Source organism: Arthrobacter sp. ES3-54 (assembly GCF_029504395.1).
GTDB lineage: Bacteria > Actinomycetota > Actinomycetes > Actinomycetales > Micrococcaceae > Arthrobacter.
In genome coordinates this window covers 1-45,537 of the sequence record NZ_JAQFIF010000022.1, presented here as the reverse complement: position 1 = coordinate 45,537, position 45,537 = coordinate 1, and the positions used below count along the sequence as shown (strand labels likewise).

The 45,537-nt window shown below is 63.2% G+C and carries 43 protein-coding genes and 1 pseudogene; 26 read left to right on the top strand and 18 right to left on the bottom strand.

Annotated features, from left to right (window positions below):
* Positions 1-1,773: pseudogene (locus M2428_RS21095) on the top strand (hypothetical protein); the annotation flags it as partial.
* 324 nt (positions 1,774-2,097) lie between these two features.
* The gene (locus tag M2428_RS21090) at positions 2,098-4,242 is read left to right on the top strand and encodes a P-loop NTPase fold protein (RefSeq protein WP_277527927.1); all 2,145 of its coding nucleotides are present in this window, start codon (positions 2,098-2,100) and stop codon (positions 4,240-4,242) included.
* A gap of 151 nt (positions 4,243-4,393) precedes the next feature.
* Here M2428_RS21090 and M2428_RS21085 read toward each other — a convergent pair whose 3' ends face one another.
* The gene (locus tag M2428_RS21085) at positions 4,394-5,011 is read right to left on the bottom strand and encodes an SRPBCC family protein (RefSeq protein WP_277527926.1); all 618 of its coding nucleotides are present in this window, start codon (positions 5,009-5,011) and stop codon (positions 4,394-4,396) included.
* Positions 5,012-5,161: 150 nt separating this feature from the next.
* On the opposite strand from M2428_RS21085, the gene M2428_RS21080 reads away from it, so the two are divergent.
* From M2428_RS21080 to M2428_RS21070, 3 genes are all read left to right on the top strand, one after another.
* Positions 5,162-5,884 carry an HNH endonuclease family protein gene (locus tag M2428_RS21080; RefSeq protein ID WP_277527925.1) on the top strand — a complete coding sequence of 241 codons (723 nt, stop codon included), beginning with the start codon at positions 5,162-5,164 and terminating at the stop codon, positions 5,882-5,884.
* Positions 5,885-5,989: 105 nt separating this feature from the next.
* Positions 5,990-6,922: an ATP-binding cassette domain-containing protein gene (locus M2428_RS21075; RefSeq protein ID WP_277527924.1), complete on the top strand. Its 933-nt coding sequence runs from the start codon at positions 5,990-5,992 to the stop codon at positions 6,920-6,922.
* A 4-nt stretch (positions 6,923-6,926) separates the two neighbouring features.
* On the top strand, positions 6,927-8,240 hold the full coding sequence (locus M2428_RS21070) for an ABC transporter permease (protein ID WP_277527923.1): 1,314 nt from the start codon (positions 6,927-6,929) through the stop codon (positions 8,238-8,240).
* Positions 8,241-8,420: 180 nt separating this feature from the next.
* On the opposite strand, the gene M2428_RS21065 is transcribed toward M2428_RS21070, so the two are convergent.
* The gene (locus M2428_RS21065; protein ID WP_277527922.1) at positions 8,421-8,579 is read right to left on the bottom strand and encodes a hypothetical protein; all 159 of its coding nucleotides are present in this window, start codon (positions 8,577-8,579) and stop codon (positions 8,421-8,423) included.
* Between the two features lie 227 nt (positions 8,580-8,806).
* On the opposite strand from M2428_RS21065, the gene M2428_RS21060 reads away from it, so the two are divergent.
* The 3 genes from M2428_RS21060 to M2428_RS21050 all read left to right on the top strand — a co-directional run bounded on the left by M2428_RS21060 (position 8,807) and on the right by M2428_RS21050 (position 12,283).
* Positions 8,807-9,814, top strand: a complete 1,008-nt coding sequence (locus tag M2428_RS21060) for a hypothetical protein (protein WP_277527921.1) — start codon at positions 8,807-8,809, stop codon at positions 9,812-9,814.
* Positions 9,815-10,068: 254 nt separating this feature from the next.
* Positions 10,069-11,247 (top strand): ATP-binding protein, encoded by a 1,179-nt coding sequence (locus M2428_RS21055; protein ID WP_277527920.1) that lies wholly within the window; start codon positions 10,069-10,071, stop codon positions 11,245-11,247.
* Between the two features lie 37 nt (positions 11,248-11,284).
* Entirely contained in the window at positions 11,285-12,283 is a 999-nt protein-coding gene (locus tag M2428_RS21050) for a competence protein CoiA family protein (RefSeq protein WP_277527919.1), read from the top strand.
* 24 nt (positions 12,284-12,307) lie between these two features.
* Here the strand turns inward: M2428_RS21050 and M2428_RS21045 are convergent, their stop codons facing one another.
* Positions 12,308-12,592, bottom strand: a complete 285-nt coding sequence (locus tag M2428_RS21045) for a hypothetical protein (protein ID WP_277527918.1) — start codon at positions 12,590-12,592, stop codon at positions 12,308-12,310.
* Positions 12,593-12,879: 287 nt separating this feature from the next.
* Here M2428_RS21045 and M2428_RS21040 point away from each other — a divergent pair, with 287 nt between their 5' ends.
* Entirely contained in the window at positions 12,880-13,101 is a 222-nt protein-coding gene (locus M2428_RS21040; RefSeq protein WP_277527917.1) for an antitoxin VbhA family protein, read from the top strand.
* A 128-nt stretch (positions 13,102-13,229) separates the two neighbouring features.
* On the opposite strand, the gene M2428_RS21035 is transcribed toward M2428_RS21040, so the two are convergent.
* Positions 13,230-13,688 carry a prevent-host-death protein gene (locus M2428_RS21035; RefSeq protein ID WP_277527916.1) on the bottom strand — a complete coding sequence of 153 codons (459 nt, stop codon included), beginning with the start codon at positions 13,686-13,688 and terminating at the stop codon, positions 13,230-13,232.
* Between the two features lie 325 nt (positions 13,689-14,013).
* On the opposite strand from M2428_RS21035, the gene M2428_RS21030 reads away from it, so the two are divergent.
* Both M2428_RS21030 and M2428_RS21025 read left to right on the top strand, forming a co-directional pair.
* Positions 14,014-14,265, top strand: coding sequence for a hypothetical protein (locus tag M2428_RS21030; protein WP_277527915.1), 252 nt, complete (start codon positions 14,014-14,016; stop codon positions 14,263-14,265).
* 428 nt (positions 14,266-14,693) lie between these two features.
* Entirely contained in the window at positions 14,694-15,356 is a 663-nt protein-coding gene (locus tag M2428_RS21025) for a helicase associated domain-containing protein (protein ID WP_277527914.1), read from the top strand.
* A gap of 490 nt (positions 15,357-15,846) precedes the next feature.
* Here M2428_RS21025 and M2428_RS21020 read toward each other — a convergent pair whose 3' ends face one another.
* Positions 15,847-17,826, bottom strand: a complete 1,980-nt coding sequence (locus M2428_RS21020) for an amino acid transporter (protein WP_277527913.1) — start codon at positions 17,824-17,826, stop codon at positions 15,847-15,849.
* Positions 17,827-19,059: 1,233 nt separating this feature from the next.
* Between M2428_RS21020 and M2428_RS21015 the strand changes: the two genes are divergently transcribed.
* Positions 19,060-19,707: a hypothetical protein gene (locus tag M2428_RS21015; protein WP_277527912.1), complete on the top strand. Its 648-nt coding sequence runs from the start codon at positions 19,060-19,062 to the stop codon at positions 19,705-19,707.
* Positions 19,708-20,007: 300 nt separating this feature from the next.
* On the opposite strand, the gene M2428_RS21010 is transcribed toward M2428_RS21015, so the two are convergent.
* From M2428_RS21010 to M2428_RS20995, 3 genes are all read right to left on the bottom strand, one after another.
* A complete protein-coding gene (locus tag M2428_RS21010; protein WP_277527911.1) occupies positions 20,008-20,214 on the bottom strand; it encodes a hypothetical protein in 207 nt (68 codons plus the stop codon).
* A gap of 688 nt (positions 20,215-20,902) precedes the next feature.
* Positions 20,903-21,136: a DUF6480 family protein gene (locus tag M2428_RS21005; protein WP_277527910.1), complete on the bottom strand. Its 234-nt coding sequence runs from the start codon at positions 21,134-21,136 to the stop codon at positions 20,903-20,905.
* Between the two features lie 270 nt (positions 21,137-21,406).
* The gene (locus M2428_RS20995) at positions 21,407-22,150 is read right to left on the bottom strand and encodes an SDR family oxidoreductase (RefSeq protein ID WP_277527908.1); all 744 of its coding nucleotides are present in this window, start codon (positions 22,148-22,150) and stop codon (positions 21,407-21,409) included.
* Positions 22,151-22,330: 180 nt separating this feature from the next.
* Between M2428_RS20995 and M2428_RS20990 the strand changes: the two genes are divergently transcribed.
* The 5 genes from M2428_RS20990 (at position 22,331) to M2428_RS20970 (ending at position 26,855) form a co-directional block, all read left to right on the top strand.
* On the top strand, positions 22,331-22,603 hold the full coding sequence (locus M2428_RS20990) for a hypothetical protein (RefSeq protein ID WP_277527907.1): 273 nt from the start codon (positions 22,331-22,333) through the stop codon (positions 22,601-22,603).
* Positions 22,604-22,984: 381 nt separating this feature from the next.
* On the top strand, positions 22,985-24,199 hold the full coding sequence (locus tag M2428_RS20985; RefSeq protein WP_277527906.1) for an epoxide hydrolase family protein: 1,215 nt from the start codon (positions 22,985-22,987) through the stop codon (positions 24,197-24,199).
* 9 nt (positions 24,200-24,208) lie between these two features.
* The gene (locus M2428_RS20980; protein ID WP_277527905.1) at positions 24,209-25,195 is read left to right on the top strand and encodes a redoxin domain-containing protein; all 987 of its coding nucleotides are present in this window, start codon (positions 24,209-24,211) and stop codon (positions 25,193-25,195) included.
* 13 nt (positions 25,196-25,208) lie between these two features.
* On the top strand, positions 25,209-25,940 hold the full coding sequence (locus M2428_RS20975) for an alpha/beta hydrolase (RefSeq protein ID WP_277527904.1): 732 nt from the start codon (positions 25,209-25,211) through the stop codon (positions 25,938-25,940).
* Positions 25,941-26,855, top strand: a complete 915-nt coding sequence (locus tag M2428_RS20970; RefSeq protein WP_277527903.1) for an alpha/beta hydrolase — start codon at positions 25,941-25,943, stop codon at positions 26,853-26,855. It begins immediately after the preceding gene.
* A 149-nt stretch (positions 26,856-27,004) separates the two neighbouring features.
* On the opposite strand, the gene M2428_RS20965 is transcribed toward M2428_RS20970, so the two are convergent.
* Complete coding sequence (locus M2428_RS20965; protein WP_277527928.1) at positions 27,005-27,352, bottom strand: UBP-type zinc finger domain-containing protein; 348 nt, start codon at positions 27,350-27,352, stop codon at positions 27,005-27,007.
* 193 nt (positions 27,353-27,545) lie between these two features.
* The gene (locus tag M2428_RS20960; protein ID WP_277527902.1) at positions 27,546-29,123 is read right to left on the bottom strand and encodes a cyclic nucleotide-binding domain-containing thioredoxin-disulfide reductase; all 1,578 of its coding nucleotides are present in this window, start codon (positions 29,121-29,123) and stop codon (positions 27,546-27,548) included.
* Positions 29,124-30,597: 1,474 nt separating this feature from the next.
* Between M2428_RS20960 and M2428_RS20955 the strand changes: the two genes are divergently transcribed.
* Positions 30,598-30,792, top strand: coding sequence for a hypothetical protein (locus M2428_RS20955; protein ID WP_277527901.1), 195 nt, complete (start codon positions 30,598-30,600; stop codon positions 30,790-30,792).
* Positions 30,793-31,112: 320 nt separating this feature from the next.
* Complete coding sequence (locus tag M2428_RS20950) at positions 31,113-31,952, top strand: hypothetical protein (RefSeq protein WP_277527900.1); 840 nt, start codon at positions 31,113-31,115, stop codon at positions 31,950-31,952.
* Positions 31,953-32,454: 502 nt separating this feature from the next.
* On the opposite strand, the gene M2428_RS20945 is transcribed toward M2428_RS20950, so the two are convergent.
* From M2428_RS20945 to M2428_RS20935, 3 genes are all read right to left on the bottom strand, one after another.
* Positions 32,455-32,892: a DUF5956 family protein gene (locus M2428_RS20945; protein WP_277527899.1), complete on the bottom strand. Its 438-nt coding sequence runs from the start codon at positions 32,890-32,892 to the stop codon at positions 32,455-32,457.
* Between the two features lie 65 nt (positions 32,893-32,957).
* A complete protein-coding gene (locus M2428_RS20940; RefSeq protein WP_277527898.1) occupies positions 32,958-33,755 on the bottom strand; it encodes a hypothetical protein in 798 nt (265 codons plus the stop codon).
* Between the two features lie 253 nt (positions 33,756-34,008).
* Positions 34,009-34,206 carry a hypothetical protein gene (locus M2428_RS20935; RefSeq protein ID WP_277527897.1) on the bottom strand — a complete coding sequence of 66 codons (198 nt, stop codon included), beginning with the start codon at positions 34,204-34,206 and terminating at the stop codon, positions 34,009-34,011.
* Between the two features lie 70 nt (positions 34,207-34,276).
* Here M2428_RS20935 and M2428_RS20930 point away from each other — a divergent pair, with 70 nt between their 5' ends.
* Positions 34,277-34,405 (top strand): hypothetical protein, encoded by a 129-nt coding sequence (locus tag M2428_RS20930; RefSeq protein WP_277527896.1) that lies wholly within the window; start codon positions 34,277-34,279, stop codon positions 34,403-34,405.
* 11 nt (positions 34,406-34,416) lie between these two features.
* Here the strand turns inward: M2428_RS20930 and M2428_RS20925 are convergent, their stop codons facing one another.
* Together M2428_RS20925 and M2428_RS20920 are read right to left on the bottom strand one after the other, a co-directional pair.
* Positions 34,417-34,788 (bottom strand): recombinase family protein, encoded by a 372-nt coding sequence (locus tag M2428_RS20925; RefSeq protein ID WP_277527895.1) that lies wholly within the window; start codon positions 34,786-34,788, stop codon positions 34,417-34,419.
* Positions 34,789-34,920: 132 nt separating this feature from the next.
* Complete coding sequence (locus M2428_RS20920; RefSeq protein WP_277527894.1) at positions 34,921-35,766, bottom strand: enoyl-CoA hydratase/isomerase family protein; 846 nt, start codon at positions 35,764-35,766, stop codon at positions 34,921-34,923.
* Between the two features lie 812 nt (positions 35,767-36,578).
* On the opposite strand from M2428_RS20920, the gene M2428_RS20915 reads away from it, so the two are divergent.
* The 3 genes from M2428_RS20915 to M2428_RS20905 all read left to right on the top strand — a co-directional run bounded on the left by M2428_RS20915 (position 36,579) and on the right by M2428_RS20905 (position 39,382).
* On the top strand, positions 36,579-36,872 hold the full coding sequence (locus M2428_RS20915; RefSeq protein WP_277527893.1) for a hypothetical protein: 294 nt from the start codon (positions 36,579-36,581) through the stop codon (positions 36,870-36,872).
* Between the two features lie 735 nt (positions 36,873-37,607).
* Positions 37,608-39,125, top strand: a complete 1,518-nt coding sequence (locus M2428_RS20910; protein ID WP_277527892.1) for a CYTH and CHAD domain-containing protein — start codon at positions 37,608-37,610, stop codon at positions 39,123-39,125.
* 92 nt (positions 39,126-39,217) lie between these two features.
* Positions 39,218-39,382, top strand: a complete 165-nt coding sequence (locus M2428_RS20905; protein ID WP_277527891.1) for a hypothetical protein — start codon at positions 39,218-39,220, stop codon at positions 39,380-39,382.
* Positions 39,383-39,781: 399 nt separating this feature from the next.
* On the opposite strand, the gene M2428_RS20900 is transcribed toward M2428_RS20905, so the two are convergent.
* Positions 39,782-39,904, bottom strand: coding sequence for a hypothetical protein (locus M2428_RS20900; protein WP_277527890.1), 123 nt, complete (start codon positions 39,902-39,904; stop codon positions 39,782-39,784).
* A gap of 21 nt (positions 39,905-39,925) precedes the next feature.
* On the opposite strand from M2428_RS20900, the gene M2428_RS20895 reads away from it, so the two are divergent.
* From M2428_RS20895 to M2428_RS20885, 3 genes are all read left to right on the top strand, one after another.
* Positions 39,926-40,504 (top strand): hypothetical protein, encoded by a 579-nt coding sequence (locus M2428_RS20895; protein ID WP_277527889.1) that lies wholly within the window; start codon positions 39,926-39,928, stop codon positions 40,502-40,504.
* Positions 40,505-40,585: 81 nt separating this feature from the next.
* Positions 40,586-40,807, top strand: a complete 222-nt coding sequence (locus tag M2428_RS20890; RefSeq protein WP_277527888.1) for a hypothetical protein — start codon at positions 40,586-40,588, stop codon at positions 40,805-40,807.
* A gap of 943 nt (positions 40,808-41,750) precedes the next feature.
* A complete protein-coding gene (locus M2428_RS20885) occupies positions 41,751-42,176 on the top strand; it encodes a hypothetical protein (protein ID WP_277527887.1) in 426 nt (141 codons plus the stop codon).
* 534 nt (positions 42,177-42,710) lie between these two features.
* On the opposite strand, the gene M2428_RS20880 is transcribed toward M2428_RS20885, so the two are convergent.
* Both M2428_RS20880 and M2428_RS20875 read right to left on the bottom strand, forming a co-directional pair.
* A complete protein-coding gene (locus tag M2428_RS20880) occupies positions 42,711-43,331 on the bottom strand; it encodes a hypothetical protein (protein ID WP_277527886.1) in 621 nt (206 codons plus the stop codon).
* Between the two features lie 1,287 nt (positions 43,332-44,618).
* Complete coding sequence (locus M2428_RS20875) at positions 44,619-44,996, bottom strand: hypothetical protein (RefSeq protein WP_028275079.1); 378 nt, start codon at positions 44,994-44,996, stop codon at positions 44,619-44,621.
* Between the last annotated feature and the right edge of the window lie 541 nt (positions 44,997-45,537).

The following is a 45,537-nucleotide window of genomic DNA, read 5'->3' as shown; positions in this document are numbered from 1 at the left end:
GGGCCCTGGACGGCTGAGATATACGTCAAGGATGAGGCAGGCAGATCCTACTTCGGCGACGCACCGCTGGCCGCCGGGACACCGGACAAGCTAACTGTTATATCGAAGCGTGACCTCATGGCACCCGTGATACATGGATTCTCGTTCACGCCCACGGTGGTGGACGTCAGCGAGGCCGCAGCCTCAGTGCAATACTCAACGAGGATCACCGACGACCTCTCCGGAGTCAGCAGTACGTACATCCAGTTCAGGAACGACGAGACTCGGGCCGTCATCGTGGGAAGTCTGTCCCGAGGAACCGGGAACGCCCTGGACGGGACCTATTCAGGTTCTACGTCGATTCCGCGCCACTCGCTTCCCGGGCCCTGGACGGCGGAAATATACGTCAAGGATGAGGCAGGCAGATCCTACTTCGGCGACGCACCGCTGGCCGCCGGGACACCGGACAAGCTAACGGTCACCCATGAATCTATGATTCCCGATGCCGCCACGTTCTTAGATCCGCCGGGAACGGCAGCGGATACTTACACGATTCCAAGCGCCGTAGGCGTCGAGTACCTAATTCGAGGAACAGTAGTGCCCCCTGGAACGTATCTGGCTTCCGGATCCGTGACTGTCGTTGCTCGGGCTCTACCCCTTAAGGTCATCTCGCCTAGTGCAACTTCTATGTGGACCCATACATTCACATCAGCGCTGATTTCCGCGCCAATGCCGCAGATCTCGGGTTCCACCAAGGTTGGAAGCTCCCTGACGGCGCTCCCCGGGACTTGGACACCGGAACCGGTGCAATTGGCTTACCAGTGGTATCGATCGGGCCAGGCGATCACCGACGCCACTGCCAAGACCTACGTGCTCACCGGCGCCGACGCCGGCAAACTCATCACGGTCATGGTCACCGGCACCAGAACTGGCTACGACAGCACGTCCCGCCTCTCGAGCCCCACGACCGCTATCGCCAACGGTGGCCTGTCGGTGCCGGTTCCGACGCTCACGGGCACGGCGATGGTCGGGTCCACCCTGACCGCGGTCCCGGGCACCTGGGGTCCGGCTCCGGTGGTTCTGGCGTATCAGTGGAAGGCCAACGGAGTGGTCATCGCCGGTGCGACCGCCGCGACCTATAAGCCGGTCGCGGCCGATGCGGGCAAGACCCTCACGGTCACCGTGACCGGGTCCAAGTCCGGCTACACCACCGTCTCCAAAACCTCCGCCGCGACGGCGGCAGTGGCCAAGGGTTCATTGGTTACGGCCACACCCACGATCACGGGCACGGCCAAGGTCGGTTCGGCGCTGACTGCGGTTCCGGGTGCCTGGGGTCCGTCCCCGGTGGCCCTGGCGTATCAGTGGTACCGCTCAGGCGTTGCCATCACGGGCTCGACAGCAGCGACACGCATCCTTAACTCGTACGACACCGGAAAGACCCTCACAGTCCGGGTCACCGGGTCCAAGTCCGGCTACACCACCGTCTCCAAAGCCTCCGCCCCGACGGCGGCAGTGGCCAAGGGTTCATTGGTTACGGCCACACCCACAATCACGGGCACGGCCAAGGTCGGGTCCGTCCTGACGGCGAACCCCGGAACGTGGGGGCCGTCCCCGGTCACGCTCCGATACCAGTGGTACCGCTCAGGCGTTGCCATCACGGGCTCGACAGCAGCGACACGCACCCTTAACTCGTACGACACCGGAAAGACCCTCACAGTCCGGGCCACCGGGTCCAAGTCCGGCTACACCACCGTCTCCAAAACCTCCGCCCCGACGACCAAAATTGCCAACTAGCAAGGGAGCGTCCGCCTCCTTCTGTGCTGTTTAATCCCCAAGGCTGTGCGGTCGCTCCTGTATATGCGACCGCCACGTTCGTCGTTGCTCCAGCTGTTTGGTCCAGGCCGCGTGCCTCGCCGACGCGCTCGACCACCACATCAAACACGGCATCTGGAGCTGCCGTACCTCCGGCCAATGTGCTCAGTTCATCTCCAAGAAGTCCCATGACCCTCGCACCTCAGCCCTAATCGCCGAACTCTTCAAGGTCGCCCGGAGCACGGTGTACCGAATCGTTCAGCGAACGTCTTCCAACCCACCCACCTCACGAGGAGCACACAGCCGTTGTCGATTCTTTACGGAGACGATCCCCTTACCGCAGACCATGAAGACAGCTTTGGCAGGGAGAAGATAGTCGGCCGCATTGTCTCCTCATTGAATGTGGTTCGACACAGGACCCCCAGCGCTGTCGCTGCCTTGGTAGGCCCGTGGGGCAGTGGGAAGACCACATTGTTGAATCAGGTGGAGGCGGCCTTAGCAACTAGCGGCGAGTGGCAGGTGGCAAAGTACAACCCCTGGTCGTACTCGTCTCTTGAGAGTGCGATTCCTGCCTTCTTCTCAGAAATCAGAGCCGCATTGCCGGAAAATACGAAGGACTCAGGAGCCCGAGAAGCCATAGGTGGGTGGATTTCCAGGCTTGCGCCCTTGGGCAGCTTTGGCAGCCTAGTCGGTGCAGATATGTCTGGCCCCGTGCAACTTTTCGCTGATCTAGTCACCGGGGACCGCAGTCCCGAAAACCTTCGGTCTCAGGCGGAGGAGCTCCTCCGCGGTCTGGGCACTCCGATCCTCATGTTGATCGATGATCTCGACCGGTTGGGTCCTGACGAGCTTCTCATGACGTTCAAACTGGTTCGGCTTCTCGGCAGGTTGCCCAACGTGTACTACCTGCTGTCCTACGACGAAAAAACTCTTCAGGACGTCCTAATGAGGACGGGATTGGTCGCCAACGAAAAAAGCCGGGCACGGGAGTACATGGAAAAGATGATCCAACTGCGGCTCGATATTCCCACGATGCTTCCTGATGATCGCTTGAGCCTGGTTAACGCCGTGCTTCAGGAAGTGCTAACTAGCCATGGCTTGACGCTCAGCGACCAGGACACGAAACGTATGAGCCAATCCTGGGGAGCATGCCTTGACCGCTACATAAACCAACCCCGGGCAGCCAAGCGACTATTCACACAGGTCGATGCAACCTGGGGCGACGTGGCCGGCGAGGTCGACTTCGTAGATTTCGTCCTGATGACATTCATCAGGACCTTTGAACCATCCATATATGACCTGGTTGAAGAGCACGCGGATGAGCTGCTTTCGAGCGCCGGCGGCCTGTGGCCATTCAAGCCGAAAGAGACCCATCCAGAGCGATGGGAACGTTGGCTCGGGTACGTTCGAAAAGCGGGCGCCCAGCACCCAAACGCGGTTGGGGATCTCCTCGCCGAATTGTTTGTCCCTCTCAGGAGTGCCAAAAACAATATGGAGTATGGAAGTGCAAGCAAGGCGGACATCGCCAACCGCAAGGGCGTTGGGCATCCTGACTATTTCTACCGGTACACACAGACCGGGGTTCCCCGGAATGACATTGCCGAAAGCACGATCCTCGAATGCCTCCGGGAGCTTCGAGATTCACGGCCTGGAGGCGCAGTGGCCGCAGTCGAAACCAAACTCGTCCAGGACGCGCCCCTGGTTGTCTCCAAGATCATGCGTCACGGAGTTGGCTCCAATTTGCCCGTTGCAGGACTTATGCGGCTGCTCGGACGGAACTACGAAGCCATCGGAACTAATGAAACAGGATTTCTGGCGCACCGTCCGTCTCGGGCGGCGCTTGACCTCGCGCAACATCTGATCTCATCGGTTCCCGAAGAGGCAATTTCGATTGTGAGAACGACTTGCGAAACGCCTTCAGGCCTCACCCTTATCAGCGACTTACTCCGACAGCAGCTCCGCCATACGTCTGATGGCGAACGACAGGCGGCGTGGATCCAAGAGGCCGGACTACACGTTGCTCAGCAAATCGCGTCTCAGCTGGAGTCTCTGGACGAGGCGCCAGATACGGATTTTGAACGAGCATTCCGAAACATTTATGCCTTGCGGGACCTGACTTCCGAGTCCCACGTCCGCGACATCCTCTGGGGCTTGATCCGCTCAAGGCGCCGGTGGGACGTTGTGGATGTCTTAGCCGCAATGCTCCCGTTGGGCTATGGAAGCGATGGTGACAACGAATGGAGACGTGTCGGTGACTTAGAGGCTGAAACCGTTGACTCAATCCTTGGCATCGAAAACGTGGCTGACCTGCTCGGGGAGTCGCTCACTTCAGCAAGTGTGGATGAATTCGACCCGCGTTTTGACCACAGTCCCACCTTGAGCGAACGCAAGCCCTTCGCAGTAGCGAGCTTTATTCGGATACTTCGATCCTTTAGGCAGCAGCAGGAATGATTCTTCCTCTGCTATGGCATTTCCCACTGCGGGAGTGACTGTCGTGACACCGGGAGGAAGCACTGGAACACCGATAAGAGCGAATCTGTCGTTTGTCAGGATGAGTTCTAAGATCTCTGACGACAAGTGTCAACAAATACGGCATGCAGCCCTAACGTGACGTGAGAGGTGGCTCTACCTGACGTCTGGCTGAGGTATGCCCTAACCGGACGTTTCTCACGGGCAGACGCTTACCACTCCCCCAACGCTCTGGTGGCTGATTAGCCCATGCGATGGGCGGCCGTTGCTCGAGGAATGCTTTCACGCGTTTAACGTACTGTCGGCAGAAGAGTCTGTACTGCTGTTCGTACTCGTGGAGATATCCGGCGGCACCGGCCGGCAGGGTGAAGTACTGCCCAGGTTCGAGGACGGTCGTCCCACCGTCGCCGACACTTAACGAGGTCCGTCCCCGCGCTGCCGGATCGGCTCCCCCCAAGGTCCTGGTGACAGCCAGCTCCTGCGGAATCTCTTCCATGACCTCCAAAGCCGAGACATATTCCACTCCGTCGCTCACCGTTATGAAGATCTGGACCTCTCCGGCACCTTCTACGCCAGGCGATCGGAAGCCCCGAACGACCTCCGGGTCGATGAGAACGCTGTTCTCCGGTGGCTTGATGAAGTCCCAGACTTGCCGACGTGTGGCAGTAATGGCGGTGGCAGCAGATACGTAATGCATGGAGGCTTCAGCCGTCGGCTGCGTGGCCTTCTGACGTTCGAACCAAGGACTCATGGCGAGAGTTTTTCATCGCCGGGGTCAACCAGCAACACGACCCGCAGGGAGCTACCCTCATGAGGTTGCCACGACTGTGTCGGTGGGGGTGTGCAACTATTGCTTTCACGCCGTCCTACGGCTGTCACTTTCATTGAGTATGGGGGAACCATGAAGGTCCAACGCATCAGCCAAGACCGCGCCACAGTCATGCCGGCACAGAAATCCCGCCGATTGCTGGCGCTGCGGCGCGCGGCCGGTGCATCAGTGGTCGCGGCAGGCCTCCTGCTGACCGGCCTTGCCGTACCCGCCGAAGCAGCCACCGTGTACAAGGCGCCGCTGCGGACCGCCGTGCGCGGACTCATCGTCGCGGCCGAGGTCAACACCGGCTATGACCGGGACCGCTACTTCGGCACCTGGCGGGATACCAACGGGGATTGCCAGAACACCCGGCAGGAAGTCCTGGTCCAAGAGTCCAGAGCTGCCCTTTCCTACACCAGCCGCGGCTGCACGGCCAGCACCGGTCGCTGGGTGACCTCGTGGGACAACCGCGTCCACACCTCCGCCTCGACGGTGCAGATCGACCACACGGTCCCGGTTCATGAAGCCTGGGGATCCGGGGCAAGGTACTGGTCCCAAGCCCGGCGCGTGGCCTACTACAACGACCTCGGCGACACCCGCACCCTCAGCGCCCAGACGTCCGCTCTCAACTCCTCCAAGCAGGCCAGCGGCCCGGAGGCGTGGATGCCGCCGACGAACCGCTGCGCCTACATCGGCCAATGGGTGGCGGTAAAGATCCGCTGGGGCCTGCGCGTCGACAGCACCGAGAAGGCGGCACTCATCCGCTACGCAGACTCCTGCCCCAACGTCACCCTCACCGTTACCCGCGTCTAAACCGTCAGACACCCTCTCCGCGCCTGCGCCCATCACCCCGGATTGTGCAACAGGCCGTTGCACAACCGCCGCCGTCACCGGCGGCAGGCCGGTTACAGTGGTGCCATGACACTGGGGGACACGGCCGCCGAGCCGCTGGTACACATCAAAGACTTCCGGATGGACTTCGGGGACACGACCGTCATCAAAGACCTCTCCTTCGACGTCCGGGCTGGGGAAACCTTCGGATTCCTCGGCAGCAACGGATCCGGAAAAACCACGACCCTCCGGGCACTGCTGGGCATCTACCAGCCCACCGCCGGGACCCTCCACATCGGCGGCAAACCCTTCACCCCGCAGGACGGGGCCCGCCTCGGTTATTTGCCCGAGGAACGCGGCCTCTACAAAAAAGAGTCCGTCCTGGACGTCATGGTCTACTTCGGCCGGCTCAAAGGCCTGGACAAAAACCACGCCAAAACCTGGTCCCGGGACTACCTGGAACGGGTCGACCTCGCCGACAAGGCCACCACCCGGCTGGACAAGCTCTCCGGCGGGCAGCAGCAGAAAATCCAGCTCGGCGTGACCATCATGAACGACCCCGAACTGCTGATCCTGGACGAGCCCACCAAGGGCTTCGACCCGGTCAACCGGCGACTGCTCATGGACATCATCGAAGACCAGAAACTCGCCGGCGCGACCGTCATCATGGTCACCCACCAGATGGAGGAAGTCGAACGGCTCTGCGACCGGGTGATCCTGCTCAAAGACGGAACCGCCCGCGCCTACGGCACCGTCTCCGAAGTCCAGGAACAATTCGGCGGCACCGTCTACCGGCTCACCTACACCGGAACCGTGCCCGCCTCTGCCCTGTATGACATTGTCAGTGCCGGCGGCGGGCACGCCGAACTTTCCCCCAATCCCGGCGCGGACGAAACCGCCGTCCTGCGCGAGCTCATCGGCCACGGCGTGGCCGTGAAGTCCTTCACCACCGCCAGGACGTCCCTGGACGAGGTCTTCATCAAGGTCTACGGCGAAACCCACGACATGGCGGAGGCATAGACCCATGACACAGAACACCTCCACGCAGATCCCCTCCCCCGCCCCGGCGCCGGCTACCCCGCCGCCCACACCCAAGCGCCCCTTCGCCGGTCACAACCTCGGCACCGTCGTCGAATTCGAATTCACCCGCACCGTGAAAAAACGCCGCTTCTGGATCGCGACCCTGGCCATCCCGGTAGTGATGGCCATCGTGTTCGCGCTCATCTACCTCAGTAACTCCTCCACGGCCGCCAGCGCCGACGCGCAGAAGACCGCGGCCATGTCGTTCACCTACACCGACGCCTCCGGACTTATCACCCCGGCGATCGCCACCGCCATGGGCGGCCGGCAGGCCAGCGATCTGGACAAGGCGCTGCAGGACGTCAAAGACGGCGCAACCGACGCCTACTTCGCCTACCCCGCCGACATTGCCACCCAGCCGGTCAAGGTTTACGGGCAGGACCAGGGGATCTTCGACAACGGCAAGTACGACGCCGTCGCCAAACAGCTCCTCACCGCCTCGGCCCAGGCCACGATCGGCTCCCCGCAACTGATGGCCGCGGCCAGCGGCGACGTCAAGACCGAATCCCAGACCTTCAAGGACGGCCAGCCCGCCGGCGGCTTCGGCTCCGCCGTCCCGCCGCTGATGTTCCTGCTGATCTTCTACGTCTCGATCATTCTGCTCTCCAACCAGATGCTCAACAGCACCCTGGAAGAGAAGGAAAACCGGGTCACCGAAATGATCCTCACCACCCTGAACCCGACCACCCTGATCATCGGCAAGGTCATCGCCCTGTTCATGGTCGGCCTGGTCCAGATCCTGGTCTTCCTCACCCCCATCGCCGTCGGCTACGCCTTCTTCCGCGACAAACTCGCCATGCCGGACCTTGACCTCTCCACCCTGAGCTTCGAGCCCGGCACCATGCTGGTCGGTGCGCTGCTTTTGCTGGGCGGCTTCACCGTCTTCACCGGTGTCCTGGTCGCGATCGGCGCGGTCATGCCCACCGCCAAAGACGCCGGCACGATCTTCGGGCCCCTGATGGCGCTGATCTTCGTCCCCTTCTACGCCATGACCCTCATCATCTCGGACCCGCACGCACCCATCGTGCAGGTCTTCACCTACTTCCCGCTCTCCGCCCCCGTGACCGCCCTGCTCCGCAACGGCTTCGGCACCCTCTCACCCGTAGAGGCAACCATCGTCATCGCCGAACTCTTCATCATCGGATTCCTCATCCTCCGACTCGCCGTGCACCTCTTCCGGTATGGGTCCATCCAGTACTCGGGGAAACTCTCCATCGCCGGGACCTTCCGCAAACACAGCCCCCTCAGCGGAAAATGACATCGTAGGGCCACCGAGTATCAGATTCGAGTGGCCGAAGTTCTCAACCTTTTTGACATCGAAGCAGTGGGCGACGAAACGGGCGTGCATTACGGGGACGAGGGCGTTGAGCTGGAAGATCAGCCGTTGCTCGCGGCCATTCGCGTACTCATTGGAAGGCGATTCGGCGTCCCGGAATCTCTAATATGAATGGGTCGGGCCGAACGATGCCGCGGTGCGGAGACGCTGGCGCGCCTTGGCCATCAGCAGGTCGAATGCGTCCACCTCGTCCTGCCTGTCGGCGAGTTCGGGCGGACGCCGGCCCGAGCCAGGCGAATACGGGTTCAGTGCGCTTGCCATGTCCGCATGCATAAAGCCATATCCAGAAGAATGGATATGCGATTATGGGTCCTTATTTGGCTCGCAATCCTGCCGATTCGCTTATTCCCAAACACGCGAAGTGGAAGTATTCTCCTACTTGGGGGAAACAATCAGGCGGGGGAACTGTCTCAGCCGGCGCGTCAAGCCCGACATCACCGGTTCGAGGCAGCGCCGAGCGCTGCGGAAATATGAGGTCTCCAGTGCTCATGAAACGCCCGCTCACGCTTGCCATGGCCGTCCTGGCCCTCGCAGGCAGTGCCGTCGCCGCATCTGTGCCGGCAGACGCAGCCGGATACACCACCGGCGGGGCCATCGGCTCCCTTTACAACGCCCAGGGGCGCACCCTCGGGGCACCGACGTCCAACGAGTACAGCGGCCACGCGGACCGGGTCCAGAACTTCCGGTACGGGCTCATCTACTGGTCCAGGGCCACCGGTGCCCATTCGGTCCGGGGCGGGATCCTCGGCGAATACAGGAGCCAGGGCTCCGACGCCGGCAAGCTCGGGCTGCCGATCACCGAGGAAAAGCGGACGGTCGGAGGCGGCGTCTATCAGCAGTTCAAGGGCGGGATCATCTACTGGACGCCGGCAACCGGCGCCCATGCCACGTTGGGGGCGACCCGCTCCGCGTATGCCCAGTACGGTGCCGAACGGTACGGCATGGGGTTCCCCACCTCAGGTGAGATCAGCGTCAAGAACGCGGATGCAAGCTTCGTCTACCAAACCTTCGAGCACGGCATGATCTCCTGGAACGGCGTGCGGGTGCCTGTTTTCAACGAGGACCCGAGCCATGCCCACGCCGTGTACGGGGACTTCTACAAGGAGTATCTCGCCGCCGGAGGGGTCAAGGTTGTCGGCTACGTCTCCCGGGACCAGGGCATCGGCCATGACGAGACCGGGGCCGTCACGTTTGGCGGCCAGTGGTTCCAGAACGGCGGCATCGTCTCCAAGACCGGGGCTGGAGTCCACTACCTGCCCAACGCCTGGCTGGATGGACTCAGCGTCCAGGCCCAGGAGGCCCTGGGTTACCCCACGAGCGGCGTCCACGCCGTGACCGGCGGGACGGCGGTGACCTTCGAGCACGGGTCGGTGACGCGCGGTGCGGACGGGGTGTTCCTGATCACGATGTCAACTCCTGCTCCGGCGCCAACGGTGCAGAGTGGAACGCTGGAAGGATCCCGGGTCCCGAGCCCGACAAGCATCATCCGCCGATAGGAAGAAAACCTGCCGGGCCGCGGCTGGAGTCCTGTCCCAGCCCGTCTAACCTTCAGGCACGCAACACCCTCGTCCGAGAGCCGGCCACCGGCGCTTCGGCCGGGGGTGTAGTTGTATCCGGCGATGCTCAGCAATTGCCCGCCCACCGCCAAGACGGCAGCCGGATATAAGAACATATAAGAAGTTCTAGCCAGTTCTATGCATTTCCGTAGAACGGGCTAGAACTCGATATACTCGAGTCCATGGAGCCACAGATGAACCCCTACAATCCGGGCTCTGGCGTGCCGCCCCGCTTCCTCGCCGGCCGCGAAGCGGAGGTCGGCGCCTTCGATCTTCTCGTTGCCCGCACCGAGCGCTCCATGCCCGCCAGGCCCATGGTCCTGAGCGGACTGCGCGGGGTCGGCAGGACCGTGCTGCTGAACAGACTCAAAGGCATCGCAGACCACCACGGATGGCTGACGATCAAGCTCGAAGGACGCCCGGGTGCAGACGGGGCACGCGACATCCGGCGGACCCTGGCTCGCGAGCTCCAAGTCGCCTCGCGGCGCTTCGTCTCCCAGATCGGGATTGAACCAGTCAAACGGTTTCTGAGCACCGTCACCTCGTTCGGCGCTACCGTAAGGGTCGAAGGGATCTCCCTCGGTGTTGATATTGACAACACCCGCGCTACCACCGGATTCATCGACATCGACCTGCACGACGTGGTCGAGGACGTGTCCCTGGCCCTCCGTTCGCTGAAAAAGGGTTTCGCGATCTTCATCGACGAGATGCAGGATGTCGACGATGATCTCCTGGCCGCGCTGGTCACAGTCCAGCACTTCGCCGTCCAGAACGAGTTGCCGTTCTTCGTCACGGGCGCCGGTCTGCCTGACCTGCCAGCCCGGCTCGCGGACGCCCGTAGCTATGCGGAACGCCTCTTCGACTACCGGCAGATCGGCCGGCTCAGCGTGCATCAGGCCGAGGAATCCCTGACTGTTCCGGCATCACAGATGGGCCAGAGCTACAGCCCCGAGGCCCTGGAAACGCTGCTCGACGCATCCGGCCGCTACCCCTACTTCATCCAGGAATTCGGCAGCGCTATGTGGGAGGTGGCCGCCAAGAGCCCGTTCACCGGCGAGGAAGCCGCCATGGCCGCCCGCATCGGGCGGCAGCGCCTGGACGCCGGGTTCTTCCCGTCCCGGTGGGACCGGGCCACCCCCAGGGAACGGGACTACATGGACGCCATGGCCCAGGACGGCGACGAGCCGTCGAACACAGGCGCCCTCGCAGTGCGGATGGGCGTGAAGGCCAACAGGCTTGGTCCCACCCGCGCCCGGTTGATCTCCAAAGGGCTGATCTACTCCCCCGAATACGGGCAGGTCGCCTTCACCGTGCCCGGCATGGCGGCTTTCATTGAGCGTCAGCATCACGAGTTGGGTGATCCGACGTCGTAGCCGGGACTTTGTCTGCCCTGCGGTCCATACTGTGCGCATGATCGAGATCCGCCGGCTCTACCCGCGGGACTGGGAACCGACAGAGCCCCTCGTTGCGTACAACAAGGCCGACGGGCGTGTGGTCGTCGCGTCCGAGATGCGCCGCGGGAACAGTTCCTATTACGACCGCTACGGCTACCAGGGCTCCCAGGACATCGTCTGCATCGACTGCCTGGAGGCTGGCCGCGACGTTCCGGTCTCCCTCGTCGAGGCTGCGAAGAAATGTATACATTTCCGCCACAAGGCCGGTGAGGCGCCGGACGGACTGGGACGGCACGGCGAGACCGCGGAGCACCTGCACGGGAAGCAACTGATGATGGACTGGGCCAGCGACCAGCGCCACATCATGTCCTGGTCCATCGACGATGAAGTCTGGGTGCCCGGGGCCCGGCTGCGCAGCGACGTGAAGGCGGAGCTTTTCGGCGGCCGGCGGCTGGCGTTCGAGGTCCAGCGCAAGCCGGTGGAGTGGAAGGACTGGGAGCGCCGCCACGGCGGATATGAGCGCGCAGGCGTCCGTGACGTGTGGCTGTGGTCCCCGGACGTTCCCCATCTGGTCCTGGACCTGCCGCTGACAAGCGTCGTGCTTGACATGGAGCATGAGGAAATCGGCGTCATGGTCGCGAGCTACTCGGGAACCTACCGCAACCCCACGGCTGAGCACCGCATCATCACGCCCACCCACTACGCGGCCGCACCGCTGGCGGAGTGGGGCATCTCGGCTTCAGGATCTCTCGTGCCGCCACCGGAGATGGCCGAATACATCGGTGACAAGCCTGAACCGAGAAGGGTTGCTCAGCTCAATGACCACCGAAACCCGCCGGCGAAGCCGCCAAAGCAGCCGTGGCAGCCGCCGGCGTCCCCGTCCAATCAGTACTGGAGTGCCTTCCGTTCCGGCTCAGGGCGGAGCCCCGGTGGACATGCGCCGTACATCGACCCGGAACGCGAAGAGCAGCGCAAGCAAGAAGCCATCAAAGAGATCATGCGCCGCAAACGATAGACCGTCGATTCACCCAAGCAAGGCTTAGAGTCCGCTGCCGCCCTTCCACTCCTCAGCGGCCACGCGCTTGATGTTCGCTGACTGCGCCCAGCCCAGGTGGTACTTGCCGGACACATCGAGCCACTCGATCAGTCCGTAGTTGCGGGACCAGGCCACGGCTTTGCCGTAGATCCCGTTGACGCACACCAGGGGCCGGCCGTATTTGGGGAAGTCCCGGATCGGCGAGCTGTCATCCATGGGGCGGATTTTGTCGGCGTCCAGGCGCGCCATCATCCGGTCCATGTCCTCGGGAGAGCCGGCCTTGATCACGGCTCAATTTTAGGACGAATCTTCGGATGCTATCGAACACACGTTCTCCACAGGCTTCTCCACATGGACATATTTTCGATTATCGTGCGCCACCGACCACCAGCGATGACCGCCGCAGGTACGAGGGCGTCTGGACACGTCCCTGGCGGCCCGCAAATCCCACAGCAAGCAGCATGAGCAGCCTCTACGAGTCCTCATCACAGGTTCTCCCAGGGTCAAGACGACCTATGGTCTCGTGCTCAGTCGATAAACTTGAAGGACCAGTAGAACCAGAAGAGGGGGCCGCCATGGGCATCACCAGCAGGCGCAGACTGCCGATACCGACGGCCCCCGAACAAGCCGACCCTGACCTGAGCCCAGAGAGAAAACGCGAACTTACCATCGATACGATGGCCAGCTGGGCCCTGGACGGTATGCACCCCACCCGCCAGACCGTCGAGAACATCAATGCGTACTTGCGCGGCGAAGTCACGATGGATGAATACCTGCGGAAGCTGAAAGGGCCGTGACCCCGGCGGAGGCTGACGGGTCGTTCGTCGATCCCTAGGTACAGGGGCCGTCGCTCGGCAAGGCACGTAAGCGTCGAATCCAGCAGTTCTGCGCTCGCTCAACTTACCTTCGCTTTCCGCCCCACACCTTAGGGACGCACTGCGGCTTCCAAGGGGTTCTCGAGCCATTCCACGGACTTCTCGCCGAGGCCGGCGGCCATGGCAGTCGCAGTCTCGCGCCAGGCTGTGAGTTCCGCAAGGGCCAGATGGGGCTGGCTGGTCGCAAGGGACGCACGCGAGGCGGCCAGGACAGCGTCCGCACAGGCATCACGGTCAGCAGGGCTCAGGGCCAGCATCCAGGGGAAGCGGTCGCTCATTCGGACAGCCAAAGTTTTTTCCGTACTCGTTGTGACAGCGACAAGCTGGGACGCCAGTTCCAACAGCGAAGCGCGTGCCTGATCTGCACTCTCGGACATCAGCACCAGGGACTCACCGTCGCGGCGAGTGATCTGGACCGGGTGGTCAGCCGCTGCCGCAAAGACTTCAGCGGAGGCGCGGCTCAGTTCAGAAGACTGAAACGTTGTTCGGGAACTGCTTGGTGCGCTCATACGAGAACACTAACTCAGAACGTGTTCTGAAGTCTGGCCAACCGGTTGCTTCGGCGCCGGCGCGCCCCTGACATCAACGCCCACAACATAACGGTCATTATGTTGTGGATTGACTGCGCACTCTCGGGCGAAGAAGCGGCCAGCAGCCTGGTCGGTGTTTGCACGCCGATCCGCCGGTATCGGAACCTGCGCCGGCAGGGTTTTGCCGGCGGGTGCCGCGGGAGGATGGGCTCAGCTCCCGCGAGCCTAACGTCGCGTCATACTCCCGGACTGGTCCGAAGCGCCCCCCTTGTGCAATGGCGGAACGCCATGCAAGAGTGCGCCCATGAATGAATCCGCTGCTAAGGTCGCGCGCAAACTCAGCACAATGCCAGTTCGTGTGTCTCGCCAAATGACCGCCACCGAGTATCAGGTTCGCGTGGCCGAGGTCCTCAACCTTTTCGACATCGAAGCAGTGGGCGACGAAACGGGCGTGCATTACGGGGGCGAGGGCGTTGCGCTGGAAGATCAGCCTCTACTCGCGGCCATTCGCGTACTCATTGGAAGGCGATTCGGCGTCCCGGATGATCTACAGTAGCCCGACAGTAGGTGTCCTTCGGATCTAGTTCGCGTTCCCGGGGCTTGGTCCGGACGAAGGGGTGACATCGGTCGTTCCAGCCGTCACACCGGTCCTGAATCAAACTGCCATATTCACCTGGCCCGGGCCATAGAGGTTCCGCCGGGTTCAACCCCGCAGTTATAAGGACTTCTAGGGGGTTCTAGGGGATTCTAGGGGATTGTTCTAGGGGGTTCTAGGGTTTTCCCTATAACCCCCTAGAAGTCCGTAGAAGTTGGACAGGGAGCGCCTCAGGGCGGTGCGGGTTTTGATTGACGATGACTGGTTTGGATGTCCCTGTCGGACGGGGGTGGATAGTGAACAATCTGATCAGTGTCCGTGTCGGAACCCGTTGGCATCAGAACATTGCCCCCAGTAGCGGACCCGATCCGGGCCGGCACCGTGGCAGGATGACATCCATCATGGACAGGCGGTTGCGGCGCGCTCCTGACGCGGAATGGGTGTTGATGTACCGGCTCGGGCTGAGCCGGAAACGCATCGCTGAGCTGGTGCGCGCCGAACCCGCCACCGTCGGGTACCACCTGGTCATCGCTCGCCGCGAGGACCCCGGGCTCGAGCCGGCACACCTGACCGCCGGCGCGGCACCCGTTCCTCATCCCTCGCCTAAGGATCTTGCTCGCAGGGAAGAGATCATCGCCTGGATTTCGGCCGAGGGCCGGTTCCCTCGGGACCGCTCCGACGACAAGGGTGAACGATCTATGGCCCGATGGCTCTCAGATCGCCGGCGCGAGGCAGCCGAGGGCAACTTGTTCCCGGCTTACCGGGATGGCCTCGCCCGGATCCCCGGATGGGACGGGAATCCACGGGCAGCAGCGGACGACGCCCGATGGCACCAACGGCTCGCCCAGCTCGCTGACTTCCGCGCCGAGGGCAATGAGTGGCCCCGCCACCACGACTTCGCCTCAGAGCGGGAACACGCCCTCGGGGTGTGGATACATTCCCAGCGGCAGAAGTACCGCCGCGGCGACCTCGACCCTACGAAGGTCAAACTCATGGACGCCGCCGTTCCCGGTTGGCAGGCCGGGCGAACCCGGGGCCGCCCTCGCCGGTGACTGGAAGTTTGCGCTTCCCAGGCGGCCAGCGGACTAGTGACGTCACGCCGGCTAGTAGAGTTACATCGGTTCTCCAGTCCCCCCAGCTTGGAGAACCGGGAGCCTCCGCGCTTGAGTCCTTGGATTCGCGCGGAGGCTTTCCTCACAGGTCGCAGCAAACCCTCCCCCGGTTGTGCCCATTGGGGACAGGTGGAGCCCACCGCACAGCTCAAAGCTGGGCTGTCCCCCACTGGTGTGCAACCCGTTTGGTGTCGGAGCCCTCCCCATACTGAAACCAACGGCCAAGACAATCGGTAGTTCGTCGAGTAGCTCTCGAAAGAATAGCTCTCCGAAAGTTGCAGAGTCAGATGTCCCCGCCACTCCACGAAGTGAGTATGTCAACCAGCTTCAGAACCACTGAGACGGCGTGATCCAGGACCACTCATCGCCGCCAAAGGTGGGCACCGGTGGAGGGTGAGAGCCGGAGCTCCTCCCTCCGCCGCTGGGCCCGTTAGCCGACGTGGATGCCGGGCCGGAGGGCCGGGTCGCGTTCTACCTCGCGGAGGATTTCACGCACGAGCGGGGCGGTGTCGCCCTCGCCCAGGAACAGGTACCGCATGAGGTGGCCGACCGGGCTTCCTTCGGACCACTGGAAGTAGCACTGGGGCTTCGTACCGGTCGAGTCGCGCATGGCCAGGAGGACCGCGGCGATCGCGTTGGGCACGGCCGGGGACTTCACCCGCAGGACCCGGTAGCCGTCCACTTCGATGCCTTCGACCCGGAGCGTGTGGCTGAACTCCGACGGGTCGGAGATCTCCACCTCCAGGAAGATGACGTCCGCCGGGCCCGGGACCGGGTTCAGGCCGCGCTGTTCGTACTCCTTGTCGGCGTACTCGGCCTTGTCTCCGGCCTGGCGCTTATTGGAGATCACGTTCAGCTGCCCGTCGAAAGCGATCGACTCGGTGATGAATTGCCGGGCCGCCTCGTCGAACTCGATGGTTTCCAGCCGCAGCTCGGTGGTGCGCTTCACCCGGGAGATCAGCGAGACGACGATGATGCCGGCGATGAAGAACGCCGAGATCGCGATGCCGTCGGGCTTTTCGATGACGTTGGCGCCCAGTGCGTACAGCAGGACCAGGGTCAGCGCGCCGAAGCCGATGGTCCCGGCGCGGCTGTGCCGGCGGATCGCGGAGACAGTCACGGCGACAGCACCGGAGACCATCATGGCCAGGATGCCGGTGGCGTAGGCGCCCGCCTGGGCGTTGACGTCAGCCTTGAAGGCGATGGTGATACCGACGCTCAGCACGGTGTAGACGATCACGACCGGGCGGACGGCCCGGCCCCATTCCGGCGCCATGCCGTACGCCGGCAGGTAACGGGGCACGATGTTGATCAGGCCGGCCATCGCCGAGGCGCCGGCGAACCAGAGAATCAGGGCGCTGGAAATGTCGTAGACGGTCCCGAATCCGGCGCCGAACAGGTCGTGGGCGAGGAACGCCAGGGCGCGGCCGTTGGCCTGTCCGCCTTCCTGGAACTCCCTGGCCGGGATCATGACCGTGGTGAGGAAGCTGGTGGACATCAGGTAGACGCTCATGATGGCCGCAGCGGTGGTGAGCAGCTTGCGGGTGTTCTTGACCCGGGAGGCCATGAGCTCCTCCGGGGTGTTCCCGGTGGCCTTGATCAGCGGCATCATCGACACGCCGGTCTCGAACCCGGAGAGCCCGAGGACGAGCAGCGGGAAGGCGATGACGGCCGGGCCGATCAAATCCATCGGTCCACCGCCGGCGCTGGCCAGCAGCCGGTCCTGCCATCCGGCGATCAGTGTTGGGTCGGAGAAGACGTGCACGAGGCCGGCGGCGACGACGGCGGCGTTCAGGAGCAGGTAGACGGCCACGAGCGGGATGGCGACGCCGACGGCCTCATTGAAGCCGAGCAGGAACACCCCGCCCAGGATCAGCAGCAGGATCACCGTGATGATGACGGCGCTGCCTTTCAGGCCTTCCGGGATCATCGGGTTTTCCAGCAGATGAACCGTGGCATCGGCGCCGGAGAGGGTGATGGTAATGATCCAGGAGGTCGCGACGAACCCGAGCAGCAGCAGGACGAAGAACTTGCCGCGCCAGAACGGCAGCAGCTTCTCCAGCATGGCCACCGAGCCCTGTCCGTGCGGGCTTTCCTGAGCGACCCGGCGGTACATCGGCAGCATGCCTAGCAGCGTCAGGGCCACGATCAGCAGGGTCGCCAGCGGGGACAGGGCGCCGGCGGCCAAGGCCGCGATGCCGGGAAGGTAGGACAGGGTGGAGAAGTAGTCGACGCCGGTCAGGCACATCACTTTCCACCAGGCGTTGGGCTTGTGGTCTTCCTCGGCTTCGGGTCCGGCGGGTGCGACCTGGTTGGCGAGCAACCAGCGGACCAGGGGTTTGCGGTCCGGGGTGGCGGCCTGTTTCAGGTCAACCTGGGCCGGAACGGCGTGGTCAGAAGTTGTCGTCATGGGGTCTTTCTGGTCTGTTGGGTGGGGCTGGTGCGCGCGTCGTCGGGACCGCCCAATTGTAGTAGAGACAATTCCGTGACGCTGACGGGCACCGCGCACCACGACTAACGGTTCAGAGGGCGCGATTCTCCGGCTGCACGTCATCTACGATGTCGATCGCGACCAAGCCCATGCAGCGTCGCCGGCGCCGATCTAGCAGACGTGATATGCGTGCTCCGGATCGGGCAGAACTTTATGAGAAATCGATCGCCCCGGAAATCGGGGGACGTGCGGGTCCTCGCTGATCAAAAGCAGATGTCTCACTACGGCTCAGCCACGATGGGCACTCACCGGCAATGAGACACCTCTCAATGGCCTCCTCGAATCGACGACGAACGCGGCCCATCCGCGCTCTCAGAAAAAGGCTTCTCTACTTCAGGCCTTGAGTCGCCCTTGAGCACAGCGGCATCGAGATTGACGAGACTCCCCGGGCTGAGATATCGACCCGGGGACTACGCGGTCGTGTAGCGCCATTCCACGCTGCCGATAGAAGGTGGCTTTCGGGCGGGAGTCCGCCAGTCACCGTGGGCGCCGACTGCGGTACTTGGTGTGTTTGGTTAGGTCTCGCGCCGCGGGCCCAGTTGATGAGATCGTCCACAACCGTTGACCTTCGATGCGGATTCCCCGGCGGGTGCGATCCGTATTGCCTGTGTCGCTGGCTCCGGAGTGGACGGATTGCGGCGGCCATTTCTGGCACCGCAGCAATGACCGCTCTTCAGCGGATTCTTAGGGATATTCCGGTATCGCGATGTACTGGTTGCGGAATCCGGCCCGGTCCGACCCAAGTACGACCGAGTCCGGAGCCCAAAGTGTGTACCTTGTACCCACCCCAAAAGGCCCAGGTTGCCGCGAAGACCCTTTCCACGACGTAGTGCAAGTGGAACACCTTGTACTTGTCTTGATCCGTTCCACAGACAGTGTCTCGTTGGACACCTCGACATCGCGAGTCATGATGTTCTCGCGGGAAGCCCCCCGGGTTCCGGGCCGCTCGTACGAGTTGGCGGGAGCCATAAGGGGGCCCACCAACGCTATCTGAAGCGGCAGAAGCTTACCCTGGCGGGGGTTCACCGCGAATCGTCCGCGCGTGCACGGATGAGGGATTGCCTGCCCCGACGCGCAGCATCGTCTGGTTTGACTCCGCAGACGTCTGGCGTCGATTGCTGGCGAGGCAGGGGATGACGTTGAATGTTGCCTATGGTCGACTGGCTTCTACTCTCCAACCTCGGCACCGCTCTCGGTACGACGGTGCTCGCCGTCGCGACGTTCATCTCCACGAGGTCAGCGAACCGGTCGGCCCGGCTGGCTGAGCGCGCACTGCTGAACGGTTTGCGCCCCATCCTTCTGCCTTCCAACTGGTCGGATGCTCCGCAGAAGGTGCGGTTTATGGAAGGCAAGTGGATGGTCGTGCAGGGTGGCCACGCCGCCCTCGAGATCGCCGACAACACCGTGTACCTGGTGATGTCTGTGCGCAACGCCGGCGCAGGGGTGGCGATCCTGCACGGCTGGCATCTGCCACCGGATGCCAGGGCTCCGCTGGCACCAGTGGAGGAGTTCCACCGGCTGACACGCGACATCTATGTGCCGTCCAACGACGCCGGTTTCTGCCAGGTCGCCATCCGGGACCCGGAGTCGGCCGACTACCGTAACGCCATGAAGGGAGCCGCCGGCGACGGCTTCACCGTCGACGTGCTTTATGGAGACGCCGAAGGCTCGCAGCGCGTCGTCTCGCGGTTCTACATCACACCGGGACCCGCAGGCCTTGGCCACGACGGGGACGACACCGGGTGGCTGCTGATGGTCTCGCGCCACTGGAACCTCGATTTGCCGGCGCCGCGTGGCTGAGCCCGGGTGGAGTCGCCGGGCACGGGCTTTGTCATGCCTGAATCAGACCACATCTGAATCGTGGCTCTCACAAACAAAGGATTTCGAGAATCACCGGAATGTCATGTTGGGTCATGGGCCCCCACGTTCAGCACGCCCGTCCACCGCACCAGTTTTCGCACGACCGTCATATTGCCGGCAGCCATGCCTTAGCGCTGCCTCGGGATAACTGCACCAGATTTCGAAACAGCAGGCCCGGCACCGGCCGCCGGCCCACGGGCGTAAACCGCGACCCGGCGGCCAGGTTCTGGACTCCCCGGCCTATTCGGCCAGTTTCGCCACAGCCTGGGCCCAGAGGAAGAACTTGTTCGTGCCCAGGTCTTTTACGGTCTTGATATTCAGCGCTTCCTGTAACTTCAGAGCGTCGGCCTCGGACATGCCCTGAAGCGCACCAACAGGTGCCTTGGCCAGTTCCTCAATGCTCTTGTCCTCGTATGCCTTGTCGAACTTATCGCTCAGACCAGCCACTGTGCAGCTCCTTAGAAGATCAGTCAGACCCCGGCCAGACCGGGCAGGCGGTCGCCCAAGGACCAGCAAAGCATGCGCCGCTGCCCCCGTCCAGCATTCCGTTGACGTGTGGATATGGCAGTTTGATTCAGGACCGGTGTGACGGCCTGAACCAGGACCACCTGCCGTTCCGTTGCAGGAACCCTCTACGGGGGGTTCCCGGCCCAATCTGGGACTAATAGTGGAACGAACGGCAAACTGCCATATTCAATCGACGGTGAAGTGGGATCTGACCGGGCAGCTGGGCGCCCTGGCGGCGACCGGCATTAGCATCTTCGTGGAATAAGAAGTCAGGGGCCACTGTCAGTTTGCGAAGTCGCCTGCACTGGCCGATGCGGGATGAACGCTCCGGTGCGGCTGACTGCTGACACTGGGTTGTCCGAAGTCGTTTGTACCAAGCGACCTTTCGTCCGAAGGCACCAGCACCATGGGCGCCGGCTGCTGATCATGGAGACTACTATTCCTCACGCACCCGCGGGGACCGCTCCAATCACGGGCGGCACAAAGAAGCTGGAGAGAAGCGCCCAGGCCGGCGCGGCCGTCATGCCGTAGCCGAAGCGGCAATCGATTTGACGGAAGGTCCATTATCGGCGCTTTCACGGTCCTGGGGTGATCTGTCCGTGATCGATCCGGCAGCCCCGAGGGTGCGCTAGTCGAGCAATCCCACGATGTAACCGATAAAGTACAGCAGCGACAACAGGACCACTGCCGCGATCCCGGCCATCCAGAGAATCTGGGTGCCCATACTCGTGCCGTTTTCATCGTGACCCTGCGGTCCGCCTGTCGAGGCTTCGGCAGGAGGGGTCTCGCCTGGCGGCACGCCGCCTCCCGGCTCCAGGCCGGTGATCTTGTCCTCATACGGGTCGGGATTACTTCCTGACACGTTCACTCCCTGGGTTGCAGTGCTGATGCTTTGATCCGCATTTCACCAAGCGCTCACCTAGTGCGTTGGTGAGAATGCGCGTTCCCCGCGTCCTGATTCCGAGACGAGGGTGCCAGTTGCATTCTCTGGTTCGACAATGCCTGACGGATGGAACTGGACCAGCTCCGGGATCGCGGACGCGGCAACTCGTCGCAGCCGTCCCTTCGCATCGCGGAGTAGGGTGCAGGGCGGCTTTCGACGTCTCCTCGAAAGCTGATACGGCTTTGTCGATTACTGCTGTTGCAACCACTCCTCGAAGCGGCTGTTGTAGATGGTCGCTTCATCGCCGGGGAGCAATTCGCGTTCCTCCAGCAGTAGGTCGAAGTAGCGTGCGGTGGGATCGGCGACGACCTCGCGGGGGTCCACCTTGAAGTTGAGTCCCCTGCGGATGAGATCGTCGAGCCGGAACTGTTCGGGACCGGCGATCTCGACGGTGGCGTTCAGCGGAGTACCCACAGCGGTGCGGCCGACTGCGGTGGCTACGTCCTCAGCGGCTATCGGTTGGATCAGTGCGGGTGGCAGACGAACCGTGTTTCCCTGGGTTGCAGCCTGTGCGATGCTCGTGACGAACTCGAAAAATTGCGTCGCATGAACAATCGAGTACGGCAGGCCTGATTCTTTGATGAGCTTCTCCTGCTCGATCTTCGCTCGAAAGTAGCCGCTTTCGGCCAGACGCTCAGTCCCGACCACTGACAGGGCAACGTGGTGGCCGACGCCGGCTCCCTTCTCCGCCGCGAGCAGGTTGCGGGTGGAGGTACTAAAGAAGTCCATCACCGCCACGTCTTCGAACGAGGGCGAATTCGACACGTCGACAACAACGTCTGCTCCCTGGAGTACATCCGCGAGGCCTTGGCCGGTAATCGTGTTCACCCCCGAGTTGGGGGAAGCGGCAACCGCTTCGTGGCCGTGTTCGCCGAGCTTGCTGACGAGTTTTGAACCGACGAGCCCGGTTCCGCCGATAATTACGATCTTCATGACTTCCTAGGTTGCACTTTCGTTTGTGACACTGAACGGAGCCGCTGTACGGCAGGGTGCCCTGTTCCGGGTACTGTTCCAGCCGCTGGGGCACGGGCCGCCTGGACGCTGACCCGCAAAGGCGTGGGATTCCCCTGCCTATGCGGTCTTCTACATGTTCCCGAATGCCTTGCGGAGGACATGGATAGCCTGCTCAACGGCGGCCGTGGCAGCGGCGCTTTCGCGCACAGGATTCAACATCATGAAATCGTGGATGATGTCGTTATAGCGTGCGCTGGTGGTCCGGACGCCTGCTTCGACGTCAACTATATGACCCGCAGAACGACCGGACCTAGGTACAAATACCCCAATGAATGCGTGACGAATGATGTGGTGACGCATCAGCAGGAGGCCATCGGCGTGGTCATTCAGAAGGCCTTCCGCGTGCGCCGCCCCGCGAGTAGCATTCAGTAATCCTCGTATGCGCTGATGCCGCCACGAGGCTTGTCTCGTCATCCGATGACGTTCGTCAGCATCCCGGATGGTTCACGGAAGTCTGGGATTGCTGCGGTCGACGGCACATGAGAACTGGTCTACGCCTCGACCCCCCTCACATCATCCGATACCGCAGGGTAAACCTCCGATGATCAAACGAGCCGTCGACCCGGCCGACATCGCTGCTGGTGACGATCCAACGCACGACCAGTACGGCAAGTGGAATGTTCGAGACCGGGGGCGGCAACAACTCGTCGAATACAGGCCGCGGGGCCCGAGAAGAGCGCCACGCTCCAAGGCGAGGGAGCAAGTTCGGCGCGTGTGAATACAACCGCGCCTGGGAGAAGAGAAGAGGAGACCATGACCGCCACGACAGGTAGTCCGACCGATCAGAGCTCGATCCGACCCTTCCGCAGTGACTTCCCACAGGAGGCATTGGAGGACATGCGTCGCCGGATTGTCGCGACGCGCTGGCCGGAGCGTGAGACGGTGACGGACGACTCGCAGGGAGTGCCACTCGCGACTATGCAAGCGCTCGCCCGCCACTGGGCCACCGATTACGAATGGCGCGCATGCGAGGCGACCCTCAACGCGCTGCCGAACTTCACCACCGAGATCGACGGGTTGGACATTCACTTCATTCACGTCCGCTCTCAGCATGATGGTGCGCTGCCGCTCATCATCACGCATGGGTGGCCGGGCTCGATCATCGAACAGCTGAAGATCATCGAGCCCCTCACGAACCCGACAGCATATGGTGCGAGTGCGGACGATGCGTTTGATCTAGTGATCCCGTCGTTGCCCGGCCACGGGTTTTCCGCCATACCGACCGACACCGGGTGGGATCCGTCCCGCATCGCCCGTGCCTGGGTCGTGTTGATGAAACGGCTCGGTTACGACCGGTTCGTGGCCCAGGGCGGCGACTGGGGGGCAGCAGTCACGCAGCAGATGGGCCAGCAAGCGGCCCCGGAACTGCTCGGAATCCACTCGAACATGCCTGGCACGGCCCCAGCAGACCTCGACGGCTACTTGCGCGGCGAGCCGGCGCCCTCCGGCCTCTCGGACGAGGAGCAACGTGCCTACGACCAGTTGAGCGCGTTCTACGCCAAGCATGTCGCGTACGCCCTCATCATGGGCACGCGTCCGCAGACGATGTACGGGTTCGCGGACTCTCCGATCGACCTTGCGGCGTTCGCGATCGACCACGGCGACGGAACCGGCCAGCCTGGATTGATTGCGGAGATCCTGGACGGGCGCTTGGCCGGAGACCTGACGCGGGACGACATCCTCGACAACATCACGCTCTACTGGCTGACGAACACCGGCGTCTCGGCCGCCCGGCTTTACTGGGAGAACACGGCGTCGTTCTTCGATGCGAAGCCCATTACGATCCCGTTCGCCATCAGCGTGTTCCCCGACGAGCTCTACCAGGCCCCAAGGAGCTGGGCCGAGCGCGCCTATCCGAACAACCTCATCTACTACAACCGGGTTGACCGAGGCGGCCACTTCGCCGCATGGGAACAACCGCAATTGTTCTCATCCGAGCTTCGCGCAGCGTTCAGATCCCTGCGCTGAGGGCCCAAAGTGTTTCGGCACCGCAACGACCTGCCAGTCGAAGGGGTACTGCCCCCGTTCGACGGAGCCACCACTTGGCTCAACTCACAGCCCCTGGCGCCGGCGGACCTACGCGGCCAGGTCGTGCTCATTAGCTTCGGCACCTACACCTGCATCAACTGGATTCGCTCGCTGCCCTGGATACGCGCATGGGCCGACGCCTACGCCGATCGCGGGCTGACGGTCGTCGGCGTGCAGACGCCCGAGTTCGACTTCGAGGGCGACCTCGCCAATGTGGCCCGCGCCATCAATGAGATGGACGTCCGCTACCCGGTCGCGGTCGACAACGACTACGCCCTCTGGCAGGCGTTCGACAACCACTACTGGCCGGCCCTGTACTTCGCCGACGCCAAGGGCCAGATCCGGCATCACCACTTTGGAGAAGGAGAATACGAGCAATCCGAGATGGTCATCCAGATGCTCCTGCGCGAGGCCGGCACCGACATCGAACAGGGCCTGATGACCATTGAGCCCCAGGGCGTCGAGGCGGCGGCCGACTGGTCCAGCCTGGGGTCGCCGGAAACGTATCTCGGCTACGGACGTGCAGTCGGACTCGCCTCGCCAGAACCGGTCGTCCCCGACGATCGCCAGCACTACTCCGCGCCGGCCGTATTGCGGCGCAATCACTGGTCCCTGTCAGGCGACTGGCGGATCGGCTCCGTCGGTGTCCGGCTCAACCAGCCCGATGGGGCGATCTCCTTTAGGTTCTTCGCCCGCGACCTCAACCTCGTGATGGGCCCGCCAGTGACGGACAAACCGGTACGCTTCACCGTCCTCCTCGACGGCGAGCCGCCGGGGCCAGCCCACGGCGTCGACGTCGACGGTCACGGCAACGGTACGGCCGAGTATCAGCGGATGTACCAACTGATACGTCAGCCCGGGCCGATCCGTGACCGGAAATTCACGATCACCTTCCGCGACCCCGGGGTCGAAGCCTTCGTATTCACATTCGGATAGCCCAGGAGGAAAAATGACATCCGAACCAGCACCCGCTCAACCGCTCACAGTTGTGCTCGTCCACGGCGCGTTCGCCGACAGCTCCAGCTGGAACGGCGTGATCGAGCTTCTTCAAGCCGACGGAATCCAAGTGTTCGCCGTCGCAGTCCCGCTTCGCGGCATCTCTTTCGACAGCGCCTACCTCGCAAGCGTGTTCGCCCAGATCCCCGGGCCTGTCCTCGCAGTCGCCCACTCCTACGGCGGCGCAGTCATCAGCAACGCCGCGACGCAGAGCCAGAACGTCGCCGGCCTCGTCTTCGTGGCCGCCTTCGCCCCCGACGAAGGCGAGAAGCTGAGCGACATCACCGCCGCCTCCAAGGACAGCGTCCTCGGCGCGGCGTTAGTGCCACGCCAGTACCCGACAGGCAGCGGAACCGGAACAGAGTTCTTCATCGACCCGGCGAAAGCCCGTCACGCATTCGCAGGAGACCTGACCGACGTGCAGGCCGCATTGATCGGCACCGTCCAGCGACCGGTCACCGACATCGCGTTCGGGGAACCGTCCGGTGCACCGGCGTGGAAGACCCTACCCTCATGGGCGGTAGTGGCCACCGCCGATCGTGCCGCCGGGACAGACGTCACCAGAGCCCACGCCGAGCGGGCCGGCGCCGCCATCACCGAACTGGACGGCTCACACGTCATCATGATGTCCCAGCCCCAAGCCGTGGCCGACGTGATCCGATCGGCAATCGCAGAGGTCAGCTAAATGGACGCGGCCACGTTCGGGCCAGTCGACCAGATCGACGCCGGCGTGCTGAACGTCGGATTCGTGGACATCGGACCCGCCGACGGTCAACCCGTCGTTCTGCTGCACGGATGGCCCTACGACATCCATAGCTACGCCGACGTCGCACCGGCGCTCGGCGCTGCCGGCTATCGCGTGATCGTGCCGCACCTCCGCGGCTTCGGTACAACCCGCTTCCTCTCCGACACCGCGACGCGCAACGGCCAGCAGTCCGCCTTGGCTGTCGACACGATCGAACTCATGGACGCACTCGGCATCGAGTCGGCGATCATCGCAGGATTCGACTGGGGTGCACGGTCCGCGGACGTCGTCGCCGCGCTCTGGCCCCGCCGCTGCACGGCCCTGGTGTCCGTCAGTGGCTACCTGATCGGCAATCCGGCAGCGAACGCGGAACCGTTGCCGCCATCGGCAGAGCTTTCGTGGTGGTATCAGTTCTACTTCGCGACCGAACGGGGCAGGGCCGGCTACGACAAGTACCGCGACGACTTCGCGAAGCTGATCTGGCACACCGCCTCACCCAAATGGACCTTCGACGATGCGACGTTCGACCGCAGCGCGGCGTCCTTCGCCAACGCCGACCACGTCGACATCGTGATCCACAACTACCGATGGCGACTCGGGCTGGCACCAGGCGAACCCCGTTACGACGGCTTGGAACAACAACTCGCGACCAGTCCGCCCATCACGGTGCCGACGATCACCCTCGAAGGTGATGCCAATGGCGCACCCCACCCGGACCCGAGCGCCTACCCGGCGAAGTTCACGGGACAGTACACGCACCGAACCCTCTCCGGAGGAGTCGGGCACAACCTGCCGCAAGAGGCACCCGAAGCCTTCATCGAGGCCATCATCGAGGCCGACAACTTCTCGCCGTAACGACGAAGTCAATGCCCGTGACCCTAGTCGCGAACAACGGGACCAAGGCTTGTGATGAACTCGAGCAGAGCGGCCATGTCCCAGGCAACCGCGGGGACGCCTTCACCAAGGGCTCTGACGCGCCTAACGCCCGGCGGCCCGGTCCGGCGTCAGTGCAGCTGGTCCTCCCAGTCGCTGGGCACCCGCGAGGCCGGCCCAGGGACGGTCTGGTCCGCCGGATGATGGGCCGGTGGCGCCAGTTCCGGACCGACGAAATAGGTAGAGCTGCGGTAGTCCCAGAACCAGTCCTCGCCCGGTTCGAAGCTGCGGATGATCGGGTGCCCCGTTGAGCGGGCGTGGGCGGTGGCGTGTTGGGCCGGCGAATTATCGCAGCAGCCGATGTGGCCGCACTGGGCACACCGCCGCAGGTGCAGCCACCAGCCGCCGCCGGCTTCGCATTCAACGCAGCCGGTCCCGCTGGGCGGGACCGAAACATCGATGCCGGGGGTATCGCCCATGGCCGCCTCCTCATCGGGGTATGCGTGGATCACGCCCAACTCTACGCCGGACGGCAGGCCCAAGGGAGAGCTATACCCTGGGGTCACGGGCCGGGCGTATGCCGCAACCTGTCGGGATTCGTCTGGTGCGCAGCGCTGTCCAGCGGTCGCTCGCGACAGCGGAATTCCGCCGATTCTCGATTTGGTTCATGGGCTAAACGTGGAATCCGATTGAGGCATGGACTGATTGGACGGCGCTCGCTCCCTCTCCGACCGCTGCGGCGACGCGCTTCATTGAGCCCCGGCGGACGTCGCCCGCGGCGAACACCCCAGGGATGCTGGTTTCGAAGGGCAGCGGCCGCCGCCCTAGGGCGGACCAGCTTCCACCGAGTTCGGCCGGAACCAGGTCCGAGTCGGTAAGGATAAAACCTTCGTCATCGAGCGCGACTCCATTCAGCCAGGCGGTGGCGGGAACTGCGCCGATAAAGCAGAAGAGGCCTGCGCATTCGATAAGCGTGCGGATCTCCGATTCCCGTTCCGTTATCTCAACAGCGGCAAGATGGGTTTCGCCCTGGAGGCCCGACACCTCAGTCGCGGTGTGGATGGAGACCAGTGGTTCTGCGGCCAGCCGGTCTACGAGATAGCGGGACATGTCGGCGGCGAGATCAGCACCGCGGACGACGAGGTGGACGGCGTTTCCGCGCGACGCAAGATAGAGCGAAGCCTGTCCGGCCGAGTTCGCGCCGCCGACAACTGCGACCGGTTTACCGGCACACCATTTTGCTTCGAGTTCAGTGGCAGCGTAGTAGATTCCGGCGCCTTGGAACTTTTCCCAGTGGGTCAGGGGAAGAGACCTGTACCGGGCGCCCGTGGAGATGATCACGGCGCGGCTTTCGAGGCTGGTGCCGTCGGTCAGCGCGAGACGGATTACGCCGGTGTCAACGTCGAGTGCTGTGACCCCGCACGGTGCCGATAGCTGAGCGCCGAACTTGAGTGCCTGCACGATCGCTTTCCCTGTCAGGTCCGTCCCGCTAATGCCGGTGGGGAAACCGAGATAGTTCTCGATTCGCGAACTCGCGGCAGCTTGTCCGCCAGGACCAACCATGTCGAACAGGACAGTTGCGAGCCCCTCCGATGCGCCGTAGACCGCAGCGGCAAGTCCCGCCGGGCCTGCGCCAATCACTGCTAGATCCACCTTTTGGTTGGCCGCTCGACGGTACGAGAGTCCGAGTTCGCGGGCCATGATCTCTGCGGTCGCGCGGCGCATCACCTTGCCGGGGGTGATGACGACAGGGAGGTCCGCGGTCTCGACCTGCACGGCGAGCATGAGCGCCTGCCCGGCAATGGAATCGGCCTCGATATAAAGATGGGTAAGTCGTAATCGCGCCGCGAATGTCCGCAGTTCCAGTGAAGCTGCGGAGTGACGGCTCCCCACGATCTCGACGACTCGGGCAGCTGAGTTGTTGCGAAGGAGTTCTCTCCGAGCGAGAAAGGCGCGCAACAGAATATCGGAAAGCTCGGCGTCCTCAGCCATCAGCCGACGAAACTGGGCCGGCGGAATCCTATGAATTCGTCCCGCTTGCACCACCAGCCCCGTCAGGTACACGGCTTGACCGGTGAGCAAGCTCAACTCACCGATGAAACGGCCGGGCCCATGGCTGACCACGATCTCCTCCGGTGCATCGTGGGTGGCGGCCCGGATCAGATCCACCGCTCCCCGCTCAATGACGATGAGATCGTAGGTCTCGTCGCCCGCCCGGAACACGGTGTCGCCGACGGCAACGTCCTGCACAACGGCGTAACTCCAGAGGCGTCTGATCTGCTCGGCTGAAAGGACCGGGAAGGCGACACCTGCGGTCGCATCGACAGGGATTTCTTTGGGCATCGGAAAACCATTCTCAGTGATGGGACTCGACCGTTCCCCGGGGACCGGAGAAACGACCGCTAACTCTGTTGTGGCGGAGGCCCGAGGTCGACAGCGGCTAGCAGGTCACCGAGCTTAATGTCGAGAGATGCTCCGACCTTCGTCATACCAGAGTTGTCACAGCTTGCCAACGCCGAACGGGCGGTCGATCGAACAGGCTGCTGTTCCGCTCAAACTCTCATACATCTCCACGCGAAACGGCACACGTCCATGGCGACCAGGGCGAGCAGATGCTCCAGCAGCCACTTGTCCCACAGACTGTGGGACAAGGGCCCTAGGGACAGCCTCACTAGCCTGAACCAGTCCGCGGCACGATCTGTTGCGCCGCGGCCTGCTGCGCCCATCGAGGAGCAACGGCCTCCGCAGGGACCAGCCACCGATTGCGGATACCACGTCAAGCTAGGTTGTCGAGGGGTCCGCTATCAGCGCTTTCACCGTGCTGGGGTGATCTGTCCCTGATCGATCCGGCGGCCCCGCGGACGCGCTAGTCGGGCAATCCCACGATGTAACCGACAAAGTATGCACGCACTGCGTCGTGACGGAAGTATCACGAGGGAACCATCGAGGAAGAGACGGCGCTGGCCTGGCACAACGTCATGTCGATCGCCCGCGCTGCCGGCTTCGCGGTCGAGGAGATCGTATACGTGCAGTGTGTCATCGCTGACATCTCCGACTACAGCAGTCTGAACGCGTGGTGGTAGCGAGAGTTCCCCGACCTATCCACGGCTCCGGCCCGATTCAGTTTCCAGGCAGGAGCCCTACCTTTCGGCGCAAAGTGGCCGTCCGCGCCACCTGAGGCGACTACGCAGTGATGCAGGTTGACGGGGCCCCTCATGCGGAAACAAATCCAAAGACCCGACAAATGACACAACTCCCCCTGCTCCAGGGCCCTGAGCACCTGAGCACCTGAGCACCTGAGCACCTGAGCACCTGAGCACCTGCATGAGCGTTGGCGGCCGGGAGGGACGATGTCCACCCCCTATCTGCGGATCACGCCGGATTTTTTGTTCTCGGCAACCATTCAGACTGATCGGCGCCCATCGGTTGCAGCACTGTGGTGGTGAATCCCTGCGGAAGTGATGAGAATTCGATCTGATCGGTCATTCCCTGGTAGGTGCAGAAAGGGTACGTCGGTGCCCAGCTGACCCGCCCAGACCCGACCGGCGCTTGGACCGGGGCGGTCGCCGGAATCAAAATCACAGTCCAGTGAGGCTGAGGAGCCGCGGGCTGGTCCCGAGGAACCAGGGCCACGGACAGTTGGGCGTGGCGCCGCCCCGGTCTAGGCTCTGCCTCAACATATGAAGGTCAGAAGCATGGAGCTGTTCGGCAATACGGTTTGGTCATGACTTCCAGAGCTGTCGTCTTCGCCCTTGCCGGCACCGTGGTGCTGGTGTTCGCCGCGCCCTACGTCCTGGCGTTGTTCGGCATGGCTCCGAACGGAACCGAAACCCTGTTGCTCGTCGCAGGGCTCTGGGCAGCATGCTGGGTATCGACCCGAAAGACCGCCAAGGCAGCACCCCAGAAAAACGGCAAGTAACCGGAGGAGAATGTCCGCATGCCCATGGATTACGAGATGTACTCGTGAAGTCTCCGGCCCTCAGCACCTGCCTATGCAAGGGCGACGTTGTGGGCCCTCGGGTTATTCAGGACGGGCGGATCCGCCACCACGGGCAACTTCACCTCGGATGACGTGTTCCGGCTTAATCCCTTGGAGCGGGCCGTGAAAAGGCGAGGACATGCCCGCGGCTGGTGCGGCCCGCTGCCTGGATCGGAGGGCGAGCCGCTTGCGCCGACCTGGACCAGTGACATGTGAGGGCCCACCCCGTCAGCAGCCGCGCTGCGGACTAGGCTGAGGCCGTGGAACCGATTGATGCTGAGCGTGGAAGCTGGCTGCGCCCCTCGCTGGACACCGGCGGTCAGGATCTGAACGTCGTGCCGCGCGGCTTCCCTGCCTATGCCCGGGTGTTCCATCCGGCGCGAAGGGATCGGCCCACGGGCGAGGACGGCGGGCCCGTGATGTGGGCTGAGGTGGCCCGCGTCTTCGGCAAGACCATGCACCCGCTGGCGCAGTACCACCGGCTGGCCGGACCCGAGGTCGGGGAACACCGGGAGGTTCTCGACTCGAACGGGTGGCGGTACTCGGAACCGGACCAGGGAAACCTCGCCGTCCACACCCTCGAACCGGTGGCAACGGTCCTTTGCAGGCACACCACCACGCCGGACAGCGGTGTCGCCGCGGTCTGGGAAGGCTGGGGCGGGTTCACAGGCTCAGCGGGATACCGGCAGCTGACTGCGGTCCGGGGCCGACTTCCGGGGATCCTTGGGAAGCTCACGGCGGCGCACCGCTCCGGGGCCGGTCTGCTGCCCGCAAAGACAATGAAGAACTCGCGGCTGTCACTCCCGGGGCGCGACTATTACCTGTTCGCCGCCGCCCCGCGGACCTTCACGGACGGCCCGTGGATTCAGGACGCCCCCTGGAACCGCGACCCGTACTGGCCGCAATCACCGAACCTGCTCTGGCCTGAGGACAGGGCCTGGGTCATGGTCACGGAGATCGACTTCGACTCCACCATCGTCGCCGGCAGCCCCGGCCTCGTCGCAGACCTCATCGCCGATCCGCAGATCGAAGCGGTCCAGATCAACGAAGGTGCCGACCTGACCAGCAACGCCGACGAGGTAAATCGGCCGGACGCCTAGAGCGGGTGAGGGATGCAAACAGGCTCACCGGGGCCAGAATCCCGGCGCCGAAGCCGGGATTACAACAACCTTCCCCGACGGTCCCAGCCGGCCCGGCGGGCTTCCTCCTCATCCAGAAGGGTGAGTCGTTTCTCCGGACCCGGAGCAGATACAGGAACTGCGCCACGCTAACCGCGAACCAGGCCGTGTAGATCCAGAAGGATACGGCGTCGAATCCCTTTTCTGACCAGAGCTTGTTGAGGGCGAGCAATGCACTGACCACGATCTGTCCGCCGGCGGACCAGGCTCCGAACTTCCAGGAGCCGCGAGTCATCCGCGGCTCCATGCGCTTGCGCCCCTCACTGGTCGGCACGGCGCGCCTCTAGAACCGCTCATTGATGAGCTTCAGGCCAAGCTCGCCGGTGGCGAAACGAAGTTGACCTCTGTCAGTTCCGAAGGCCACGATCCTCCAGCTCGCGAGGCCGCTTCGGGTGCGGCTCGACTTGGCCTTGGGCAACAGCCGTCAGCTTCCCTCTGCGTAGATGCCTCGGAGCACGGCTTCGAAGATCGGCCGGAGCTGCCGGGGGTGGACTGTGGCGCCTGCAGCCTTGAGGACTGCAGCGTCGACGTCGGTCAGGAACGAATCCGGGGACGCATAGCCATCGGGAACACGGATGTACCAGCTGTATCCCCGCGGACGCGGCGGCAGATCGGCTGCCCGCAGGTATTCGTCGATGTCGTCATCGACTCCCTCCCGGTCCGCAGCAGTGAACGGCTCCTCGAAATGCCGCCGGACCCCGGCTTGCTCGGTATAGCCGGTGACGGTCCTTCCCGAGTCCGAAGACGGGCGGCGGCGCAGGTTCTCCGCTCCGGCTGCCCATCCCATGAGCGCCCCCCAGCCGTTCTCAGTAAGCTCCACCCATGCCGCGGATGGCTCCGCCTCCGGCACGTCACTCCACATGGCTACTCCTCATTGCTGATGCGTGTGGCCCTGCCTCCACCTTGGCAGGGCCACACGCTGTCTTGCTAGGGGAATTTGCAGATGGCGGTGCCACTGCAGTTGAACGTCATCGCTGCCAGGTTCGCGGCCTTGTATGTCGGGTAGCCGGCCGGGGTGAACGACGTCTGGAATGAGCCGTGGTAGTTGTTGCTGTTGTTGAGGCGATTTCCGTAGATCAGCGGGTAGTCAACCCGGAAACCCGGGGAGGTCGTCGTCGGGCTGACGTTGTTCAGCTTGTGGTTGCCGCAGATGAGGGGAATGAACGTGTGCTCGGTGCATTGAACCTGTGTCGAGCTGAATGTCAGTCGGGGGCCATTGTCCCAAATGACCGTAGCCTTCCACTGTGCCTGGCGGCCGTTGAGGCTGGTGCGAAGGATGGCGTCATAGGATCCGATGGCGCCCCTCTGGTCCCCGTAGGCTGCGTTGCCCTTGGTTTCGGCGATATAGTTGGTGATTTTTCTGTTGCAGATGGTGCCGAATTCGCACCAGCTGTCGTAGTCGTCGGCCTGGGTCACGATTCCTGTCCGGGGCTGGGTGACGGCCGTGGTGTAGTCGGTCGACTTCTTCTTCACGAAGGTGTTGACCTGGCGACCCGCAGCATCCTTATTGATCGTGAGGCCTTCTGCGTTGCAGACCCACTGCCGGAGCTTCTGCTTGACTGCCTGGTCGACGCACGGCTGAAGCCCGGGCAGCACTTTCACATTTGCCCGGGGGCTGGAAGCCGTTGGCGAGCTTGTGGTCGGTGCGGCCTCGGCCGGGCTGATGAGCGAGATGGAGAGAAGGAGGATGGCGCCAAGACCCAAAGCGCCCCTGAGAGATGACATGGTGCGGTTGAACATACTTTCCCCTCAAAGCAGTTGGTTCAAATCACGAACCATTGCCGGCGGCAACGGTTCACCGTCGTCACACCGCACTGCTTGAAAAGCCAGCCCAACCGTTGACTGCACTTCTGTTTGTAACCGGTCTTCGCTTTGTCCCCCAGCACCGCGCGAACGGATGAGTAAAACCTAAGGTGCTTGGTGAGGCCCGTCAATCCCCTGACCTGCGGGTTCTTTCAGTTCCTGCCAGTCCGGCCGCCTACTTCAGCCAGGCCGACAACGGGGTCTCGTGCGAGTTGCGGCCCCCGGCGGTGGCGACGGCGCCAGGATGAAGTCGCGGAATTCCCGGTCCGGGTCGGAGCGTTCCGATGCCGATGAGTCCGCCGTTGGTGCCCGTGAAGAGCGACTCCATGCCCATCTTGACGATCTCGGTGACCTTGTTGTATTCCTTGCCCATGTACCGGCCCTCATGTGTGCGGCAGGTGGCGTCGACGCGCGCACAGGCCCGGGGCCGCATACTCAAGGGCATGAGAAAAATGACGCGCAGAAGCTACCCGGACGGAACGATGGTCGTGGAGGTCGAAACGACCACGGGCACGGAAATGAGCCCTGCTGGGCTCGCCGTCGAGCGGGCAATGGAGCCTACCGCCGCTTAGGGTGTCAGGTTTCAGGAGACTCCGAGCATCTTGCCGATGTCGGAGGCGCTAGTGCCTTTGCCATTGAGTTCCCTGGCCCGGGCAGCGGCAGCGTCGTCCACTTTGCGGGGCCCTCCACCGTGGCGGTTGTTAGCCGCGGCCGCGGCGAGAACAGCCCTCGTGCGATCGATCATCGTGTCCCGCTCCAGCTGCGCGAACGCGGCCATGACCGTCAGCATCGCGGTGCCCATCGGCCCGGTTGTGTCCAGTCCCTCCGTCAGCGAACGGAAACCAGCTCTCTGTTCCCGGACAGTCTCGATGACGTCCAGGACATGCCGGGTGTTGCGCCCCAGACGGTCGAGCTTCCACACCGTGAGCACGTCACCGATCTCTAGCCGGTCCAAGGCCTTGGAGAGTTACGGGCGTTCCGCCTTCCGGGCTGTCTTCGCTCATCGGAATGCCTGATGCACGGAGGCTCCGCGCGAACACTCGGATGCGTGGCGACCTGGTCCCGCCGATACGGAGGCGCCGTTGGATTACGTCGCCAGACCATCGATGATGTTGGCGAACTCCATTTCCGCGTGTCGGGTTTGCAGGCCATGGTGCATGGCGGCGTTGATGCGGTGTTGCGTCTCTGCGTTGCGCACCTCCTCGCCGAAGAGATCGGAATCTCGACGGAAGTCATCGGTCGGCGCGAGGGTGATCGCGTTGATGCGGTCTTTAATCGCGAGGACGCCAGCGGGAGGAAATTGCGCGATCCGCTCGGCGAGGGCCCGAACGAACGCACCGAGCGCATTAGCGGGCAGGGCTCGATTTATCCAGCCGTAGCGTTCGGCGAGGTCTGCGGAGTAATCCTCGGCGCTTAGCAGGACTTCGAGGGCGCGTGCGCGCCCCATGAGCCGGGCGAGGTACTGGGTTGCGCCGCCGCCGGGGATTTGACCGAACGCCGACTCGAACTGCGCAAAGACGGCGGACTCGAGCGCGGCGAAGCGCATGTCGCACGCCAGCACGAACTCGCTGCCTCCAGACCGTACACGACCCTCGATCTGCGCGATGGTGACGAGGCGACTTGCGCTTAGGTAGCGGAACAGGAGCGCAATTGAAGGGACTCCAGTCAGCTTCGCCGCTTCTTGCCGGTACTCCGGGATCCGCGTCAGGTCGACATGCGAGATGAAGTAGTCAGGGTCACCGCTCTTGAACACCACCACCCTGCAAGCCGTGTCTGCTTCGGCTCGCTGGATTAGCGAAACGAGATCGCGAACCAGCTCCGGACCCAGGAGGTTCATGGGTGGGGCGAGGATCTCGGCGAACAGGACCGGTCCGTCTCTCTGCACGGTGATGGTATCGAAGGTCCAGGCACCCGGTGTCGTGGAGGAGCTCACGCGGGAAACGTCCGGTGGTCGTCCGAGAGGTATGCGTGGATGTCGGCTGCACCTTCGGCCGGGTACTCGAACTTTCCGGACTCCTGCACGTCGTTCAATTCAACCATGCTCATCTAGACTCCGTAGTGGTTGCCATCCAGCCAATCCGACTCGCAATTGACGCAGATCATGCCAGCAATGCGGCTGCTGGACAAGACTGTGCTTTGACTGCCGGCGACCCGGAGACGTAGCGCGTCCCGCCGGATCTGAACCCGACAAGAGGTCACGGGCACCGAAGGCCCCGGTCACGGCGACCAGGCAACGGCGAACCGCCAACCGATCAGCTATCAGACGTTGCAGCCCCTGCAGGCAAGCTTCAACGCGCGTCCCGGCCCCGGCGCCTAGCCGGCTCGTTCGACCTCATCCCTCCATCATGGCTCGACTCACCCGAAACGAATTCTCCTGGCGCATCTCCGACCACTACCCGCTCTAGGCCGAATTTCAGCTCAAGTAAGGCTGGGGCAAACCTGGCCCGCCCGCCGAAGAACGCTGTCAGACTCTATGAATCTGAAGGAAAGTGTCAGTCAGTAGCACAAGCGACCGTAGCCTGACTCGAATGCCGGCCCCTTCCTGACGTCAGGTTGGGTATACCCCAACCTGACAGTTGATAACTTCGACCACTAAAGCGAAGTTGCCGGAGTCCGCGCGTTTCCGCAGCGTACCGCCGTGTAACGCAACTCACAAAAAATCTGGTTGCCTGCAGCCATCAAAGGTATTCTTGGGGTGAGGTCCTGCAGACGGCCTCTCCGTGTTTCGTAGAGAGCTTTGTTTCTATGACCACCAAACTCGCCGTCACTGTCTCCGTTGACATGGACGCCAGCTCCGTCATTGTCCGGCCTTCCGGCAGACTCACCTCCGACAACGTACGCGGTCTACTTGCCGTGGTGCGCCGCGCCGAACGGATCCTGCCGGGATTCGCTGTTCAGCTGGACCTAAATCAGCTTCGCTGCGACTCCCATGAAGCGCTCCGGGCACTTAAAGATTCCGGGGCGGAAACTCTCGCCACACATCCGGAGAGCACCCGTCACAGGGGCCGGCCCGACGTCGCACCGAGACTAGCCGCATGACCAAATCAGTCGGCCCGGAGCACCCCGAGCGGGTATTCCACAGATACGGAGCTTGGCCTCTGGTGCCAGCTGATGACCTCCGCAGGCTGCGCCACAGTCGCTTCGCCAAGTCCAGAACGCGGACGCATCACATGCGAGTTCCGAGCTCCTCGTCCTGATCGAGCACGAAGTTCATCGACGCAGGTTTGCCGCGCAAGGATCCCACTCTTCCCGGCCCCTATCCGGGACGGAATGACCGCCACGGATAGGGCCCAGCGAAGGATTGGGGGTGGGCCATATTCGTGGGTGTCACACTTCGCCGACTGGCAGAGGCCTCCTGACCTCATCTTCATCCTTCGCCGCTGACCTGACGCGAAGAACCGCCGTTTCGCTTTCAGCCCGCCTGTTTTGCAGCGGAAACAAGACGCCGCTACCTCTGCCGGCCAGGGATTCCCCTCAACGAGGGGAAATACCGCGCTAAGGGGACCTCAGCGGCCGGACCTGCCCGCGCCCGCCGCGATGACCGAGGACTCAGAACGAATCGCGCCCGCATGGCAACTGTCGGCTGATTGGCCGGGGCCAGGCCGGGTTCGATGCCTTCGGCAGCGCGCCGGACGCGGCCGACCCAACGTCACCACGGCTCTGACTGACAACAGCGTGTCCCCTTGAGAGTTCGGTCGGCTCCGTTGGTTCGACCGGGCGGGGCGGCTGTGGTTTGCTGCTGTCATGCCGTGGTGGCGGACGTAGAATTCCGGTATGTCCACGACACGCGTTGTTGAGATCGAACGGAAGTTTGATGTCGAGGAGAAGGCCCTTCTTCCTTCGCCCCAGGACCTGCCCGGCGTTGCCCGGGTGGACCAGCCGGTGGAGCACCGGCTGGAGGCCGAGTACTTCGACACCGAGGACCTGCGCCTGGCGTCCGCGCGGATCACCCTGCGCCGCAGGACCGGCGGAGAGGACGCCGGATGGCACCTGAAACTTCCCGCAGGACCGGACGAACGGACGGAATTCCGCGAACCGCTCGGAGGGCAGGCCGGCGGCGTCCCCGACGCCCTTCTCGGGCTGGTCCGTGTGCACACCAGGGACCGCGCGCTGGTGCCGGTGGTCCGGCTGAAGACAAGGCGCGTCGTGTATCGGCTCAGGGACAAGAAGGACGCCGTTCTCGCGGAGTTCTGTGATGACCGGGTGCAAGCCGAGACACTGGGACCTAATCCGGTCACACGGAGCTGGCGGGAGTGGGAGATTGAACTCGTCACGGGCTCCCGGGCCCTGCTCCAGTCCGTGCAGGACCGGCTTACTGGAGCAGGCGTCCGGCCCTCCGCCTACCAGTCCAAGCTGGCACGCGCCCTGAACCTGGATCCTGCCTCCACGGAGGCGGTGCCGGCGCCGAAGCGTAAGGGGCCGGCCGGAGATGTGATGCTCGCCTACCTCGGGCAACAGGTGAAGGAACTCAAGGACCAGGACCCCCTCGTACGGCAGGACGCCCACGACGCGATCCACAAGATGAGGGTTGCCACCAGACGCATGCGCTCGGCGCTGGCAACGTACCGGAAACTGCTGGACGACGCCGAGACGGTGGGTTCCCTGCGGAACGAACTGAAATGGCTCGCCGGCGTCCTCGGTGAGGCCCGTGACGCTGAGGTCATGCACGCACGCCTGAAGGACATGGTCGCCGAAGAACCTGGCGAGCTGGTCATGGGACCCGTCATCCGCCGGGTTGATCTGGAACTCGGAGGTGCCTACCAGGAGGCCCACACCAAGGCACTGGAAGCATTGGACGGACAGCGCTACTTCCGGCTGCTCGACGCCCTCGAGGCCCTGATCGCCGCCCCGCCCTTCGCGCCGCTGGCATCCAAACCAGCGGTCAAAGTCATCCCCCGCATGGTCCAACGCGACATCAAGCGGCTGCGCACTGCGGCCCGGGAAGCCAAGCGGCATACTGCCGGGACCGGTGACCACCCGGCCCTGCACGAGGCCCGGAAGGACGGCAAACGGCTGCGGTACGCAGCCGAAGCCGCCGCCCCCGTCAACCCAAAGCAGGCCGCCCGCCTGGCCGACGCCGCCCACAGCGTCCAGAAAGTCCTCGGTGACCACCAGGACAGCGTCGTCACCCGCGAGCTCCTGCGCCGGCTCGGAGCCGAGGCTTTCACCCTGGGCGAGAACGGATTCAGCTACGGACGGCTGCACGCGCTGGAACAAACCGCCGCACTCGAGGCAGAAACCCGCTTCCACCGCGAATGGAAAAAATTCCCCACCGTCTCGCTGCAGGCATGACACCACCAGCTCCGGTCAAGGGCCTCACGACGCCCGGCGCCGCCGGGAGTCCTAAAAATCAGCCCCGTGCGCGGACGATGTCGAGCTCGGCCATGTCCACCAAACGCCGCCCGCTGGAGCTGCAGATCCCGCACAACTACTTCACGCTCTGGATGGTCAGCCCCTCCCGGGACCTTGCCGGCGCCCGTGCCGTGGACCGCTTCAAAGGCGGCCCCGCTCCCCTGCTGCGCGCGCTGGAATCCTACCACTGGCGCTGAAACTGGCTCTTGACCGCGCCGGCGGGTGGGTAGCGTTGGCCCATGGGACTCATTTACGACAGCCCGGACCTCGCGGCCCTGACGCTGACGCGGCTCGCCGCGGAAGAATCCGAAGGACCCGGCGCCCTGGAAGGGCGCATGCTCGACTATCTGGGCGACCTCGAGCAGCGCAACGGCCCGCATGGAGGCTGGCTCCAAGCGTTGGATTCATGGAGCCAGCCTCTAGAGGGGGTGACATTTCTGGCAGAGAATGCCGTGCGGCCGGCGCAGGTGCGACACCAAGGGCCAGCGGCAAGTAGGTCATGGGAAACTCGTCGACTTAATTCGTGCCGAGGACTGGATTATCGGCTGAGCCCGCACGCCACTACAGCCCGGTGGCCGCTGAGCTCGGTATTAGACTCAGTTCGCTTCGAAGTAGGCCACCATGGGGGCAGCAGCCAACTCGCTGGTGGCCCCTTCGGATTTGAGAATTTCGCCGACTGTAGCCGTTAGGACCATGGCGGCGTATTTGTGCGCTTCCAAATGTATCCCCCAGGATGCACAGTGTTGTTGCAGCTATTGCTGCGGGAGCGGTTTCTGGCGCTACTCGCGCTGTACGCAACCGCCGGCACCATCACCTCGGTGGCCGTCGGGGATCTATCCCGGGGCTTCGGCCTCACGACTTCTGACGCTGAACGTGCAGCCGATTCGGCCCGGCGGCGTTACGCTGACGCCATGAAGAACCGGTCCCTCGCCGCGCTGATGATGGTGCTGCCGCTTATGCTCGCCACCGGCTGCACCCCGGCACCCGTAGCCTGCCCCGCCGTCGGCTTCGTCAACCTGGACGCTGTGCAGCTCGATCTCTCGGGCGTTTCCGGCGCCCTCGCCGTCTCCGCCTGCTTCGGAACCAATGACCGCTGCACCCCGGTGCCAGTCACCCGCGACAGCTCCGGACGATGGATGGTTCCGCAGAAGTCGCCGTTCGTCCAGCCCGACAACGCCCCGGTCCCGATCTCCCGGATCCGCGTCGTCGCCACCAGGCCGGACAAGTCCATCTCCGATCACCTGTACGGGATCGAGCACACGCCGCCGCGCGGAGGCTGCGACAACACCTACGAACTCATCCCGGTGAAGGTCGCCTGAGCCACCCGGCCGGTCCCGTCCCCTCCCGCCGGCCCTGGCTAAGCGCTGTTCTCCACGAGGGCTTCTGACAGAATGGCCGGCATGATCGAGATGCCGCCGCCGCCTGAGCCGCCTGAGCTGGAACCGGATAAGATCCGGGCCCTGATCGACTACGCGGACAAGCAGGCCGCATACGTGGAAGCCGAAATGAAGCTGATGCGCGAGCTAGGCAGGACAACTCCGGACGAAGACCTGAGCGAACTCGTCGCAGGCTGGAAGTTCACCGCGCAGGGCCTGCGGGACAGCTACGACGGACAGTTCTGAGACAGAGCCACCGCGGCGGTAATCGTTGGCCTACAGCCCACCGAGCACACAAGAAAGCCCGAAGCGCCGTAAAGGCACTTCGGGCGTTCGCCTTATCGCCAATCCCCTAGCCGGCCTTGCTGATTGCCCAGCGGCCGCCATCGGCCGCTGGGCAATCCGCAAAGACGTCCTTACCTCGAATTCTGCAGCTAACCCGGCCTGACCGCCCGCTGCACGATCCCTCAACGCACACGCTCACCGCCGACGCGACCGGCCTACTCTTGCCCCGACTCGATAGGAGTGAAATGGGCGCTATCGCTCAACTTCCGTTCGCTTCTGCGGGACGATAAGGCTGCTGCCATCACGAAGACGACGGCACAGGCGACCGGGATAGCCAGGGTATCTGGAGCTATCGGACTGAAGTTTCTAACTGTCCATGTGACGCCCAGTCCGAGTGGGATGGCCGCAGCAGCCACCCAAAGCCAGAACGTCCAGTTCGGCACCGACGGGTCGCTGTGGTGTCCCATGGCCGAAGCTTAATCCCGAGGCAAGCAGAACGCACGAGATCTAGAAAACCCGGCGGCCCCAATGCGGACTAAATGACCGATCAGGGATCCTCTTGGGGACGCTCATGCATTCTCTCAACTTGTTGCCCATGGTCTCTGGCTCGGGACTGCGTCAGGCTTCGGGGGATGCCTTTGCGGCGGAAGCCGCCATTCCCAATAGCCCGTTGATCCGGTCCTCAAAAGTCTCTTGGGCTCCGAAAAATGCCTGATCAGTCAACCGGAAACCGAAGGTATCAAATGCGTGAGCCTCAAGCCAAGTAGCCCTCCTGCCCCAGCCCGGAGATCAGCCAGTACGGTTTGATCTTCGGGCTTCTTCCTGTCCAGCAGCAGGTCCGCGATGCGACGGTAGGCTCAGGGAAGTCACCGGGCACATCACGAGAGGGAAGGCGTACGGCAGCATGAAGAAGGATGAGTCAATCTTTGAAGAGGGCATCGAAACCGACAAGGGCAAGTTCACGGCGGAAGACCTGCGGTTGGGCAAGATCGTCTCCAGGCACGCCGGGATCATCGTGTGGGGCGGACTCGCGCTCTGCGTCGGCACTGCAATCTTCGCCTTCCTGAACGTTCCGTGGGATACCCGGATGCCATACGACGGGAAGTACAATAGGCAGGGCACTGGCATCCCCATGCAGATTGCGATGCTTCCCATCCCGCTTACCCTGATCGGCCTCGTGCGTGACGGGCGGAAGCCGGATTCTCACCACATGCGTCACGGCTCTCGGGTAGCCACCTATATCATGGTCGGAGGTTGGGTGGCACTCTGCATCTGGGGCCAGTGCGTTATGGCCCAGTCGATCCTGGAGGCTGGCGGAGCTTTCCACTAGCAGCGAGCACAAGAAAGCCCGGAGATCATCCAGTACGGTTTGATCTACGGGCTTCTCTATGCCCTACTCAACGATGTGAAGGCCGGTCTGGTACTGATCGGAGATTGCGACCCTGCGCTTGACTGCTTCGACCTGCAGCCTTCTCGGGGTCCCCATCGGGAACCTGGCTTCCGGACTCGGCATCAGCGGTGACGACAATTCCCCAATGAAACGGCCGTTGGATGCAAATACTCGCGAGTGGCAGCATAGCCAGAAGGCTACCCCCGGCCTCGCGATACTCAGTTCAAGGTGGACCGCGCCGCGACTGCTTGGAAAGCGGCAGTTCCGCGGTGACCTGCTCGGTAAAGGATCCTTTGCTGGGACACCTCCCTTCATCTGGCGGCTTAGGTGGGAATCAAGAGCCGGGCCAGTCCCTTCGTCTGTCTGGAAGCGCTATTTGGACGGCTATGGGTGGTGACTCCACGGACCAACACTCCTTTGCGCCTCCTCGTTGTCATCTGCCTCAGGTAGACGCTTCATTTTGCGAACATATCGCTACCAGTCCTTTCGGAGTGTCTCGTCCGGAACGACATAGGAGCTGGAGTAGTGAACCCAATCGTCCCTGCGTCCCTCCCTGAAAAGGCGGTCTGCAACAATCTGGCACTCCTGCCAGTCCTTCCGGGAGTCCTGCGGCCCATAGCCGACAGCTTGACCGAGTTGATCCAACGTCACCAGCCGTGTGACTCCCGGCGCAGTCGCTACTTCGTAAATGAAGGTTCCTTTGAGGGAGAACCATCTATTGCGGACGGGAGTTTCGATCAGACGGAAGTAAGTGCCTCCATTGGCGAACATGGCAGCAGCCGCGCTCTCTTTCGATTCCGGCTCAGCATTGACGAAATCCGTGAACTTCTGGAGAAGTTCTTCGTACTCGGCGTTGAGGACTTCATCCACCGCGCCGTCCTTCTGCACGTACCGGTCACTGAGGCTTCCGCTGCCGCCCTTCGTTGACGAGCGGAGCCACAGTCGAACCTGCTCCACAGACTCTTCCGATGGTTCGCTCTGAAGCGCTCTGGCAAGCGATTCGTATTTGAGCGCCACGACAGAGAGATTCATGTGTCTTAGCAGGGACGCAAATCGCATCATGTCGGCTGCCAGTACTTCAATGTCCGTTTTCATCAGGCTTCTTTCGCGGGGTCGGGGTAAAGCTAACCACGGGAGGACGTCGCCTTCACGGTATCCCGGTCTGAGGAAGCCGATCCCTCTCGGGAGCCTCAGAAGGCCGCCCGTAAGCCGCCCGTAAGCCGATCCTTCAACGGACACTGCATTCATCGGGTCGCCATCACGGTGTCGCACCAGCTTCCACCCGTTTGTGGTTTGTTACTCTTGCCCGTCCGTGCCCCGTGCCAGCTACTAGGCTGGCGCCATGGAATCGTTGCCCAATGCTGCGCCCGGTGAATGGCTCAGGCCACTGTTGGATACCGTGTGGCATGACATGCACGCTGTGGTGCCTCGGGGCTTCCCCGCCTACGCCAGGATCTTCCATCCGGTGGTGCGGGACCGCCCCCGGGACACCGGCACGTGGCACGGGCATCCCCGAACGGACGTCTTCCCCCTCGACGAGGAACAGGTCCGCTGGTCTGTCGTGGCGGGTGCGTTCGGGACCAAGATGCACCCATTGGCGCAATTCCACCGACTCCTTGGGCAGGTACCCAACCGGCGGGAAGTCTTTGACAGCGAGGGCTGGCGTTATTCGGAACCCCTAACCGGCAACCTCGCACCGAACATACTGGCAGCACTGGCTGCCCGCCTCTGTGAACACACATCCACGCCAAACGAGGGGGTGTCCGCGATATGGGAAGGATGGGGAGGTCTGACAAGCTCCATCGGCCACGCTCAGCTCACTTTCTCAGACGACTCGACGCCTGGGGAAAATGCTCCCGATTCCGCCGCCCTGGACAGTGGGCCTGGTCAAGGCCTGCTACCGGCAGAGGTGATCAACGGCGAAACACTGACCCTGCCGGGCCGCGCCTATTACCTCTTCAATGCCGCCCCACAGTTTTACCGTGACCCGGGTTGGGTGAATCATGTGCCCTGGCACCATTCCCCACAATTCCCGCAGTCGCCGAGCATCCTATGGCCGGCGGACAGAAGCTGGGTCATGTTGACGGAAATTGACTTCGACTCCACGATAGTCGCGGGCAGGCGCGAACTCGTATCGGCACTAGTGCGGGATCCCGCCATCGAGGCACTGCCCCTGGATAAGGGAGCAGACCTGACGCGGGACGCTGACCTTCCAAACCGTCCCGAGCAACGGCCAAACGCTGGACTTCAGGCCCGGCCATAGCGCCGGTACCGTTGCTACCAACTCCTTAGACGGCCCACTGAGTCTGTCCCGAAAGGGATCCATGACCGCCGACACGAAACGCCGAGGCTAGTCGACGCACCGGATCGCGTCGCAGACGTTCACGGCTGGGCGTGACGCTCCAACGCGTCCAGAGTCGTCTCGGGCGATGTGTTGAAGCAGAAGGTGATTCCGGGCGATTCCGCATTGCACACGTTGATGATCCGTTCGAAGAGCTCGGTGTACTCCGGGATCATCCTGATGCCGCCCCCGATCATCACGAGGCCGAAACGGTCACGACCGAACGCCGAGCGAATCTCTGCTTCGGCCTCGTCCGGGGAGGTGCCGATCAGGCAGTTGACGGCGTCGAAGCCGGCGGCCGTAGTGGCCCCGAACCCCGCTTCGATCCGTTCGGTCATCGTGGCCTCGTCGAGGCCAGGAGGCAGCTTGCTATAGTCGAGGGCTCGCGCGTGGATGCCGATCATGAGGATTCGAGTCATGGGCCTCATTGTGGCATGCACGCCTCACCAAGGAATTAGCCAAACCGCACCACCAATCAGGCGGGCCCGCTGGATCCTTGCTCGACCCGCCCCGCCCCAGATGAGCTGTTCCTATAGTGCAGAGGACTCCTGACGTTCCGTGCAGACGACTTCGGAAAATGACATCGGTGGGCCGGCCCCAGGTTGCGACCGCCCGTTAGACGGTGGCTCAGCGGGCGCTCGGATGCCCCTAAGCCGATCCCTCAGCGGGACATAAGGGTGATTTGTGATTACGTTAAAAATCGTGGGTTAGCTTTTGATTGATCGTTGGGGTGCTCTGGGGATTGAGTAGGATCTGTACAGCAGTCCCTACCCTTAGGTAACTTTTTTGTACCCGAACGGTCGGGGCGGGCAAGGAATGCATCAGGATGCTCTCAACTTGCCCGCCCCATGTTACTGGTGTTGCTCTGGCCGTCTCAAGCTGTCCGACGACCAGGTGTTACTGATGTTGCGCTGGCCGTCTCAAGCTGTCCGACGACCAGGTGTTACTGATGTTGCGCTG

Excerpts from the sequence above, each read along its gene's own strand:
- M2428_RS21085 (WP_277527926.1), bottom strand. The coding sequence starts at position 5,011 with ATGAGTCCTTGGTTCGAACGTCAGAAGGCCACGCAGCCGACGGCTGAA.
- M2428_RS21080 (WP_277527925.1), top strand. The coding sequence starts at position 5,162 with ATGAAGGTCCAACGCATCAGCCAAGACCGCGCCACAGTCATGCCGGCA.
- M2428_RS21075 (WP_277527924.1), top strand. The coding sequence starts at position 5,990 with ATGACACTGGGGGACACGGCCGCCGAGCCGCTGGTACACATCAAAGAC.
- M2428_RS21070 (WP_277527923.1), top strand. The coding sequence starts at position 6,927 with ATGACACAGAACACCTCCACGCAGATCCCCTCCCCCGCCCCGGCGCCG.
- M2428_RS21065 (WP_277527922.1), bottom strand. The coding sequence starts at position 8,579 with ATGGCAAGCGCACTGAACCCGTATTCGCCTGGCTCGGGCCGGCGTCCG.
- M2428_RS21060 (WP_277527921.1), top strand. The coding sequence starts at position 8,807 with ATGAAACGCCCGCTCACGCTTGCCATGGCCGTCCTGGCCCTCGCAGGC.
- M2428_RS21055 (WP_277527920.1), top strand. The coding sequence starts at position 10,069 with ATGAACCCCTACAATCCGGGCTCTGGCGTGCCGCCCCGCTTCCTCGCC.
- M2428_RS21050 (WP_277527919.1), top strand. The coding sequence starts at position 11,285 with ATGATCGAGATCCGCCGGCTCTACCCGCGGGACTGGGAACCGACAGAG.
- M2428_RS21040 (WP_277527917.1), top strand. The coding sequence starts at position 12,880 with ATGGGCATCACCAGCAGGCGCAGACTGCCGATACCGACGGCCCCCGAA.
- M2428_RS21035 (WP_277527916.1), bottom strand. The coding sequence starts at position 13,688 with ATGAGCGCACCAAGCAGTTCCCGAACAACGTTTCAGTCTTCTGAACTG.
- M2428_RS21030 (WP_277527915.1), top strand. The coding sequence starts at position 14,014 with ATGAATGAATCCGCTGCTAAGGTCGCGCGCAAACTCAGCACAATGCCA.
- M2428_RS21025 (WP_277527914.1), top strand. The coding sequence starts at position 14,694 with ATGACATCCATCATGGACAGGCGGTTGCGGCGCGCTCCTGACGCGGAA.
- M2428_RS21020 (WP_277527913.1), bottom strand. The coding sequence starts at position 17,826 with ATGACGACAACTTCTGACCACGCCGTTCCGGCCCAGGTTGACCTGAAA.
- M2428_RS21015 (WP_277527912.1), top strand. The coding sequence starts at position 19,060 with ATGGTCGACTGGCTTCTACTCTCCAACCTCGGCACCGCTCTCGGTACG.
- M2428_RS20995 (WP_277527908.1), bottom strand. The coding sequence starts at position 22,150 with ATGAAGATCGTAATTATCGGCGGAACCGGGCTCGTCGGTTCAAAACTC.
- M2428_RS20990 (WP_277527907.1), top strand. The coding sequence starts at position 22,331 with ATGGATAGCCTGCTCAACGGCGGCCGTGGCAGCGGCGCTTTCGCGCAC.
- M2428_RS20985 (WP_277527906.1), top strand. The coding sequence starts at position 22,985 with ATGACCGCCACGACAGGTAGTCCGACCGATCAGAGCTCGATCCGACCC.
- M2428_RS20975 (WP_277527904.1), top strand. The coding sequence starts at position 25,209 with ATGACATCCGAACCAGCACCCGCTCAACCGCTCACAGTTGTGCTCGTC.
- M2428_RS20970 (WP_277527903.1), top strand. The coding sequence starts at position 25,941 with ATGGACGCGGCCACGTTCGGGCCAGTCGACCAGATCGACGCCGGCGTG.
- M2428_RS20965 (WP_277527928.1), bottom strand. The coding sequence starts at position 27,352 with ATGGGCGATACCCCCGGCATCGATGTTTCGGTCCCGCCCAGCGGGACC.
- M2428_RS20955 (WP_277527901.1), top strand. The coding sequence starts at position 30,598 with ATGACTTCCAGAGCTGTCGTCTTCGCCCTTGCCGGCACCGTGGTGCTG.
- M2428_RS20945 (WP_277527899.1), bottom strand. The coding sequence starts at position 32,892 with ATGTGGAGTGACGTGCCGGAGGCGGAGCCATCCGCGGCATGGGTGGAG.
- M2428_RS20940 (WP_277527898.1), bottom strand. The coding sequence starts at position 33,755 with ATGTCATCTCTCAGGGGCGCTTTGGGTCTTGGCGCCATCCTCCTTCTC.
- M2428_RS20935 (WP_277527897.1), bottom strand. The coding sequence starts at position 34,206 with ATGGGCAAGGAATACAACAAGGTCACCGAGATCGTCAAGATGGGCATG.
- M2428_RS20930 (WP_277527896.1), top strand. The coding sequence starts at position 34,277 with ATGAGAAAAATGACGCGCAGAAGCTACCCGGACGGAACGATGGTCGTG.
- M2428_RS20915 (WP_277527893.1), top strand. The coding sequence starts at position 36,579 with ATGACCACCAAACTCGCCGTCACTGTCTCCGTTGACATGGACGCCAGC.
- M2428_RS20910 (WP_277527892.1), top strand. The coding sequence starts at position 37,608 with ATGTCCACGACACGCGTTGTTGAGATCGAACGGAAGTTTGATGTCGAG.
- M2428_RS20905 (WP_277527891.1), top strand. The coding sequence starts at position 39,218 with ATGTCCACCAAACGCCGCCCGCTGGAGCTGCAGATCCCGCACAACTAC.
- M2428_RS20890 (WP_277527888.1), top strand. The coding sequence starts at position 40,586 with ATGATCGAGATGCCGCCGCCGCCTGAGCCGCCTGAGCTGGAACCGGAT.
- M2428_RS20885 (WP_277527887.1), top strand. The coding sequence starts at position 41,751 with ATGAAGAAGGATGAGTCAATCTTTGAAGAGGGCATCGAAACCGACAAG.
- M2428_RS20880 (WP_277527886.1), bottom strand. The coding sequence starts at position 43,331 with ATGAAAACGGACATTGAAGTACTGGCAGCCGACATGATGCGATTTGCG.
- M2428_RS20875 (WP_028275079.1), bottom strand. The coding sequence starts at position 44,996 with ATGACTCGAATCCTCATGATCGGCATCCACGCGCGAGCCCTCGACTAT.